This window comes from Paenibacillus sp. AGC31, from assembly GCF_057334655.1.
Map to the genome: position 1 here is coordinate 57,672 of NZ_JBHFJH010000030.1, position 57,671 is coordinate 115,342.

At 43.5% G+C, this 57,671-nt stretch carries 41 protein-coding genes, 1 pseudogene and 1 riboswitch (1 of these 43 only partly in view); of the genes and pseudogenes, 30 read left to right on the plus strand and 12 right to left on the minus strand.

The window, feature by feature from the left end:
• The first annotated feature begins 141 nt into the window (after window positions 1–141).
• Both ACE04G_RS17495 and ACE04G_RS17500 read left to right on the plus strand, forming a co-directional pair.
• Window positions 142–1,524, plus strand: coding sequence for an erythromycin esterase family protein (locus ACE04G_RS17495; protein WP_449004720.1), 1,383 nt, complete (start codon window positions 142–144; stop codon window positions 1,522–1,524).
• Window positions 1,525–1,667: 143 nt separating this feature from the next.
• Window positions 1,668–3,407: an ABC-F family ATP-binding cassette domain-containing protein gene (locus ACE04G_RS17500; RefSeq protein ID WP_449004719.1), complete on the plus strand. Its 1,740-nt coding sequence runs from the start codon at window positions 1,668–1,670 to the stop codon at window positions 3,405–3,407.
• A gap of 70 nt (window positions 3,408–3,477) precedes the next feature.
• On the opposite strand, the gene ACE04G_RS17505 is transcribed toward ACE04G_RS17500, so the two are convergent.
• Together ACE04G_RS17505 and ACE04G_RS17510 are read right to left on the minus strand one after the other, a co-directional pair.
• Window positions 3,478–3,861, minus strand: a complete 384-nt coding sequence (locus ACE04G_RS17505) for a hypothetical protein (protein WP_047843165.1) — start codon at window positions 3,859–3,861, stop codon at window positions 3,478–3,480.
• A gap of 323 nt (window positions 3,862–4,184) precedes the next feature.
• The gene (locus ACE04G_RS17510) at window positions 4,185–5,786 is read right to left on the minus strand and encodes a response regulator transcription factor (protein ID WP_047843166.1); all 1,602 of its coding nucleotides are present in this window, start codon (window positions 5,784–5,786) and stop codon (window positions 4,185–4,187) included.
• 341 nt (window positions 5,787–6,127) lie between these two features.
• Here ACE04G_RS17510 and ACE04G_RS17515 point away from each other — a divergent pair, with 341 nt between their 5' ends.
• The gene (locus tag ACE04G_RS17515) at window positions 6,128–8,410 is read left to right on the plus strand and encodes a beta-glucosidase (RefSeq protein ID WP_221821750.1); all 2,283 of its coding nucleotides are present in this window, start codon (window positions 6,128–6,130) and stop codon (window positions 8,408–8,410) included.
• Between the two features lie 190 nt (window positions 8,411–8,600).
• On the opposite strand, the gene ACE04G_RS17520 is transcribed toward ACE04G_RS17515, so the two are convergent.
• Both ACE04G_RS17520 and ACE04G_RS17525 read right to left on the minus strand, forming a co-directional pair.
• A complete protein-coding gene (locus tag ACE04G_RS17520; RefSeq protein ID WP_221821349.1) occupies window positions 8,601–9,161 on the minus strand; it encodes a TetR/AcrR family transcriptional regulator in 561 nt (186 codons plus the stop codon).
• Between the two features lie 150 nt (window positions 9,162–9,311).
• Window positions 9,312–10,994 carry a sensor histidine kinase gene (locus ACE04G_RS17525; RefSeq protein WP_047843168.1) on the minus strand — a complete coding sequence of 561 codons (1,683 nt, stop codon included), beginning with the start codon at window positions 10,992–10,994 and terminating at the stop codon, window positions 9,312–9,314.
• A gap of 192 nt (window positions 10,995–11,186) precedes the next feature.
• Between ACE04G_RS17525 and ACE04G_RS17530 the strand changes: the two genes are divergently transcribed.
• The 5 genes and pseudogenes from ACE04G_RS17530 to ACE04G_RS17550 all read left to right on the plus strand — a co-directional run bounded on the left by ACE04G_RS17530 (window position 11,187) and on the right by ACE04G_RS17550 (window position 19,489).
• Window positions 11,187–12,833, plus strand: a complete 1,647-nt coding sequence (locus tag ACE04G_RS17530) for a type 2 periplasmic-binding domain-containing protein (RefSeq protein ID WP_449004718.1) — start codon at window positions 11,187–11,189, stop codon at window positions 12,831–12,833.
• 52 nt (window positions 12,834–12,885) lie between these two features.
• The gene (locus ACE04G_RS17535; RefSeq protein WP_449004717.1) at window positions 12,886–15,726 is read left to right on the plus strand and encodes an alpha-L-rhamnosidase; all 2,841 of its coding nucleotides are present in this window, start codon (window positions 12,886–12,888) and stop codon (window positions 15,724–15,726) included.
• A gap of 583 nt (window positions 15,727–16,309) precedes the next feature.
• Window positions 16,310–16,579, plus strand: a pseudogene (locus tag ACE04G_RS17540) (alpha/beta hydrolase); the annotation flags it as partial.
• Between the two features lie 440 nt (window positions 16,580–17,019).
• Window positions 17,020–17,793 carry an SDR family NAD(P)-dependent oxidoreductase gene (locus tag ACE04G_RS17545; RefSeq protein WP_449004739.1) on the plus strand — a complete coding sequence of 258 codons (774 nt, stop codon included), beginning with the start codon at window positions 17,020–17,022 and terminating at the stop codon, window positions 17,791–17,793.
• 289 nt (window positions 17,794–18,082) lie between these two features.
• Window positions 18,083–19,489, plus strand: coding sequence for an MFS transporter (locus ACE04G_RS17550; protein WP_449004716.1), 1,407 nt, complete (start codon window positions 18,083–18,085; stop codon window positions 19,487–19,489).
• Between the two features lie 71 nt (window positions 19,490–19,560).
• Here ACE04G_RS17550 and ACE04G_RS17555 read toward each other — a convergent pair whose 3' ends face one another.
• Window positions 19,561–20,781: a cytochrome P450 gene (locus ACE04G_RS17555; RefSeq protein WP_449004715.1), complete on the minus strand. Its 1,221-nt coding sequence runs from the start codon at window positions 20,779–20,781 to the stop codon at window positions 19,561–19,563.
• A gap of 405 nt (window positions 20,782–21,186) precedes the next feature.
• Between ACE04G_RS17555 and ACE04G_RS17560 the strand changes: the two genes are divergently transcribed.
• From ACE04G_RS17560 to tenA, 5 genes are all read left to right on the plus strand, one after another.
• Window positions 21,187–23,145, plus strand: coding sequence for a beta-glucoside-specific PTS transporter subunit IIABC (locus tag ACE04G_RS17560; RefSeq protein WP_449004714.1), 1,959 nt, complete (start codon window positions 21,187–21,189; stop codon window positions 23,143–23,145).
• 59 nt (window positions 23,146–23,204) lie between these two features.
• On the plus strand, window positions 23,205–24,647 hold the full coding sequence (locus tag ACE04G_RS17565; RefSeq protein ID WP_221821362.1) for a glycoside hydrolase family 1 protein: 1,443 nt from the start codon (window positions 23,205–23,207) through the stop codon (window positions 24,645–24,647).
• 17 nt (window positions 24,648–24,664) lie between these two features.
• On the plus strand, window positions 24,665–25,516 hold the full coding sequence (gene licT / locus ACE04G_RS17570) for a BglG family transcription antiterminator LicT (protein ID WP_076210876.1): 852 nt from the start codon (window positions 24,665–24,667) through the stop codon (window positions 25,514–25,516).
• A gap of 298 nt (window positions 25,517–25,814) precedes the next feature.
• Window positions 25,815–28,487 carry an endo-1,4-beta-xylanase gene (locus ACE04G_RS17575; protein WP_221821367.1) on the plus strand — a complete coding sequence of 891 codons (2,673 nt, stop codon included), beginning with the start codon at window positions 25,815–25,817 and terminating at the stop codon, window positions 28,485–28,487.
• A gap of 207 nt (window positions 28,488–28,694) precedes the next feature.
• Window positions 28,695–28,792, plus strand: a riboswitch (TPP riboswitch).
• A gap of 113 nt (window positions 28,793–28,905) precedes the next feature.
• Entirely contained in the window at window positions 28,906–29,571 is a 666-nt protein-coding gene (gene tenA, locus ACE04G_RS17580) for a thiaminase II (protein WP_449004713.1), read from the plus strand.
• Window positions 29,572–29,714: 143 nt separating this feature from the next.
• Here the strand turns inward: tenA and ACE04G_RS17585 are convergent, their stop codons facing one another.
• From ACE04G_RS17585 to ACE04G_RS17605, 5 genes are read right to left on the minus strand one after another with little or no spacing between them, the layout of a single operon-like run.
• Window positions 29,715–30,011, minus strand: coding sequence for a spore coat protein (locus tag ACE04G_RS17585; protein WP_449004712.1), 297 nt, complete (start codon window positions 30,009–30,011; stop codon window positions 29,715–29,717).
• Between the two features lie 10 nt (window positions 30,012–30,021).
• On the minus strand, window positions 30,022–30,222 hold the full coding sequence (locus tag ACE04G_RS17590; protein ID WP_076253188.1) for a hypothetical protein: 201 nt from the start codon (window positions 30,220–30,222) through the stop codon (window positions 30,022–30,024).
• 31 nt (window positions 30,223–30,253) lie between these two features.
• Window positions 30,254–31,390, minus strand: a complete 1,137-nt coding sequence (locus ACE04G_RS17595; RefSeq protein WP_449004711.1) for a zinc-dependent alcohol dehydrogenase — start codon at window positions 31,388–31,390, stop codon at window positions 30,254–30,256.
• Entirely contained in the window at window positions 31,387–31,773 is a 387-nt protein-coding gene (locus tag ACE04G_RS17600) for a spore coat protein (RefSeq protein WP_047843178.1), read from the minus strand. Before ACE04G_RS17600 ends, ACE04G_RS17595 begins: the two co-directional genes overlap by 4 nt.
• A gap of 11 nt (window positions 31,774–31,784) precedes the next feature.
• Window positions 31,785–32,027: a spore gernimation protein GerQ gene (locus ACE04G_RS17605; RefSeq protein ID WP_449004710.1), complete on the minus strand. Its 243-nt coding sequence runs from the start codon at window positions 32,025–32,027 to the stop codon at window positions 31,785–31,787.
• A 188-nt stretch (window positions 32,028–32,215) separates the two neighbouring features.
• Between ACE04G_RS17605 and ACE04G_RS17610 the strand changes: the two genes are divergently transcribed.
• The 4 genes from ACE04G_RS17610 (at window position 32,216) to ACE04G_RS17625 (ending at window position 35,621) form a co-directional block, all read left to right on the plus strand.
• Window positions 32,216–32,497, plus strand: a complete 282-nt coding sequence (locus ACE04G_RS17610) for a hypothetical protein (RefSeq protein WP_449004709.1) — start codon at window positions 32,216–32,218, stop codon at window positions 32,495–32,497.
• A gap of 238 nt (window positions 32,498–32,735) precedes the next feature.
• Window positions 32,736–33,821, plus strand: coding sequence for an L-dopachrome tautomerase-related protein (locus ACE04G_RS17615; RefSeq protein ID WP_221821378.1), 1,086 nt, complete (start codon window positions 32,736–32,738; stop codon window positions 33,819–33,821).
• A 294-nt stretch (window positions 33,822–34,115) separates the two neighbouring features.
• Complete coding sequence (locus ACE04G_RS17620) at window positions 34,116–34,382, plus strand: CD3324 family protein (RefSeq protein ID WP_221821380.1); 267 nt, start codon at window positions 34,116–34,118, stop codon at window positions 34,380–34,382.
• A gap of 156 nt (window positions 34,383–34,538) precedes the next feature.
• Window positions 34,539–35,621 carry a nucleotidyltransferase domain-containing protein gene (locus ACE04G_RS17625; RefSeq protein ID WP_449004708.1) on the plus strand — a complete coding sequence of 361 codons (1,083 nt, stop codon included), beginning with the start codon at window positions 34,539–34,541 and terminating at the stop codon, window positions 35,619–35,621.
• Window positions 35,622–35,758: 137 nt separating this feature from the next.
• Here ACE04G_RS17625 and ACE04G_RS17630 read toward each other — a convergent pair whose 3' ends face one another.
• Both ACE04G_RS17630 and ACE04G_RS17635 read right to left on the minus strand, forming a co-directional pair.
• Entirely contained in the window at window positions 35,759–36,013 is a 255-nt protein-coding gene (locus tag ACE04G_RS17630) for a nuclear transport factor 2 family protein (protein WP_449004707.1), read from the minus strand.
• A gap of 28 nt (window positions 36,014–36,041) precedes the next feature.
• Window positions 36,042–36,836, minus strand: a complete 795-nt coding sequence (locus ACE04G_RS17635) for an SDR family oxidoreductase (RefSeq protein ID WP_449004706.1) — start codon at window positions 36,834–36,836, stop codon at window positions 36,042–36,044.
• 176 nt (window positions 36,837–37,012) lie between these two features.
• Between ACE04G_RS17635 and ACE04G_RS17640 the strand changes: the two genes are divergently transcribed.
• The 13 genes from ACE04G_RS17640 to ACE04G_RS17700 form a co-directional block, all read left to right on the plus strand.
• A complete protein-coding gene (locus ACE04G_RS17640) occupies window positions 37,013–37,894 on the plus strand; it encodes a LysR family transcriptional regulator (protein WP_221821387.1) in 882 nt (293 codons plus the stop codon).
• Between the two features lie 219 nt (window positions 37,895–38,113).
• A complete protein-coding gene (locus ACE04G_RS17645; RefSeq protein ID WP_221821389.1) occupies window positions 38,114–38,263 on the plus strand; it encodes a hypothetical protein in 150 nt (49 codons plus the stop codon).
• A 392-nt stretch (window positions 38,264–38,655) separates the two neighbouring features.
• Window positions 38,656–40,248 (plus strand): glycoside hydrolase family 32 protein, encoded by a 1,593-nt coding sequence (locus ACE04G_RS17650; protein WP_221821392.1) that lies wholly within the window; start codon window positions 38,656–38,658, stop codon window positions 40,246–40,248.
• A 94-nt stretch (window positions 40,249–40,342) separates the two neighbouring features.
• Window positions 40,343–44,146 (plus strand): GH32 C-terminal domain-containing protein, encoded by a 3,804-nt coding sequence (locus ACE04G_RS17655; protein ID WP_449004705.1) that lies wholly within the window; start codon window positions 40,343–40,345, stop codon window positions 44,144–44,146.
• Between the two features lie 418 nt (window positions 44,147–44,564).
• Entirely contained in the window at window positions 44,565–45,692 is a 1,128-nt protein-coding gene (locus ACE04G_RS17660) for an NtaA/DmoA family FMN-dependent monooxygenase (protein WP_449004704.1), read from the plus strand.
• Between the two features lie 31 nt (window positions 45,693–45,723).
• A complete protein-coding gene (locus tag ACE04G_RS17665) occupies window positions 45,724–46,683 on the plus strand; it encodes an NAD(P)H-dependent flavin oxidoreductase (protein ID WP_449004703.1) in 960 nt (319 codons plus the stop codon).
• Between the two features lie 266 nt (window positions 46,684–46,949).
• A complete protein-coding gene (locus tag ACE04G_RS17670) occupies window positions 46,950–48,752 on the plus strand; it encodes a cache domain-containing sensor histidine kinase (protein WP_449004702.1) in 1,803 nt (600 codons plus the stop codon).
• Window positions 48,730–50,277 carry a response regulator transcription factor gene (locus ACE04G_RS17675; protein WP_221821401.1) on the plus strand — a complete coding sequence of 516 codons (1,548 nt, stop codon included), beginning with the start codon at window positions 48,730–48,732 and terminating at the stop codon, window positions 50,275–50,277. The genes ACE04G_RS17670 and ACE04G_RS17675 overlap by 23 nt, the downstream gene beginning before the upstream one ends.
• Window positions 50,278–50,507: 230 nt before the next feature.
• On the plus strand, window positions 50,508–52,079 hold the full coding sequence (locus ACE04G_RS17680) for a glycosyl hydrolase (RefSeq protein WP_260632758.1): 1,572 nt from the start codon (window positions 50,508–50,510) through the stop codon (window positions 52,077–52,079).
• A 65-nt stretch (window positions 52,080–52,144) separates the two neighbouring features.
• On the plus strand, window positions 52,145–54,307 hold the full coding sequence (locus ACE04G_RS17685) for an alpha-galactosidase (protein WP_449004701.1): 2,163 nt from the start codon (window positions 52,145–52,147) through the stop codon (window positions 54,305–54,307).
• A gap of 183 nt (window positions 54,308–54,490) precedes the next feature.
• A complete protein-coding gene (locus ACE04G_RS17690) occupies window positions 54,491–55,450 on the plus strand; it encodes an ABC transporter permease (RefSeq protein WP_221821403.1) in 960 nt (319 codons plus the stop codon).
• Window positions 55,451–55,465: 15 nt separating this feature from the next.
• On the plus strand, window positions 55,466–56,404 hold the full coding sequence (locus ACE04G_RS17695) for a carbohydrate ABC transporter permease (RefSeq protein WP_076210480.1): 939 nt from the start codon (window positions 55,466–55,468) through the stop codon (window positions 56,402–56,404).
• Window positions 56,405–56,469: 65 nt separating this feature from the next.
• Window positions 56,470–57,671 carry the 5' portion of an ABC transporter substrate-binding protein gene (locus ACE04G_RS17700; protein WP_433743528.1) on the plus strand. It continues 478 nt past the right edge of the window, so only the first 1,202 of its 1,680 coding nucleotides appear in the window; it begins with the start codon at window positions 56,470–56,472; its stop codon lies off the right edge, out of view.

A 57,671-nucleotide genomic window follows, 5' to 3' on the forward strand; every position in this document is an offset into this window, starting at 1 on the left:
TTGTATACATTTACAGAGCGTTATAGAGCTAAAGTCTATAATATTTGATACTTTTTTAAACAAATCTTAAACGCAACGTGGATTGGTTTTAAACTCCAGATGTTAGGCTGATATACATAAAAACAGAGGAGTGTCAGCCTAATGAATCAGTTGGTTAGAAAAGTGTTATTGTCTACAGTGGTGTGCAGTTTCAGTGTGATGTCCATTGGTCCGGTGGCATATATGTCTGGATCAACTTTAGTAGACAAGAAGAATACAATATCTTCAGAATTAATTTGGAAAGAGAGCGTTCGCTCAAATGCAAATACGATTACATCCGTTAACGCAGAAAAAAATGATCAGTACTCTGATTTGATGTTTCTAAAGTCTATTTTAGCGGATAAACGAATCGTTAGCTTGGGAGAAGCATCGCATGGAACATCAGAATACAATTCAATGAAAGTAAGACTCGTAAAATTTTTGCATGAAGAACTAGGATATGATGTCATTGCATTTGAATCCAATCTAGCCGATACTACTGCTGCATATGCTCAAATACATAATACAACGCCAGAGGAATTGATGAAGAGCTCTGTCTATGGCGTGTGGCAGGTTGAAGAGAACTTACCTTTATTTGAATACATTGCACAACAAAGCTACACGGATCATCCTCTTATATTAACTGGATTTGATTCACAAGGCACGTCGGAGTCTTTTATTCAATTCGTTGAGGCGTGGTTTGCTAAGGTCGACAAGAATAAAGCAACAGCATTTGCGCAAACGGAACGCTGGTATTTAAAGCTTAACATGGTTAACAAAGTAGACGATTTTAATATTCAAAAGAAGAAAATAAAAGAAAAATATATTACTCTCCAAAAGTTTGTAAGAGACAACAAAGCTGAATTAAGCAGGAATCAGAAAGAGCAACTCAATCTGATATCTCTGGTAGATCGCGTCTTACAAAATAGGTTAGACATGTTGGATAACTACCATCCTCATATTGTAAATCTGCTAGCAGGAGTAGACCCTGAGAAGCATTTGAAATTGGGAAGTTATGAACGAGATCGCGTGATGGCTGATAATGTAGAATGGCTTGCAGAAACAGTCTATCCTGAGGAGAAAATTATTTTATGGGGACACAATTATCATATACGTAAGAATAATTCCACAATGATCACAGAGCATAACGGATACGATTATGATAATAATCCATATCCAACCATGGGTGAGATGCTTCCATACTCACTCAAGCAAGCTGGTTATGTTATAGGTTTGTATGCATATGAGGGAAGCGCATATAAAAACAATGGAGAGGAAGAGCAAGTCCTGCCTCACAAAAAAGGAAGTCTTGAAGATATTGCAGGAATTGAAATGGGTCCAGCCCGGTTCATCAACATGAAGGACAAGGAGTTAAGTCCAACAACGGAATGGATGTACACACCTCGAATTGCCAAAGCATGGGGAGTTTTAGATGAAAAGATGATACCTCGCGATCAGTATGATGGAATATTACTTATTCATAAAATCCATCCCTCTAATCACTAGGAAAGAGCGTACTCAAATTTCGAAGTGAGGGTAAGGGCTAAAAATCGATTGTACTTGGTGGTAAACAGTGTTACTCTAAAAGTCTGTGTTCGACAATATATTCAATACTAGCCACCAATTTAGTTGTAAAGAAAGGTAACACTATGATAAAAGTTGAAAACTTATCCTTCTCATTTCCACAAAAGGAACTATATAAAAACATTTCATTTACGTTTGAAGAGGCACAACATTGTGCTTTTATCGGAACAAGCGGAAGTGGAAAGAGTACACTGATCGATATCCTGATGGATCCGGAACGATATTTGTTCGAGGGCAGGTTAGAGATAGACCCTGATTGCAGAATCGGGTATGTGAGTCAGTTTTTGCAAGTAGACAAAACAAAAGAAATGACCGTTTTTGAATATATCGCAGAAGAATTCATCAAGATACAAGATGAAATTACAGCGATTTATGCGGAGATGGCCACCACATCGGATATGGATTCCCTGATGGAAAAGCTTCAATTGGCTTTGGATGCCTTCGAAGCGATGGATGGGGACAATTTCGAAAAAAACATCAATAAACAGTTAAACCTTGCCAACCTCATGAAGCTCAAAGATCTTAGTATATCCGCCATAAGTGGCGGGGAATTCAAACTTATTCAAGTGATGAAGGAAATGCTGAATCGTCCAGACTTCATGATTATGGACGAACCCGATGTATTTCTAGACTTTGAAAACCTGAACGCGCTTAAAAAATTGATTAACTCCCACAAGGGAATGCTGCTGGTCGTTACACACAACCGGTATCTGTTGAATCATTGTTTCAACAAAATCATACACCTAGAAAACACAGAGCTCCAGGAGTTTGACGGGCGATATATCGATTATAACTTCTCACTGCTTCAGTCTAAGATCGAACTGCAAGAAATCGCGGTTGCAGAAGCTGAAGAAATTGAGAGATACGATCACATCATCGACAATCTTAGAGAGATCGCCACATATAATTCGGAAGCCTCGAGAGGCAGAGCGTTAAAAGCCAGAGTCAAGTTTCAAGAGAGATTGGAAGCACGTCGAATAAAAGAACCCTTTGTCGATATCAAACAGCCAAATATCCGTTTTGGGATCGATAAGGAAATGGAAGACACCGTTGTAGTTAACGTCAATAACTATAGCGTTTCCTTTGACGAGTTGCTTTTGGAAAATGTGAACTTTGAGATCAAATCGACAGATAAAGTAGCCCTGATCGGTCCTAACGGTACCGGGAAAACGACTTTACTCCGAGAAATCTTTAAAAATAATCAGGATTCCATTGAAATAGATACCGATGTTAAAGTGGCCTATTTATCTCAGGTTCAAGGCGAAATGTTAAAGGATTCGAATACCATCCTAAATGAATTCATAGATTCCGGGTTTCAAACGTATGATGAAATTAGATCGTATCTTCCAAACTATGGCTTTGATGGAGAAATCCTTGATCAAAAGATTGAATCATTGTCTGGCGGTGAAAAAAACATGCTTCAATTGGCTAAAGTTTCTGCCAGTCAAGCCAACGTATTGCTCCTGGATGAACCAACAAGCCATTTGGATATCTATACACAAATCGCATTGGAGAAAGCCATTGAAGACTACAAAGGTGCGATTATCATGATTTCTCATGATTTTTATTCGGTTGTAAATGGTATGGATTATGTTTTAATTATTGAGGACAGAACGATTAGTAAAATGAGTATAGAAGAATTCAGACAGATGATTTATGCGAGTCATTTTGATGAAAACTATCTAGAAAATGAACAAAAGAAAAAGTCTGTTGAAATGAAAATTGAATTGGCTTTAAAAGATACTAATTTTGAACTTGCAAAAAGTTTGGTTGATGAGCTAGAAAAGCTGATTAAGTTGCTTTAGACAAGGTGAATATTCCATAAATCTAAATCCCCCTGTATGTGGATTAATCCGCATACAGGGGGATTTACTTCTAGAAACAGCTAAACGAGCTGATTCGCTGCAGATCAATGCCGGTGTATAGCCAGAAGAAGCCATTCCAGCGGAAGCCAGCCACCGAATTTCTACCGACAAATACCGGGTACATCCAGAAGCCGGGACCACGATCCGGCCAAATATATGTGTAGCGAAACAAACAGCCGGATATGGCTCTTGGATCTACCGCATATAACGAAGCGGGTTGCTGTGGAATGAATGATGGTGGCGGTCCGGTAGGTGCCTGCACGCCTTGTGGTCCGCCGCCTCCACCCCCGGGGAACGATGGCGGACCAGGAAATCCGCCGGGTCCTCCTGGTCCTCCGGGACCCCCAGGTCCGCCAAATCCTCCACCAGGTCCAAAAGGAGGTAAAAATGTCATATCACATCACTCCTGTTCATTAGTCTAATGTATTGTATGTAGGCAGTTGAGCAGGGGAATGGGTGAAAGCCTATAAAAGGCTGCTAATTTGGTCATGGCCTTGTCAGGCGGATATTCAAAATAAAGACAAGCTCAAGCTGCGACCGTTTATCCTTGGCCATGTGGAGTAGTGAGTTTCTTTCATGTTTTGGGAAAATTGGACAAAACTACGGTGAAGCCATAATAGATTTATACGAACTGCAAAAATGCACTGGGAGCAATCCCGGTGCATTCTCCTTTTAAAATGAGCGATAGGCCAAGACCTTTTTTTTCCATTCATTTCGTTAACGAGTGCGAAAGTCCTGTGGTGTGCAACCATAATGCTTTTTGAATATTTTTATAAAATGCGGCGGAGCCAAAAAGCCAAGCGCCTTGCTGACATCTGCAATTTTGAGGTCTGAGTTCAATAACAGGTAAGATGCTCTGTTCATACGTAAGCTGTACAAATAATCACCAATCGTTTCTCCAGTGACCGTTTTGTACACCTTGGACAGGTAAACGGGGTGCAGGCCGATATAATCGGCAATGACCTGAAGGGAGATACCTTCTGCCAAATGCTCCTGAATGTATGTTCTCACTTTAGACGTAATTTGTTCGTGCGCATTCATCAGCTGATTGGAGGCCTGCTTGCGTCGCTGATTAATCATTTTCTCTGCCCAGCTATATATGCGTTGGCCGGATAACTGGCTCTTTTTCCGAAGCAAAAATTCGAACTCCTCCCCAAGCATTTCCTCAACCGTCGTGTCCTGCGATTTTAGTGAAATCGAGAATGTGGAAGACAGGTAGAGTAGTACTGTAAACAATTGATCGTGGGACAGTTCTTTGCCAACTTCGTTCAAGAAAAGAATTCTGGAAATTTTGCTTATGGCCTCATCCCAATTACCTGATTCCAGCAAGTTAGGGAGCAAGGGTGGCTCATACAAATTAATGAGGTTTTGCTGTTCATGGGAATCCGCATCCTTTTTGTCCAGCGTAATAAAATAGCTTTTGTTGCTGCCCACATTCCGATTGATGGCTGACACGGAGGCTAAATATAGATCGGAGAGGTGGTCAGGGAAGAATTGCTCTTTACTCAGACAAATGGAGATGGCTCCCTTTAAAAATTTTTGCACATTGTTTTGCAGTCTGACCGCGTGGGAGTCGACTGAATCGAGTGCATGTAGATCACTGTTTTTGATCAGAAATACCAGATATCCCTGCTCTGTAATGCAATGCCACAGCTTGAACGGATGCTGAAACACTTCTTCGGCTATATTGGTTACAGCATATTCGAGCAAGGATAATGACCGAAGATCATAACCGGAAAATTCTTCCTCCATCCGAATGACCATCATAATAAAGGGGTCAGAGGACGCAAAGGGAATCTCCAGCATGCTGAGACGCCCGGCCAAAATCTGATGGCTCATGGCTTTGTTCTGAAGAAGTTCCTTGAGCAGCTGATTGCGCAACAAGGGCATATTGGCGTGAAGAGCATGCTGAATTTGCTGAAATGAACTGATGCGTTCCCATTCGTGCTCAATATTGGCGATAGCCTTTGTTACAGCTTGGATGAGCTCATCGGTATTTATCGGCTTCAGCAGATAATTAGCAGCCTGATACTGAATTGCTTTTTGGGCATATTCAAACTCATCGTGACCAGACAAAATAATACATCTAATTTTACTGGAGAATCGCCGAATCTCCAAAATAAGCTCCAAACCATCCATCTCGGGCATACGAATATCGGTAATCATGATATCAACAGCGTATTTGGAAGCGATATCGAGAGCCTCCGCAGCCGAGTAAGCTCTATGCACTTCCTGGATGCCATAATCTTCCCAGGGAATTGTCAGCGCGAGACTATCAACAACCGATTTCTCGTCATCCACTATTAATAAACCGTACAAGCTAATTCCCCCTCTATAGACAAGCTGTTACAACACTTATTGTATTGTATGATGGCCGAACTATCATTTCAATGGATGCCGCCTTGGCTCACCTCAAATCTTAAGAAAACGATACAGATGTTCAGAAATACCTATGCGGATTACCGCTGCAAATGGCTTGCGAGGCATGAAAGCTTTCTTTGTATTCAGATTGCGTTATATCACATTAAGAAAGCGCTATTTCATGTCATTCAACGAGACAGTATTATTAAAAAGAGAACTAAAACAATATTATGCGGGACCTTACATAACCGTTTTGCATGTCAAGGATACCTGCCGATAGATGAAGGAGTGTCTGGATGATGAATCGTGATATCAAGCAAATCGTGAAACAGTTAACTTTAAACGAAAAGGCAACACTATGCTCAGGTAGCAGCTTTTGGACAACGCATGCTATAGAACGTTTGGATATTCCATCCATTATGATGACTGATGGTCCTCATGGATTACGCAAGCAAGCAGGTGATGCCGACCATTTGGGACTGAATGGAAGTGTTCCCTCCACTTGTTTTCCATCGGCGGTTGGGTTGGCCAGCTCCTGGAACCGGGATCTCGTTCAACTTGTCGGAGAAACAATTGGTAAAGAGGCGCAAGCGGAGGATGTCGCCATTCTGCTCGGCCCAGGGGCGAACATCAAGCGTTCCCCGTTATGCGGGCGCAACTTCGAATATTTCTCAGAGGACCCTTACCTGACGGGTGAACTGGCAGCATCTCATATTTCAGGTGTGCAAAGCCAGGGTGTGGGAACCTCACTTAAGCATTTTGCAGTGAACAATCAGGAGCATCGCCGAATGACTACCGATGCGGTGGTCGACGAGCGGACGTTAAGAGAAATCTATCTTACCGGGTTTGAGAAGGCGGTCAAGCAAGCGCAGCCATGGACAGTAATGTCTTCTTACAATAGAGTGAATGGAACGTATGCGTCGGAGAATGAATATTTGCTGAATACCATTCTGAAGGAAGAATGGGGACATGAGGGCTTTGTTGTGACAGACTGGTCCGCAGTGAATGAGATCGCAGCCAGCATCGCCGCGGGACTTGGACTGGAAATGCCTTCTTCCAACGGAGAAGGACCACGTAAAATTGTGGAGGCGGTGAATGGCGGCGAGTTATCCGAAGAAAAGCTTGATCAATCCGTGGAGAGGTTGTTAGCTGTTATTTTCAAGACGGCAGAGCATAAACGTCCAGAAGCAACCTTTGATTCTGAGCAGCATCATCAGATTGCCAGAGAGGTAGCAGGAGAAACAATGGTTTTGTTGAAAAACGAGGACGATATTCTTCCGCTGAGCAAGAATAGCCGCATTGCCGTTATCGGAGAGCTAGCTCAGAAGGTCAGATATCAGGGCGGCGGCAGTTCGCATATCCATCCTACTCAACTGGATAACCCTTATGAACAGATAGTTTTACTTGCTGAAGCGGATGCATCGGTGACTTATGCTGAGGGCTACAAGCTTGCTTCAGATGAAAGTGACCCGCTATTGATGGAGGAAGCCGTCGAGGCGGCCAAGGCAGCGGAAGTCGCTGTGCTGTTCATTGGTCTGCCTGACCGCTATGAATCGGAAGGATATGACCGGTCTCACATGGACATCCCCGCTAACCAATCGGCGCTAATCAAAGCCGTTGCCTCAGAGCAGCCTAACCTTGTTGTCGTATTAAGCAATGGATCACCAATTGTGATGCCATGGCTTGATGATGTGAAGGCAGTACTGGAGGCGTATCTGGGCGGTCAGGCAACTGGAGGAGCCATGGCGGATCTGTTGTTCGGAGAAACCAACCCAAGCGGTAAGCTGGCGGAAACGTTCCCGCAATCGGTGCATCATAACCCTTCGGCTCTGTTTTTCCCCGGGGACGGAGATCGTGTGGAATACCGTGAAGGCATATATGTTGGTTATCGTTACTATGATCGTAAGGGTATTGAACCGTTGTTCCCGTTTGGTTACGGATTGAGCTATACACAGTTTGAATATACCGGTCTGAATCTGAACGATACACAGTTCAAGGATACGGATCGGGTTACGGTAACTGTTACGATTCGAAACACAGGCACTCGTTACGGTCAAGAGGTTGTGCAATTGTATGTGCGGGATCAGCAAACCGTAGTAAGTCGTCCGGACAAGGAATTGAAGGGATTTGCCAAAATCGGACTGGAGCCGGACGCTGAGGGCAGCGTTTCCTTCACACTGGATAAACGCAGCTTTGCCTATTATAATGTTGATTTGAAGGACTGGCATGTAGAGAGCGGTTCCTATGATATTTTGATTGGCTCATCCTCTCGTTCCATTCTCCTGCAACAGACGGTCAACGTGGAGTCCACAACAACCGGGCCAGTACCTACCTTTGACCGTAATACAACGCTGGGTGAGCTGCTCGCCAATCCAAAAACGATGGCTGTCATGAGTCAATTACAGGGACTGGTTCCAGAGGGAACGGAAGAGGCACAATCCGATGCGATATCCTCCGAAATGATTCAGGCAACCATGAAATACATGCCGCTTCGTTCGTTGATTCCGTTTACGGGAGGGGCTTTCACGGAGGAAACTCTTTCCCAGTTGCTTGCTGGATTAAATGCGGCTGTTCGTCAGTAAAATCAAACTTCTGCTTCAACTATAAAACGCTCAAAAACGCCTATAAGTCATGACTTATAGGCGTTTTCCATCTAAGGATGTTATAAGATGTATTCAGGATGTACACATCATCGAGAGGGCTGCTCCATCTGATCTCACAGCGGTCCTCATAGCACAGCTATCAGTTATATCTTAAAATCGGAACCGCTATTCAGGACTTGAGATGATCCAAAAATATGTTCTTGAGGATATTAAATTGCTCGGCTTCGTCCACTTTTGTTTGGAAGGCTTCAATGCCATTGAGCATCGCTGTTTTTTTGGAGAAGTTGCCAAAGACATTAATCATCGTGTTAATCGTTTCAACCACATTGGCATCGTTACGAACAGATCCATCCTTTTGACCAAGCTCAGCCAGCTCTGCACAAAGCATAATAATCTGTTGATAGTTAGAATGATACATCTCGATATCCTCCAACGGGGACTTGGACATTGCGACGTAACACTCAAACGCTTCTATTAATTTGGAGCTTTGCTGGCTTTCTACCTGCTGAAAAAAAACTAGCGAGTCGAAAAGGCGGCCAAGCTTGTCGTAGCAGGTGCCTTCACCTCTGATAATATCGGAGAATACCAGAACCTCGGACTGAACAATATCTGATGCTACGGCAACAATAAGCTGCTCTTTCCGCGGAAAGTAGCGGAAGATTGTTGCCACCCCCAGTATTGCCTCGTCCGCAATATCCTGCATGGTCGCTTGCTCGAAGCCTTTATTCAAAAAAGCAATTTTAGCTGCTTCAATTATAGCTGCTCGTCTTCTTGTTTTGAGGTCACTGCGCTCTTGTTGAAGCCTTTGACGGGGTTCTATTGTAAAAACCTCCTTGTTGGAATGAACTCAAACTATGCTATCAAACTAGACTCTTTTCTGTCAACGTAAGGATTCATTCTGCCAATTGGCGAGCGACCAGTTTAATCGGACACGCATGCCTCCAAGGGGACTCTGTTCAAACTGGATACCCGAATGGGTAGCGTCCTGAATGCGCAGACGCTCCGCAATATTCCAGAGTGCACATCCCATCGTGTCCACAGGCGGCTCGGATATTCTGGCCTTAAGTGCATTAATTTCTTCCTCCGTCATGCCTTTCCCGTCGTCGTCAACCACAATACAGAGCCCGTGTTCCGTGCGCTCAACGGTGATATGAATGGAACCGGAATCCCACTTGGCTTCTATGCCATGGATGATGCTGTTTTCCACCAAAGGCTGAATGAGTAGTTTGGGAATCGGGACAGATCTTAGCTCGTCCGGTAGCTCAATCTGATAAGAGAGACGGTCCATGCGTAAGCTCTGTATCTCAAGGTAATTGCGAACGATACCCAACTCTTTTTCCAAACAGGTCATCGGCTCGTCAAGGCGTGTGGTGTACCTGAAATATTCAGCCAAGTTCTGGGTCATGGCAGTAACCGCTTCCTCATTGCCCAATCTTGTCATATTATTAATGAAAAAGAGACAATTATATAAAAAGTGAGGATTAATCTGGGCTTGTAGCTGTTTCAGCACCGCTTCACGAGCTACGATTTTTTCCTTGTATACCTTTTCAATCAAATCCTCAATCTGTCCGGCCATGTCGTTGAATTGACCATATAAGTAATCAAATTCATTACCGCTCTGCCGCTGAATACGATAAGAGAAGTCGCCATGCTTCAAAAGACGAACACCTTTTAACAGAGCAAGTATGGGGATCTGTACCTTGCGGAAAAGAACAACAATAATCGTGACCCCCGCCATAAACAGCATGACACAGGCAGAGTAAAACCAGAATTGGGTCATTCGTATAGGCTGTAACGCTTTATCAAGAGGCATAAAATCAATTAAATACCAACCGAGCTGATGAGAGTACACATAATTGACAATGTACTGGGCTCCGTTAACCGAAACGGTTTCTGTACCGGAGGATGGTTGTAGATGACCGGTTAGCTCCTTCATGATGAGAGGGGTAATGGAATTAGCCTCTTTGCGAGTAATCAATTGCTCGTCCGGTTTATAGAATAACGTCTCATTCTCGCTCTGATGTGAGTTCTCAACTATATCCTCCAGATTGCTGCGCGGGAACTCCAACCGAATAATGATCTGTGGACTGACCTTGTATTTATAATATTTAGCTGTAGCTGCATCATAGTTCCAGCCTGATTTCAGTGAATCTACAGAGGGAGTCTTCATATCTAACTCCGAAGAAATGATCCATTGATTCAACAGAACCGAGTAGACCGATATTTTGTTATTCCATCCCTCGGACAAACTTTGCAAATTGACTCTCACAGCAACATTTTGAATCAACTGTACCTGCTCAAAGGAACTCATCACGTCAATGGATCGCAGCAGTGCAATAGAATTGTCCGTTTCCATGGAGATGGATAACATATTCAGCCGATTTATGCTCTGATCGAGTGAGTTAACGACAAACTGCACTCGATTGAGATTGTTGGTTTCAATATCCTTTTGAACGGTATCCAGACTGGATTGAACCGAGAAGGTATACATGACCAGGACGGCGACAAGCATAATCAGCGTGATGGCCACTATGTTCATAAAGGTCCTGTATTTCTTTTTCAACCCTTAACGCCTCCTGCCAACGATGTAAATTCACCTTATTGTAGGCTGGCATTGGATGAAATACAAGTGATTTGGAATGTAATATAGATGAAGGTTAAGAATGAATTATCTAATGTTGAAAAAGCGTTATTTCGACTGTATAACTGGCACGATATGATGAAGATGAATTAGATGAAGGAGTGCATTTCGCACATGAGTAGCAAAATATACCTGTCTCTTTCTGTTGCTTGTTTGATTCTGTTTACCGCCGCATGCAGTGGTAAAGCACAAGAGCCTATGCCTGTAAAAACAGGTGTGATCGTAACAACAGTCAAAATGAATGATCCAACCACCATCTACAAAAATGGCGAAACTGCTACCGATAATGTACATATCCGTTGGGCCAGAGAAACGCTTGGCGTGGATATTCGGACCCAATGGAGTGCTCCTGTCGATGACTATGATATGAAGCTTCGATTAATGCTCTCTGCTGACAATACGTTACCTGACGTGTTCTCATCCAATGTCATGGACACAGTCAATGGATTTATGATCTCAGGCAAACTGTTGGACGCTGGACAAGCCTTTGATCGATATGCATCATCCACTTGGAAAGCGGCTATGGCTGAAGTGCCAGAAGCATGGAAGCCTTTTGAGATTGACGGGAAACGGATGGCGATTCCGATCATTACGGAGCAAGCCTCGCAGTCCGTACTTTGGATTCGCAAGGATTGGCTAGATTATCTGAACCTGAAGGCACCAAGCAATCTTGACGAACTGGAAAGTGTAATGAAGGCCTTTACCTATGATGATCCAGACGGTGATGGCGTACAGAATACCTACGGTATTGATTTTGCAATCAAGGACCAGTATCTGGCCTCGCCTATCGGAGACATATCCTGGGTATTTGGTGCGTATGGAGCGATTCCAAGTATATGGAGCAAGAATGTACAGGGCAATCTCGTGTACGGAAGTATCCAGCCTCAGATCAAAACCGCACTGGCAAAACTGCAAGACTGGAAGAAAAAAGGATATGTGAGCAATAACATAGCTCTGCAGGACTTCAATCAGGTCAATAAAAATATCTTTGATGGCAAAGTTGGCATGGTAGCTGGTCCACGCTGGTTTGGAGATTATCCGCTGCAACAACTTAATGAAAAGGATCCGAAGGCTGAGTTTGTGCCTTATCCGATTCCTGCAGGAATGGACGGAACCACAGCGAGATTCAAAGGAAACTCTTACAGCGGGGCTTTAATGATCAGCGCAAACATTTCTGAAGAAGCCTTGCAGGCTTTTTTTAAGTATCAGAACTATCTGTATGAGGCTACGGTGACGAATAATCCGTTGTATCTGAGTGCCTATCAGAATGGATATGATTATGTACTGAACCCGGATGGTTCGGTGGATAGTGACAGCCGCGATATTCCCGGGGGGAAAGTGATAACGTTCAAATATACCCTCATGGGACAATATGCGAGTTACCCTTCCCGATTCAGAGCAGCTCTTCTGAAAATGGGCAAGCGAGAAGGGCTCAGCTCTCATGATCGCGCCATTTTGTTCAGTATGGGAATTGACCCTAAGGATGAGAAGCAGTATCCCATTATGAAGGCAAATGTTGTAGAGACCAGGCAGCGGCAGATTGATCGAGTCAATCTGTTTCAGGGGCCCCCGACAAAAACAATGCAAGCTCGAAACACTTATTTGCAAAAAATGGAACTGGACACCTTCAACTCCATTATTTATGGAGAGGAGCCACTCACCATTTTTGATGAGTTCGTGAAAAAATGGATGGATTCAGGCGGAAGAAAAATCACGGAAGAAGTGAATGAATGGTACCAATTGGCGCAGACTCGGCCTTAAAGCAGGATGGTTAAACGTTCCGAAAGGTAATCGACAAGGGGAGGTTTCATCGATGAACATTACTCATATGAAAACAAATCACATCACTAATCCGCTCGGTTTTGCGGTAACCAAGCCAACCTTTTCTTATACCGTTACGGATACGACAGCGACAACGCAGATCGCCGCACAGGTAGAAATTGCACTGGATGAATCTTTTACAGAACTTGTATTTGATAGTGGAATAACAGAGGATATTGATTCGCTCGCGTATTCTCCGGATCTGGAACTGGCTGCACGGACGCGTTACTTCTGGAGAGTTCGATTATGGAATGAGCTTGGGGAAAAGGCGACCAGTGAAACGGCCTGGTTTGAAACGGCTAAGCAGGATGAACCATGGACAGCAAAGTGGATTACACCTGAACTGGAACCGACGATTCATCCAGTCCTCCAGAAAACGTTCGAAGTCAAAGGTCCCATCGCCAAAGCACGGGCGTACATCTGTGGTTTGGGAGTATACGAATTGGAACTAAACGGAGTCAAGGCTGGGGATGAGTACTTGGCCCCTCATTATAATGCCTATCACAAATGGCTTCAGTATCAAACTTACGATATTACCGACCTGCTGCAAGAAGGGTCCAACGCGATAGATGTCCGTTTGGGGAATGGCTGGTATAAGGGACGGTTTGGTTTTGAAGGAGATACCACTGCCAATTTGTATGGTGATCATTTTGCATTGCTGTCCGAGCTGGTGATTACGTATACGGATGGAACAGAAGTTGTTGTCCCTTCAGATCTGTCCTGGCATGCCACCCGCTCGAATGTGGTGGATGGTAACATCTATGACGGAGAAATCTATGATGCCACGCTGGACGTGACTGAGATTTATCCAGTTCGGGAAAGTGAAATGGGGTATGAGCTTTTACAAGCAAGAAAAAGTCTTCCGGTCGTGATCAAGGAAACCTTGAAGCCGATCGAAATTTTGACCACGCCTGCGGGAGAAACGGTCATTGATATGGGCCAGAATATGGTAGGCTGGCTGCAATTCCGTACTACGGCACCAAGCGGAACGGTCATCCATTTGCAATATGGCGAAGTGTTGCAGAAAGGCAATTTCTACCGGGAGAACCTTCGCTCGGCTAAGGCGGAGTACATCTATACAGCAAACGGTGAAGAAGCTATTGTGCGTCCGTATTTCACATTTTACGGTTTCCGATATGTTAAGGTTGAAGGCTGGGCAGGCGAACTGGATCTGAATGACTTCACAGGCTGTGTGGTTTACTCGGATATGGAACGTACCGGGTATTTAGAAACCAGTCATGCTGGCGTGAATCGTTTGTTCGAAAATGCACTCTGGGGGCAAAAGGGAAACTTCCTAGATACCCCTACCGATTGTCCACAGCGCGATGAGCGCATGGGCTGGACAGGGGATGCACAGGTATTCTCCGGTACAGCAAATTACAATATGGATACGTATGCCTTTTTTAACAAGTATGGATATGATCTGTGGATGGAACAAGAGGATCGGAACGGTATGGTTCCGATGGTCATTCCGGTTGGACGTGTGCAGGGCGGAGGGTCCAGCGCCTGGGGAGATGCGGCAACCATTATTCCGTGGAACACGTATCTGCATTCCGGGGACCCATCCATTCTGGAGCAGCAGTTTGACAGCATGAAGACATGGGTAGATTACATCAAGCGTTCGGATGACGAATCCGGTAGTACACGTTTATGGGCGATAGGTTTTCACTTTGGTGACTGGCTTGCGCTAGATGGGGATGATCCGAACTCTCCAATGGGGGGAACAGATAATTACTTTATTGCCTCAGCCTACTATGCCTATTCTTCAGATATCGTAGCCAAGGCTGCCAAAGTACTTGGACATCATGATCTTGCCGCATCCTATGACCAGTTGGCGCAAGAGGTTAGAGCTGCAATTGTGAAGGAATACTTTACTGCGAATGGACGTCTGGCAGTAGATACACAGACCGCATACGCTATAGCGTTGTATATGGATCTCGTTCCTGAGCAACATAAAGCACGGATTGCAGAAGCTATTCGCTTGCGTGTACGCAAGGATCAGAACCACTTGAGAACTGGCTTTGTAGGTACGCCGTATTTGAACCGGGTTCTATCAGCATATGGAAGCAATGATATCGCCTATACGCTTCTGCTCAATGATGATTACCCAAGCTGGCTGTATGCGGTCAATATGGGAGCAACAACAATCTGGGAGCGTTGGAACTCCATTTTGCCAGATGGTACAATCAGTGAAAATGGTATGAACTCGCTTAATCACTATGCCTATGGTGCCGTTGTTGAATGGATGTATCGTCATATGGCGGGGATCAATCCAGTAGAGGATCGACCTGGCTTCCGCCATGCACTGCTGGCACCGATGCCTGATTTCAGAATCCAGTGGACTAAAGGTCGCATTGACACCGCTGCAGGAACTTATTGCAGTGAATGGAGGTTTGATGAAGCAGGTAAGCTGTATTTAAGCTTCTCTGTTCCATTTAATGCAACAGCAACGATCAAGCTGCCACGCGCCGTGGTTGATCAGGTGATGATGAACGGAATTACACTTTCGGATACAGGCCTGATTGTCGTTCAGGTTGAAGATGAAGTGATCATCGAAGTGGTGAGTGGCACGTATGATTTTATTTATGTACCATCCGTGCCATACAAACAAACGTTAAGCACCCGTACACCTCTGAATGTACTGCTTCGTAACGAGCATAGCCGGAGTATGCTGCACGAGCTTTCACCGGTGCTGGCTTCGCTGGACCCGGGGACAATTGGCCCGATGGGGGAAGTAAGCTTGCGTGATCTATCCACCTATCCTTCGTTCAGTACGCCAGAGGAAGAACTTGACCAGCTCGATCTCAAGCTGGAGACCATTCAAATCGTATAGAATAAATCATTGCTCGTAGATACGACGAAAACGAAACACGATGACGTTTCTTTAAATGCAAATCATCTCAAACCGATGGCCTGCTGAGGTGAGTAATATTCGCTGGGCTACCGAGGATGTCGAATTCGGTGGCAAGCACATCCGTAAGGGCGACATGCTCTTTGTTCCTCAGTCAACCGGGATGAGAATCAGTTCGCTGACCCGGATGCATTTGATATCACACGGAAGGCCAATAATCATAATACGAGAGGATAGCCCTACTTAACCGCGATTTCGCGGTTTTTTCTTTGTCTTTGACTAGCAATGGGCTTGAATTACGCTACACGATCTTTGTATCGCGTTATAGTCGATCGTCTCACTTGAAATCTACAATAGAAGTATCCTTTTGGCCATGTCAATCCACTCTACCTGTTGGATTCTTCACCCGAGCTGGCAAATACCAAAAAGCGGCCAGCGGTACTTGTGCTTCCAGGTGGAGGATATAGAGCTTGTTCTGATCGAGAAGCTGAACCCGTTTGCTACGGCATTTTTGGCTGAAGGTTATCAAGTCTTTATCCTGTGAAATTCACTCAATCAGCATGCTGTATTTCCAAAACCATTGAATGATACGGAGGAAGCGTTGACACTCAAGCGGGCCAACAGTGCGGACTGGAGAATTGATCCTCAAAAAGTAGCGGTATGCGGCTTCTCCGCAGGGGGCCATCTTGCTGCAGCTTTGGGGACGATGGGTTCCACTCGGCCTAATGCAATGATTCTTGGTTATCCTTGTATTCTGGAGGAGATGAGTGATATTTTTCCTGCGCCCGTTCCAGGCGTGGAACCTGTTAACCGAGGAAGAGCAGAAGCAGCTTAACGATGGGCTAAAGACTATTTCGGTGACATAACACTGGAGGCAACACAGCATAAACAGGATAAGTCCTTTAGCCATTTTCGGGCTCGTTCCTAATCTATTAAAATGACGAATTGCAAAAAAAGACACAAAATGATAGTATTTATATCAAGATAATAGCACAACTATCAAAATGAAATTTGGAGGAAACAACTATGACAACTTACAATGAAAACATTAAAATTTCGGAACTATTGAATAATGATGAAGCAACAACATTGCTTACCAAACATCTACCTGAATTCATTAACGAGCCATCATTCAAAATGGCTTCCCATTTTACGCTGGATCAACTCGCAGCCATTCCACAGGTTGATCTGCCAGAAGACATTTTGTCCGCACTGAAAGCGGATCTTGCTAACGTAACCTTCGAATCTGCAGAGGCTCCTAAAGCGAGCAAAGCTGTGAATACCAACTCCGATTCGCTTGCAGGCAAAGTGATTACCATCACAGGCGCTGGTAGCGGTATTGGCCGAGCTAGTGCAGTGTTGATGGCATCGAGAGGAGCCAAGCTCGTTCTGGTGGATTACAATGTAACAACAGGGGAAGAGACACTTGCGCTTGTGAAGGAGCAGGATGGCGAGGGCATCTTTGTTCAAGCTGATGTATCCAAGGAAGAGGATGTAGAAATCTATATTCAAAAAGCAATTGAAACATTTGGTAAAATCGATGTCGCGTTCAACAATGCAGGAATCATTCAGAAGTTCCAGCCTTTCCATGAAACATCCCTGAACGATTTCTCCCGTATCATTGACGTCAACTTGAAGGGGATCTTCCTGGGGATGAAGCACGCTCTCAACGTGATGGTTCAACAAGGTTACGGTCATGTGATAAATACAGCATCAACCACGGCGCTTCGAGCTGAGCACAGTCTGGCCGCTTATACAGCGAGTAAACACGGTGTTGCCGGATTGACAAAAGCAGCAGCGATTGAGTACGTCAGAAAGGGCATTCGGGTAAATGCTATCTGCCCTGGGGGTGTAGCCACTTCGCTGACCGCAGCTGTTCCGCAAATGTTACAAGAAAGCGATTATATGCCCGAAGAATTCCCAAATATGAGAATTGGGCGTTTTGCGGAGCCAGAGGAGCTGGCTGAACTCGTAGCATTCTTGGCATCGGACGGCTCCAGTTATATGACAGGCTCTATCCTTGTAGCAGACGGTGGATTGACACTTTAAGGAGTAACAGCAAGTCTTTCGAACATGGTTCTAGCGATTTTAAAGCCGATTCCTGATCTATTTCGGTTCATTTTATTCATAAGAATCGTGCATAAAACATATGGACCAAAAACTGATTCAGTATACCTGAGTCAGTTTTTTTGTCGTTCAAACAGCAGGAATACCTTCTGTTTGGATTGCGTTATTTGATCTTAACAATGCGCTATATCTGTTATATATGCCAGGACATAAAATGAAAGTATAGAAGAGGAAGAGAAATTCAACATGAAGAGTAACGGAGGCGAGTGTTATGGGAGTTGCAGTGAACGAGCAGCATATTAAAGCAGATAATACGCCGGCTCAGCCACCCCGGGAAATACCAACGAAAAAGTTAATTGGCGATTCAATGGGACAGTTCGGGTTAAACATTTCAAGTGGATTGTTGGGTTTGATCACGTATTATTATACGGATGTCGTTGGCGTGTCTGCCGCTGTAGTCGGTACGGTAATGCTGCTTACCAAAGTTTTGGATGCGTTTGCAGACATCGGTATGGGTGTACTGGTGGATCGGACCAAAACCAAGTATGGGCAAGCTCGTCCCTGGTTGTTATGGATGACCATTCCAATGTTCATCTCATTATTCTTAATGTTTTCCGTGCCGGATATAAGTTCTACAGGCAAAATTATATATGCGGTTATTACGAATCTTGTATTCTACATTTTGGTGTTTACTCCAACCTCGATTCCATATAACAGTTTGATGGCGTTAACAACGCGTAACAGTTACGAGCGTTCCTTAATGGGTATTATCCGTTCAAGCAGCGGGTATCTGGCAGGTATGGTTGTTGCCGTTGCATTTGTTCCAATCGCTACAGCCATGGGCAATAGCAGAAGTGACTGGACGTTGCTCGCATCAATTTTTGCTGGTGTTGCAGCAATCGGGATTTTCATTTCATTCCTGTCCAATAGGGAAAAGTACAACAATGTTCAATTGGATGAGCTTGGCATGTTTCAGGATAAAACGCCGATTCGTGAAGGACTGAAATTGCTCTTTGCCAATAAATACTGGGTATATATGTTCTTCGTAATGGCTCTCGCTAGCATTTTGTTTGCTCTGGGCGTGGCAGCAGGAAGTTATTATGCCAAATATATTTGGGGCAATGTAAGCCTGATCGGCATTATGGGTGCTATTGGTTTGATTCCGGTTATTATCGGATTTGCCTTGTCCGGACCATTCATCAAACGTTATGGCAAGCGAAATACAGCCCTCGGCGGTATATTAATCGGACTCCTCGGAGCAGCCGTTCGGTTAGTCGCTCCCGAGAGCATTACATTGGGTCTGATCTGTTCTATCTTCCAAACGCTTGGTACAATTCCGCTAATGGCAGTAGGTGGAGCAATGGTCACAGACACGATTGAATACGGCGAATGGAAATTTAACAAAAGACTTGTTGGTTTAACGAATAGTGTCATCGGTTTCGGTTCAAAAGTAGGCACAGCCATTGGCACAGCAATGATTGGATGGTTCCTCGCGCTAGGAGGATATGTCGAACAAGCTACAACCCAAGGAGAAGGAGCAAAGCAGGCCATCATCGCGTTGAATATATACGTCCCCATTGTTGTATTCATTCTTCTTGTAGTATTCCTTTACAAAAACAAGCTGGACAAGGAATATCCAACGATTATTAGAGAGCTTGAAGGTAGAAGAAAGGCATAACAAGATTTAAGTGTCCTTACACACAGCCAATCGCTTGTGTGTAAGGGCACTTTTAATTTGATGAAATTAGTTCAAAAAAGCTTGGTTGTTACGATGGCTGGCAGGTTTTGAAGAGTCTGTGTACCCGGGTAGAGCTGGCTTGCCGCTTCAAATTTGATTTTTGCAGTAATATTGGAAAAGTGATTCGTGAACCCTCTCAGCACCAGTTGGCCCTCTAGCCTGGCTAATGGAGCGCCCAGACAAAAGTGAGGTCCTTTGCCAAACGAGAGATGACGATTGCTGTTGGGACGGTAGATATCAAAGCGGGAAGGTTCGGGAAAATGTCTAGGGTCATTGTTGGCTGCACCCAGCCAGGTTAATATAACATCTCCTTTTTTCATAGGCACGCCAAGGATGTCTGTATCCTCTACTACCACACGATCAAGTGTCGTGGGAAAACGATACCTTAACGATTCTTCAACAGTATTCTCTATCAGTTCTGGATCTGCGGCAATATCCTGATAGATTCCGGGTTGATCATACATAAAACTGTAGAACAGGCTGTTTATCATGTTAGTCGTTGTTTCGTTCCCAGCAGCAAGGAGGCCCAAGCTAAAGGTAACAACCTCTTCATCGGTTAGTTGATCCCCATCCAGCTCGGCAAGTGTGAGATCAGAAATAATGTCCTCGGCAGGATGCTTTCTCTTCTGCTGAACAATGGGGAGCAAAAATTCGTTAAATTCTTGCATAGCCGCATACTTCGCATTCATCTGCTCCTGCTCATTACCTGTGGCATTGGGGAAAAATAACATGTCAGACCAGGCTTTGATCTGTGCCCGGTGTTGCCTCTCTACCCCAAGTAGATCGGCAATGACAGTAACAGGAAGTGGAACCCCTAGGTCTCGAACAATGTCCACATCATCTTTCGTCTTCATCTCAAGCATTAACTCATCAACGATAGCCGCGATTTGAGGCTCCCAGGTTTTTAACTGACGTGGGGTGAAGGCACTAGAGACTAACTTTCTAATATCACGTTGAACAGGGGGATCAACAGAATTGATGTTCACTCGGGTAACTACCGGTGGAACCGGGGATACACTCCGTTTACGAACACTGGAGAACCGTTTCCAGTCTGTTAGAACGGAATTGACATCATCATAACGATACAGATTCCATACTTGCTGCTTCTCGTCAAAATAGATGGGATGATTCTCCAGCATGTACTCATAATAAGCATATGGATTCCAAAGTTCTTCAGGTGTCTCTAAATTAGATACCTGATGAATAACGATCGATCTGTTATCAGTCTGCATGTCTCCTCGCCATCCTTTAATGTAGTTTGTGGAAATCTCCAAATAATGATAGCCAAACTATCATTATTTGTTTTAAAGGTACCATAAATCACACTTATTTAGCAATTAAATGAAATGTTTTACTGAATATCAATTATTTAGAGATACTCTTAGGGTCACAGATGAAGAAACATTTTCATATCAAAATGCAGAAAAATGTCGAATAAAGTGATTGCTAACAAATTTATTGTGTGATATTATGATCCAGTAAACGTTTACATCTACAACGAATTAAATATTAGCAGTGTTTGGCTGTTACTGGTAAAGCAGGCATGACCAAAATGATTTGCATTTTCCTTATGTGAGTAGGGGAAGGCATATCGTTTTGGTCTTTTTTATATCCAAATTCAGAAATGAGGCAATGGTATGGATTATCGCAAGTTGGGACAAGAGATTACGGAATTGGTTGGGAAGAAGGATAATATCGCTCGGCTTACGCACTGCGCAACCCGACTACGATTCGAACTGCACGATATCTCCAAAGCGGAGACAGAAAAACTCAAAGCACTTCCAGGTGTCATTACCGTTGTGAACAATGGTGGACAATATCAGGTCGTTGTGGGCAATGAGGTGCAGCAGGTCTACCGAGTTATCACTCAGCAGATGGGTTCTGCTACCCGAAGTGCGGAATCCAAATCGGATTCTGGCAAAAATAACGGACCAAAACAAAAACAGAGCTGGATCTCCAGATTCATCAGCGTGATCTCAACAACATTTACTCCGGTAATTCCGGCAATCATTGGCGCGGGTATGATCAAAGCGATATTAGCCGTACTTGTGCTGACAGGCCTTGTAACGACGGAAAGCCAAAACTACTATATTCTTAATACCATTGCGGACGCGGCTTTTTATTTCATGCCTATTCTGCTGGCTTATGGAGCTTCCATTAAATTTGAAACTAGTCCCATTCTGGCGATGACAGTTGCCGGCGTGTTGTTACACCCGGGATGGAGCGCCATGATGGCGGAAGGAAAAGATGTGTTTTTCATCGGTGTTCCAGTTCGACTAACCGATTACGCGGGCTCCGTGCTGCCGATTATTATCGTCGTTTGGCTCATGTCCTATATTGAACGTTTCGCGGATCGGGTATCGCCTTCAATGATCAAATTTTTCACGAAACCAATGCTTGTACTATTGATTACAGCACCACTTGCATTGGTGGCGATTGGACCTTTCGGAACGTACCTGAATGATCTGGTTGCGATGGGTGCAGAAGCGATTAATGCCAGAGCCAGTTGGCTGATTCCACTGTTAATGGGAACTTTGCAGCCATTCCTGATCGTGACAGGTACCGCATGGGCCATGACGCCGATTGCAACTAGCCAACTGACCAAAAATGGATATGAAATGATCAACGGCCCGGGAATGCTTGCGTCCAATATTGCTCAAGGTGGGGCCACGCTTGCTGTAGCATTAAAAACAAAAAACAAAAAACTGAAACAGCTCGCTGCTTCTTCCGGTTTCACCGCTGTATTGGGCATCACGGAACCATCCCTGTACGGCGTAACGCTGAAACTGAAGAAACCCTTAATTGCCGCAATGATTGGTGGTGGTGTAGCAGGGATATATGCTGGTCTGACCGGATTAGTGCGTTATGCCTTCGTTTCTCCGGGTCTTGCCGCGTTACCTGCCTTCATTGGAAGCAATCCGATGAACATCGTTCATGCCATTGTGACTTGTCTGATCGCTTTTATCGTTACTTTTGCTCTGACATGGATCATTGGTTTTGAGGATCCAGTGGATGATGAAGAAGAAGGCAATACCAACGTTAACGATGACAAGACACTTTCCGGGCAGTCTGTTCAAGACAACACTCTAAGCACGCAGTCTGTTGCAACAACAAATGCAAATGGACCAACCCAAAATGAATTACGCCCACTTACGATCGCAAGTCCGATGCAAGGGGAATTAGTCCATCTAGACCGTGTACCAGACGATGTCTTCTCTTTGGGATTACTGGGTAAGGGCGCTGCTATCATTCCTGCCAAAGGAGAACTGTATGCTCCGATCGCAGGTGAAGTTACGGCTTTCATGGACTCCAAACATGCGGTGAAATTAAATGGTTACGATGGAGAAGAGGTGCTCATTCATATTGGAGTGGATACCGTAAACCTGAAGGGGCGACACTTCGACTCTTCCATTAAAGTAGGGGATCGCGTAAAACGGGGGGACTTGTTGATCCGCTTTGATATCGACGCCATCAAGGCAGAAGGCTACGAAGTCATAACCCCGATCATTATCGCCAATTCGGATCGTTTCCCGGACATTAAGCTGGAGAAGCAGAGTCCTGTGGAGGTTGGAGCGACGATTATCCACCTTTCGTAACAAGCTTAATATGGTCCGTCATATATCTTAATCAACATTAAAATGAAGGAGTGTTTGAGATGTTATATCAACACACCAAACCATTCCCCAATGAATTTCTGTGGGGAGGCTCTACCTCGGCCTACCAAGTCGAGGGAGCCTGGAACGAAGATGGCAAAGGCCTGTCCGTCATCGATATGTGTGATCATCCGGCTGGAACCGCCGATTTCACGGTTGCGAGCGATCACTATCACCGATTCAGAGAAGACGTGAAGCTTTTTGCAGAGCTGGGCCTCAAAGCATATCGTTTTTCGATTGCATGGACTCGAATCTTGCCTTCAGGCACAGGGCCTGTTAATGAAAAGGGACTCGATTTTTATCACCAATTAATTGACGAATTGCTGCTCCATGGTATTGAGCCCATTGTGACCATGTATCATTTCGACTTACCCTACGAGCTTGAGAAAACCGGAGGATGGAACAACCGGGGGACGATTGATGCCTTTGTGGAGTACGGGCGTATCTTGTTTGAGCATTACGGGCATAAAGTGAAATATTGGTTGACCATTAATGAGCAGAATACAATGATTCTCCATCCCGGTGCTATTGGTACACCAAAAGGCGGACGTCTGCCTTCCAGTAAGGAACTGTATCAGCAAAATCATCACATGTTTGTGGCTCAAGGCAGAACGATGCGACTATTTCATGATATGCTCCCGCAAGGCAAGATTGGTCCTGCATTAAACATGACCTCCATGTACCAGGCAACCTCCAGACCAGCAGATGCAATCGCTGCACATAACTGGGAGACAATTCGTGGATGGGGTTTTCTCGACTTATCGGTGTGGGGACGGTATAATCCATTATTCTGGAGTTATGTACAGGAACGCGGCATCGAGCCGGTTATTGAGCAGGGTGACATGGAAGATATCCAGTCTGGCAGCCCCGATCTGGTAGCAATCAACTACTACTCGACGGCAACCATTGCCGCCAGTATGGGAGATGCGTCGGATGTTACAGCTCGTGCGGGTGATCAGCAAATTATGCTTGGTGAGCAGGGAGTCTACCGAGCCGCGGAGAATCCTTATACCGAAAAAACAAAATATGGCTGGGTCATCGATCCGATTGGCCTAAGGTTAACATTGCGTAAGGTATGTGAACGATATGGTCTCCCGATTCTAATTACGGAAAATGGTATAGGAGCCCCAGATATACTCGAGGCAGATTACACGATTAACGACACGTACCGGATTGATTTTATTGAGAAACATCTGGAACAGATCAGACTGGCTCTGACGGATGGTGTGGATGTGATTGGTTATTGCCCTTGGTCCGTAATTGACGTGGTAAGCACCCATCAGGGTTATGGGAAACGCTACGGCATGATCTATGTAAACCGTGGTGAACAGGATCTGAAAGACTTGAAGCGTTTGAAGAAGAAAAGCTTCTCGTGGTATCAAGAGGTCATTAAACAAAATGGCAGATGTATCGGAAATTCGGATCAGGCGGTCACGAAAGAATAAAGGATCGTGATGAATGCATGAAAGTAATCAAAATATTAAATAACAGCTTGCTTCTGACCAAAGATGAACAGGGGCAAGAGATGATTGTCATGGGAAAAGGGTTGGCGTTCAAAGGCAAAGTTGGCGAGCGACTGGATGAAGAACACATCCAAAAACGATTCATTCTGCAAAATAATCCGTCTGCGCAGGCTTACGTACGAACCATCGAAAACATGCCGGAAAAACATGTGAATGTCATAAATAAACTGATTACCAATGCAAAAGAAAAGTTGTCTCTTGACGACCAAATCTTCTTTACGCTTATGGATCACTTGTCATTTGCCATTGAACGATGGAAAAAAGGTGTAGCACTACAGAATCGCATGTTATGGGAGATCCAGAGGTTTCACCCTGTTGAATTCGAACTTGGCCTTGAAGCCGTTCAGTTGCTGAATCTAGAACTGGGGGTTGAACTGCCGGAAGAAGAAGCAGGGAATATCGCTTTTCATTTCGTGAATGCCCAAACGCATGAACAGAATATGGAGCGCACGATGCAATCCGTTAAGATGTTAAAAGATATTTTTAATCTGATACAATACACCTTTGATATGCAATTGAACAAAAATTCCATCCATTATGTGAGACTTGTCACACACCTGCAATTCTTCATCCAGCGTTTACAAGAAGGGCGTCTGGGCAATTCGGCGAAAGATTTTATATTTCAGCACATGGTGAAGGAGCATCCGCTTGAATACAAATGCGCGGAGATGATCAAAACCTACGTGCAGAATATGCTGGACATCTCCATATCGAACGAGGAATTATTATATTTGATGATTCACATTGCTCGAATTGTCCAGGAGGAACAGGGTGATGATGGACGATTATAAAGCAAAGTTAAAGTTGTATTCCCTTAACTCTTTTTCGGGAAAGATATTTTCTAACTATGACCGTTTTCTCGTATTTTATCGGGAAACGGTCTTTTATTTTTGCAAATATGTAGCGGCTTTTTGATATTCCATGATTAACGAACTTCTGATTCCTAAAATCATAATTACCAATTGATAACATTTTATTATAATTATTGTAAATTCGTTATATGTAAGCGCTATCTAAAGAGCTATAATCTATTTATCTGGATGTTAATCCGTTCAGAAATACTTAGACCAGATCAAGAGGAGGAATTGTATGAAACGGTTAGGTCAATGGAATATAACAGCCTTGGTTCTTGTGCTCGTACTTGCCATGCTTCCATTTTCGAATGTCTCACATGCAGCCAAGGCAGTTACGGAAGTGGAAGGAGGCCATTTGAGTACAAACTTTGAAGACGGTACACTTCAGGGATGGACTCCACGTACAGGTAACGAAAGGCTGACAGTGACACAGCAGGAGGCACACGAAGGTCAGTCCAGTATGCTGATCGCCAACCGTGAGCGTTCCTATCATGGACCGATGTTATCCATGAAGGATCTGCTTGAGCGTAACCAAGAGTACGAAATTACGGCATATGTAAGACTTACCCAGGAGCCCATCACGGATCAAACACTACAGCTCACCACATATAAAAAAACAACTGCTGAAAGCTGGAACCCGATCGGTAGCGTGAAAATTGCCAAAGCAGAGTGGAATACATGGCACAAGATCACCGGAAAATTTCAGTATAGCGATGATCCCACTGAATTGAATTTGTTCATCGAAACACCCTACATCTCTGAAGGTAGCGTAGATACGTTATCGTTCTATGTGGATGATGTATCATTTACTCTGGCCGAGCAACTGGAGATTGAAGAAGGTATTCGGTCTCTGGAGGACCTGTATCAAGATGATTTCCCCATTGGTGCAGCGGTGTATCGCTGGCAGTTGGAAGGCGCATATGGACAACTTCTCACAAAGCACTTTAACAGCTTGACCGCAACCTATGAGATGAAACCGAAGTACATGTCTCCTTCCGAGGGTGTTTATGAGTTCGAGGCAGCCGATCAATATGTTCAGTTCGCCGAGGAGCATGGTATGGGCGTACGCGCACATGCGTTGTTGTGGCATATTGATGCAGCAGAGTGGATGTTCAAAGATCCTCAGGGTAACCCTGCGAGTCGAGAATTACTGCTTGCCCGGATTCAGGATTACGTTGAAACCGTCATGACCCGATACAAAGGTAAGATCTATGCCTGGGATGTGGTAAACGAGGCGATTGCGGATAGCAATGGTGATGCCAACGGTTTACGTAAAAGTCCCTTTTATGAACTAATCGGTCCGGATTACATTGAGAAAACCTATGAATTCGCTCGTGCAGCAGATCCGAATGCCAAATTATATTACAACGAATACTTCACGGAAGTCCCTGAGAAAAGAGAGCATATGTTTCAGTTGGTCAAACGACTGAAAGATAAGGGGCTTATCGATGGTGTGGGTTTGCAATCCCACTATAACCTGGAATCCCCTCCCATCAAGGAAATTGAAAAAACGATCAACATGTTCGCCGAACTTGGATTGGATATTCAGATCACGGAACTGGATGTGGATAGCGGAATTCCATTTGGTGAAGAGATGTCGGATGAAGTTGCGGTAAAACAGGCGTATCGATATAAGGAACTGTTGGATTTGTACCAAAAACACAAAGATCACATCTCTTCAGTTACCTTATGGGGACTCCAAGATGAGAAGTCTTACAACAACCAGGCTATGCTGTTTGATTCAGCCCTGAAGGCCAAAAAAGCATACTGGGGGCTCGTGGATGAATCAGGCTTGCCTGTTTTGACACAGAGAGCCGTCTCACTTTCGGGTAAACCGGATATCAAAAAACATTCACAAGATCCACTCTGGAACAAAGCGGTGTCTACTCCACTGAAGGGCGACTCTTCGGGATCAGCCAGTTTCCGCACCTTATGGGATCAAAGTAACCTGTATATCCTTGTGGATGTTCAGGATGCGAAGGCAGATGTGAACGACAGAGTAGATATCTTTGTTGATCTCAATAATGGCAAGACCACTTCATATGAAGCAGATGACCGACACGTAATCATTAAGCGGTCGGGCAAAGCTGAGGGCGTGGAGCAGCGTTCATATCGTGTACGCGAGACCAAAGCAGGATATCAGGTTGAATTGTCCATTCCGTGGGGTGGTATCCAAGTCGGATCAGAATATGAAGCCGGATTGGATATCCGTGTGACTGATGGCGGTTCAAGTGGGACACAACCTTATAATCCAATGTACTGGAATGATCGAACACAATCTCAGGAACAGGATACAAGCAAATACGGCGTGATTCAGCTTGCCCCTATGCCCAAATCTGCACAAGCTGTACAAGGGATTGTTCAGATTGATGGGAAGAAAGACACATCATGGAATAAGGCTGTACCATTTGAAGTAAAACGGTTGAATGAGAACGAAGGTGCAGAGGCAGTCGCTCGGGCAATGTGGACAGGTGAGTATCTATACCTGCTGATCGACGTCACTGATCCAAACATCATCACAGATAACATCAACCCATGGGATCAGGATTCGGTTGAGATTTTCCTGGACGAGAATCACCAGCGCACACCGTATTTTCAATATGATGATGCCCAGTTCAGAATCAGTGCAGACAATGTGGGAACCTTTGCAGGGGGTGCCTCACCCGGACGCCTTGTAAGTGCTGTGAAGAAAACAAATAAAGGATATCTCGTAGAAGCCAGAATCCAGTTGCAATCACTGACGCCCAAAGCAGGAAATGTTCTCGGTTTCGATCTTCAAATTAACGACAACCAGGGCGGAGGTAAACAGAACGTAGCCAAATGGAATGATACGACCAATGAGAGCTGGAGAAACACTTCGCAGTACGGAATACTCACTTTTGTCGGAAAGAACAAGCTCGGGCATTAAACCATCGACAATAATTGTAAGAATAGAAACCATCATAACAGTGGATAAAACTCAACCATTGTTGTGATGGTTTTCATCATTTAAAGACGTCACTCAAGCTGATGAGGCGTGATACAATCTGTCTTGACTGTATTAAACAGCCCTTGATATACTAAATGGATGTTATTTTATTCTTTTATGCGGATAAGAAAGTAATCAACTACATACAACCGTTTGCGAGGGAGCCTTAACCGGCTGAGAGGGTGTTAAACCGACCTTACCTGATTTGGATAATGCCAACGTAGGGATGCAACGATGAAACACTGTACTTGGGTAGCTCATGCGAACCCTCTTGTTTTAGTGTATTTGTCTGCGAAACATCCTATGGATGTTTCGTTTTTTTGTTTTTAAATACGTACATTATGAATTGGAGGAACATATGTTGACTATTTCAGAGAGACTATATCGGGCGGCACAGCCTGTGTGGAAGGAATGTCTTGAGCATCCCTTTGTGAAAGGGATCGGAGATGGTTCCTTACCGGTTGAACAATTTCGTTATTATTTGTTGCAAGACTACTTGTACCTGTTCGATTATGCCCGCGTATTTGCACTAGGTATCGTCAAGTCGCACGACCCCAAATTGATGCAGTTTTTTAGTAAAAATGTAGATAACATCCTGAATGGCGAAATGAAAATTCATCGATCTTATATGGAACGACTAGAGATTACAGAGGATCATGTTTTTCAGGTAAAACCTGCACTGAAAAATGCAGCCTATACTAACTATATGCTCTCTGTTTCCCATGCGGGTGGTATAGCAGAAGTACTTGTATCCATTCTGGCCTGTTCATGGAGCTATGCAGAGATTGGTCAAGTCCTTGCTCAAAAGCCAGGTGCAGCTGATCATCCTTTTTATGGTGAGTGGATCACAGGATATGCTTCCTCTGAATACAACAGCAGCAATCAATCCCTTGTGACGTTAACGGATAAACTATTAGAAGGCTGTAGCGAGGAAACGTACCAACGGATGGAAGATATTTTCGTGATGTGCAGTCGCTTTGAACTTGATTTTTGGGAGATGTCATGGAGGATGGAAAATAAGTAGAATACGTAAAGGAACGCTTGTATAAGCGTGTTTCGTGACGTTGCCAAAAAAAGGGCGGAGTGTACCCGCCTTTTTTCATTGTTGAAATTCTTGACACAGGAACATTTTGTTCTCTGAAGTCTCTGGCAAAATCAAAAACGGTGTCAGGACGGAATGTTCATAGCAGTCTGAATGTTTTTCAGATCGAGCTGAATTTGCTCTGCAATATGGTAAGGGTGGTATAAGCCATGCTGCACCATGTAATTTGATATCTTTTCATGAGAGTCTATGGCTTCATCGAGCTGTTTCATCAAAATTTGCTTGATTTCGGGGGTTGCACATTCGGTCACAGCCATGGAGTAGTTTCTGACGCCGCTCTTGGCGTTCATCAAAAAATCCATTGCAATCACGTCATCGGTCAGCGTATTAAGACCAGTCATATGTTCTAATATTGGGTTCATTTTTTATCTCCTATACAGTCGCTTTAGACAGCACTCCACCGAGCTCCTGAAGCTGCTGTTGTGATAATGTTGCATCTTGTTGCAAAATTTGCTTGAGCTCCGGGTCGGTTACCAGAGCTTGCATGGTCTTGGATTTCGTCATGCAAACCGTCTTGAACGCAGCTATTTCATGTACCTCGAGCATCTCATGCAAAGCGTAAGTGGAATCCATTCAGATTGTCCTCCCATGTATCTATTCATATTTAAGGCTTTAAGATGACTTTAATGCAATCGTCCGTTTTTGTATCGAACACTTCATAGCCCCGCTTGGCGTCGCTGAGCGGAATGACGTGTGTAACAATGTCGCCAGGGTCCACTTTGCCAGACGTAACCAACTCGTACATATATGGCATGTAGTGAATGACCGGAGCTTGTCCGGAACGGATATTCACGTTTCGCTGCATGATGTCACCGAGCGGGAATCCGTTATAACGTCCGCCGTATACCCCAGTGACTTGAATGGTGCCGCCTTTGCGGACCGCCTGAGATGCAATGATAAATGCGCTCATGGTTCCGCCTTGCAGTTTCATACCGCTGGCTAGAAATTCAAGATCGCTCATCTTGCCGTCCATTCCTACCGCATCAATGACAACATCGGCGCCGCCTTTGGTCATTTCCTTGAGAGTGTTCCCAATATTCTTATCCTGTTCGAAGTTTACGATTTCCACATTGTTCGTTCGCTTTGCATGCTTTAAGCGGTAATCGACATAGTCGACGGCTATGACCCGCTTAGCACCTTTCAGCCAGCAGAACTTCTGGGCCAGGAGTCCGACCGGACCGCAGCCGAGCACGATGACTGTATCACCATTCTTAACGCCGGCGTTATCTACGCTCCAGAATGCTGTCGTCATGGCATCGGCGATCAAACTTAGCTTTTCGTCCGGTTGTTCGCAGTTCTCAGGGATCTTAAAATGGGTAAAATTAGCAAATGGGACCCGTAAATACTCGGCTTGCCCGCCGGGATATCCGCCGGTCGTTCCGGAGTAGCCGAAATAAGCGCCCATATCCCCGTGCTCGTTGGAATTGTCACATTGGCTTTCCAGCTGATTTTTGCAAAAAAAGCATTCTCCGCATGCGATGTTAAACGGAATGATCACACGGTCGCCTTTTTTTACCTTGGTCACGCCAGGACCTACTTCTTCTACGATCCCCATCGGCTCATGTCCGATGACATAGTTCTCCTGAAGGTTAGGGATCATCCCGTGAATCAGATGAAGGTCAGAACCGCAAATGGCGGTACTGGTGATCTTTACGATCATATCGTCCGGTTTCACAATCTTCGCATCCGGCACCTCTTTGACCACAACATTTTTAACCCCTTGATACGTTACCGCCTTCATGCTTTATGTCCTCCAATATGCTCATCTGGGGTCCGATCAAACATCCCTTTACGTGACGTATCTCCCGGGAACAGATTCATCTGCCCGATCATCACCGTATTTTTCGCCGAAAGCTGATCGAGTTGGTACTGTTCGTTCAACTCATAAGGATGGAACCATTTTTTGCGAATCATGAGCTCCGAGATTTCTTGGTGCATTGCAATCCCCTGCTTAAGATGAGTATGCAGCAGGGCTCTTACATCCGGTGAAGCCGTTTCCGTCAGGGCGATGGACAAATTACGTACACCCTCCTTGGCACGAAGAAGGAAGTCCATGGCAAAAGTCATATCTGCCATTTCCGGCATATTCAATGAATTAATCGGATCTAAATAATCGGTATTCATCTGAGTTCCCCTTAATGTGTTATAGGTGTCGGATTATTTGGAACGGGTGCTTGAAAAGGAGCTCTTGCGTAGATTGCTTGCAGCTCAGCGATCTGTTGTATGGATTGAGTTACGTCTTTCTGCATTAAGGCTTTTAGCTCTTGGTCAAAGACCAGGCCTTGCATAAGTTTCGACTTAGCGATGCAGAGCGTTTTGAAGTTTAACGCTTCATGCAGTTCCATCGATTCGTGCGGCGCTAGTGTTGGATTATCCATTCAGAAATGATCACCTCCTTTTTCATCAACGTTAGATTTTCCAATGCATCGGATCTTATACTAATATGGATCGCCGGAGAGGTAAGATCCGAATATTCCCATACAGTCGCAGGGATATAAACAAAATCTCAATCCCATACTTATTTCTGTTTAAATGAATGATCTTACTCAAGAAAGGAGGAGTCACGGTGCCCAATAAAGACAAAATTGATCTAGCCACCGAAAATGCAAGAAAACCGGCAGAAGGTGCACTTAACTCGAGTGGTAATACGCTGGAGCAGCATGCATCTAACGCGGTTTCTGAGGTGCAGACGGCTTTAAATCAGGCAATAAACTCAATAAGTGAATCTAATGCGGCAACAAATTCACAAGCGTTGGAGACAGCCCGGCAGCAATTAACCCGAGCAGAGGAATTTTTAGATCAAGCGCTAACTTCAGCAAACGCATTACGTCTGCCGGACCAACAATAAAACGGTTTTGGTACAGATAAGCTTGGCAGAGTTTTGGAAGCATTTTTCCTAGAACACATATAGTTAACGTCAACATGCTTCGGCTTACGCCGAAGTTTTTTAGTATTTTTAGATGTATCGGACAATTTCAAAATCGAGGTTAAAAAAGAATGATTAAGGGCCAGGCATTAGAAAAAGTCTTGAACATAGTTATAGGTAATATCTATTCAACTATGTTGAGGAGGACATCATACAGCCTATGTTACCTATGGAAGAATATTTTGGTAAGTTGGAACTCGTTCATTCCTTTTACGGGGCTATGCCTACAGGCGTTAGTGTATCCGAAACCGGGCGTATCTTTATTTGCTTTCCGAAATGGGGAGATGACGTAAGATTTACGGTAGCGGAAATTGTTGAGGGTGAGATGCAACCTTATCCTAATGTAGAAACAAATTTGATCAACCCATTAAATATTGTTATGTCCTTCATCAGTGTTCAAAGTGTTGTTGCAGATGGAAGGGGGACCCTGTGGGTACTGGACACGGCTGCACCAAATTTTTCTGAGCCAATTAAAGGAGGGGCAAAATTAGTCGCGGTAGATTTAGAAACAAATACAATAAGAAAAGTATATACATTTGCAGATGATGTCGTCTTGCCGACAACGTATCTGAATGATGTCCGATTTGACTTTCGTGTAGGAGAAGCAGGTTACGCATATATAACGGATTCTTCTTCCAATGGTCCAGGTGCTATTATCGTCGTAAATTTAGAAAACGGAAATGCGTATAGACGGTTGCATGGAGCAAGCTCAACCTCACCCGATCCATATTTTGTGCCAAAAGTGGAAGGTAAAATTTTGATGAATCGAAACGCGGATGGTTCGACATCTCCGTTTCGATTGGCCTCTGATGGTATAGCCATTTCCCCAGATGGAAAAATGTTATTCTATTGTCCATTAACCAGTCGCCAGCTATACTCGATCTCAACAGAATCGTTAAGAGACAGAACGATACCGGATTTTAAGTTAAGTGATCTTGTGCAGTATTGGGGAGAGAAGGGTGCATCTGATGGGATGATCACGGACGCAAAAGGAAACGTTTATGCTGGAGATTATGAAAACGATAGTATTCGAAAGATATTGCCAAATGGAATCATGGAAACCATCGCTCATGATCCCCGAGTTTTATGGCCAGATACGTTTTCTATTGGTCCGGATCAATACTTATATGTAATTGTGAACCAATTACATAGGCAGGCGAGATTTCATTATGGAAGAGACCTGCGACAAAAACCTTATAGTTTACTACGTATAAAAGTTGATGAATTACCGGCTCCTACCTTTTGATATACATCCCACTTTACGCGTACAATCGTGTCAGCCCCAAAAGACATAATTAAACAATTTAACAACAAGCCCTGATATAATAAGCAAATAGCAACTATCTATTTTCTATGGAGGTGAGGCTATTGAAAACAATCGGGGTAGGATTCTTACATGCACGGCTCTATGCAAAGCCAGTGAAGGATATGGCAATGCTTTGCATAGAGCCCAGGAATAATCACATTGCCAACGACGAATCGTAATATTCTACGAACTGGCTTTGCACCTTATTGATCTATTAAATAAGGAGTGAGGCCCATGAAATATTCAAAAGCCGAGTCTATTTTTCCGGAAGAATTGTTACGGATCATTCAAAAATACGTTCAAGGGGAATTGGTTTATATCCCAAAGCCCAAAGAGGCACACCTAAAATGGGGCGAGAAAACAGAGAGCAAGAGCAGGGTCTCTGCTCGAAACGCTGAGATTAAATCCTTATTCCACAATGGAGTCAGAATAGAGGAGTTGGCGGGTCGGTATTTCTTGTCCTGCGAAAGCATAAAGAAAATAGTCTATACAAAGAACTAATGAAATCCGCTAACTCGTCGTTTCGACGGTTTAGCGGATTTTGTGCAAAGATGACTTAAATCAACTTATGCATAGTAACCGTACCTCTAAGTCGATAGACTCAAGTTAAGGTTGTTGTGATGAAGGACGGCCGGATCATACAAAGAGGTGTAACGAATGAACGAAATCATAAAGAAGAAGCTGCTGGACAAAAATGAACTGCTCATTAACATGGTGATTGAACGCGTAAAAAGAGATTTTCTAGAGGATATCGCCATTATTGGGCTTACTGGTTCATTTAGCACCGGTGACTTTCACGAGAAGAGCGATCTTGATTTAATTATCATTAATAATACAGAAAAGGGATGGGAAATATCCGACTGCTTCATCTTGGACGACGTTGGATATGACATCTATTGCACGCCATGGGATTCAAGACTGCAAGAGCAATCCACCTTGGAGAGTCCCAACGTATCAAGCCTAACCGAGCTCAAAGTACTCTACTATGCTAAGCCTGAGGATTTGGAGAAATTGAACAACTTCCAGCAAAAAGCTCTTGATGCACTTGCAAAACCGATAGGAGAAGCGTGTCTTAATCGAGCAAATAAATGGATCGACCTGGCTAAGCAAGCATACAGCGATACGATGCTTAGTGAAGATATCGGTTCAGTGCGATATGCATCTGCTGAGGTTCTGTATAATCTAGTCAATGCCTTGGTGAGTATGAATAACACGTGCATCAAACGAGGGATCAAGCGATATTTGGAAGAGATACGTTCGTTTCGCTATGTTCCGGATAATCTCGAATCCTTATACATGTCAATCATCGAAGCTCATACCATTGAAGATATTCGAATAACATCTTTTAATATGTTGAATAGCGTTACGAGGTTACATAGCACAATGTGTGATAACTTCATTGTTAAACCGGCTCCGACCTTTGATAATCTGAGGGGAACATATGAAGAATTGTGGTGCAACTACCGCAATAAAATTTTGAACAGTGTTACAACGAACGATGCTTCCTACGTTTTTCTTTCGGCCTTTGGAGCACATGGGTATCTTCATGAAATGGCCATGGAGAAAGGAACCAAGAAATATGATCTTATGCAGTACTTTGATGCAAGTAATTTACCAGTTATGAAAGAGAAGCTCCTTGAAGTGATGGATGATTATCTAAAAGAGTATGATAAGGTCGGCAGAAAAGTCGAACATTTTACAACCTTCGAGCAACTATATGCCTATTATATGAATCATTGACCTTACGTTCCAGGTAGTCAACCAAACATTGCGTTTACATTCAGATATCTTTAGAAAATGGAAAGTCTAATGATTTTATCGTCAACAATAACAAAATGATAATTCAATAATAGCGGGTCGGGTAGACCAGTCTTGTCTTAGGTACCATCCAGCTCGCATGTTAACACAATTTCATCACCTATTTTTTTTGCTATTGTTGGCTTTAACGTTACATTTGCCGCGAAATGGTTTTGATCACTCCATTCCCGAATCGCCTGTTTCCCATTTCGCTTTTTCCCTTCATCCAACACGACAGCATTTTCTGAGAAACAATCTATAAATACTACCGGGTCTGGCTTGTTAGATGCAGTAATGTATTTGCCAATTACAGACGGTAAATGATTGAGGTCCATATTGTTCTCTCCCTTTATTCATTAATTTTTAGACGGTAGGGATAGTTCCCCCATCAATGACATATTCACTACCTGTAATAGATGCTGCTCGGTCTGAGACCAGAAATGCGACCAGTTCAGCGACTTCTTCAGGAAATCCTGGCCGGCCAATTGGAATACCTCCGAGTGAAGTCATAAGTTGTTCGAGCGCACTTTCTCGACTTCCGGTTTCCATTGCGATCCGATCAATTAATGCGTCAGCTGCTTCGGTCTGAATAAACCCGGGAGACAATGTATTGATGCGAATTCCTTGAGGGGAAAATTCATTCGATAATCCCTTGCTATAATTAGTCAGCGCGGCTTTGGCAGATGCATAAGCCAGTGTAGTTTCATATAAAGGCAAACGTCTCTGAATGGAAGTAAAATGAAGAATAACGCCTGAATTATTTTCTAACATAAGTGGAATTAAACCACGATCTAGTCGAACTGCTGCGAGTAAATTCCAATTTAATGTATGAAGCCAATCCTCATCACTCAATACAAGTGCGCCTCCTGGTGGTGTCGTTGATCCACCTACGCAATGGACAATAATATCGATACCTCCAAGTTGCTCTTTTACTGCTGTAATTATGTGCTCTACACCTTCAGGTGTGGCGACATCTGCTTGAACAAATTTGACCGAATTGGGTAAGTCAGCAGATAGGGAACGGGCAGTAGTAAGAACTGTAGCTCCGCCGTTTGCAAGTCTTTTTACAACTGCTTGCCCCATTCCCTTTGTTCCTCCGGTTACAAGCACCCTTTTACCTTTAAATTCTGATAGAGAGAACTCAAATTCTTTATGCATAACTATTCCTCCTAGTGATGGTATTTAATGATTAATTTGAAATTGCTCTGTCTCTAAACCATAATGTGTTGTTCGAGAGGAGCTAGAACTAATACTACACTTGCTACTTTCATAACGTCCAATTTATTATAATAATAAAAATGATGAATATTATTTATATATAGAGGGGTGTCTCAATGGAACTTACACAATTAGAATACTTTATGACCGTTGCACGGCTTGAACATATGACCTTGGCTTCCAAAAAACTCGGTATCACTCAGCCCGCTTTAAGTCATGCAATTGCCAAGCTTGAAAACGAAATAGGAGCTCCTTTATTTGAACGAAATGGACGAAATATTAAGCTGAACCGAAACGGTACTATGTTCTCTAAATGGATTGGTAGAGCCCTACATAATATTGAAAATGGTCTAAAGGAAATCGAAGAGTGGTCCAACCCGGATACTGGTGTGATTACGTTGTCTTATCTAAACATTCTCGGTGTTGAATTAATCCCTAGCCTAATTCGAAGTTATCAATTGAAGTATCCCAAAGTTCGGTTCGAATTGACACAAGGGAACTTAGGAGATATTGATGCACATCTGGAGCAAGGATTTTCGGATATTATGATTACATCGAGGGAATCTACTTTGGATAATCATCACTGGAAGACGATTCAAAATGTTCCTTTATACATTGTTGTTCCCTCTCAACATCGTTATGCAGATTGTAGCGCTCTTAGTTTGGCAGAGCTATCTGGCGAGCCTTTTATTGGATTGAAAAACAACTGTGGATTAAAAGCAACGATTTTATCCCGGTTCCAACATACCGGATTTTTTCTTGCTTCTGCTTATGAAGCGGAGGACCTAATCACTGTAGCCGGTTTTATTAAGTCAGGTCTAGGTGTATCAGTACTGCCTAAGACGCTGGGGTTGATGTTAGATGAATTGGTCTGGATCCCTATCATTGATGAAGGATGGTACTGGGAAATAGGATTAAAGTGGAGAGATGATCATAATATTTCCCCAGCTGCGAAAAGGTTTATTGAATATGTGGATACTTTATATCAAGGAGAATGACCGCCAAATTTTTTAGTTTTGAAAAGAAATTCTTCTGAGAAAACAATCATACTTTATTGTATTTGAACACAAGGAAAAATGATTGGCAGTACGTTATAATACAATCAACAGGTAGATTACCCAACAAAAAAGTGAAATATTGTAATATCTAGTCACACTCGGCTCATCATAGTTCTTTGAGCCGCTTATTACAACATAATAGATATCGGAGGTATGATTATGGTTAAGAAGAAAATTTCCACAGCCCTCAGCGCAGCTTTAATCGTTTCTATGCTGGCTACCGGCGTAATAATCACTATCCAAAGTAACACAACGTTAGAGGTGGCGAAGTCAGCAGGGGATAAAAAGGTTGAAGTTGTTAAAGCATAAAGAGACGTTAAATTTATTTAGAACATGTCATGAATAAAAATATACTCCTATTGAAGTCGCTATTTTAGCGGCTTTTTTGTTTTATCGGTAAAATTGGGTTTAATACTAACGATATTTTGTTGAACAAGTAAAGAGAAGTTTAGATATAACCATTTTTACATTTGTAAACCATTAGGTTTAAAGCATTAAAAAAATGATTAGATCAACTTAAATAAAAATTTTTATTTTCTATAATCAGTCATAAATTGTGCAAATGTAAACTAAAACAGATATATACATAAAAAATAGTGTTCATTTAAACAAAAATACTTTGACAAATGAAAACGAGTGGATTATTTTGTTAATAAGGAATGCATATTTCTTCTTTTAGATTCTAAGTAGCTTAAGGGAGCGTGAATAAAATTAAAAAAGTACATCTATCAGGTGAAAATAGTATCAGCAAAGATCCAGAACACTTTATTTATAAAAATGAATACAGACCGCAAATACATTATTCCCCTAAGGGAAATTGGATTAACGATCCTAACGGAATGGTTTATTACGAAGGAGAATATCACCTTTTCTACCAATATACTCCTCATGATACGCAGCCTGACTTCGGCAGAATGCATTGGGGGCATGCAGTAAGTAATGATTTAATACATTGGGATGAACTTCCACCAGCCATCTCGCCTGGGGAAGATGGCGCGATCTTTTCGGGAAGTGCGGTAGTCGATAAGAACAATACCAGTGGATTCTTCAACGAAGCAGGATCAGGATTGGTAGCTATTTATACTAATAACGATAACAGCGCTCAACCCGGTAAACCGCAGGTTCAAAGCATCGCTTACAGCAAGGACAAAGGTAGAACCTGGACAAAATATGAAGGTAACCCTGTTTTATTCCCCACGGATACGCTAGACTTTCGAGACCCAAAAGTATTCTGGCATGAAGAATCTTCAAACTGGGTAATGGTTCTGGCTGTAAGCGACCGTGTAGAATTTTACACATCTTCAAATCTTAAGGATTGGTCTTTTGCAAGCGGTTTCGGTTCTGATATTCCTGGCATCCATCGTGGAATATTTGAATGTCCTGATGTTTTTAAAATCCAAGTGGATGAGAACCCCAATACCACGAAATGGATTCTGACACTAAGTGTCGGAGATAGAAATGGCGTAAATCCAAACGATTCAGAACCACCCGCAGGCGGTTCTGGCATGATGTATTTTATAGGTCACTTTGATGGTAAGGTTTTTACACTAGATGAAACATTGGAATCATTCGAAACAATCCAATGGATAGATTACGGATCTGACTTTTACGCGGCCGTGACCTGGGATGGTATCCCGAATGAGGATGGGCGAAAGATTTGGGTCGGCTGGATGAATAATTGGCGTTACGCTTCCACTCTTCCTTCTAAAGAATGGCGTGGCCATATGTCAATTCCAAGAGAGATTCAACTTAGGACGTATTCGGAAGGACTTCGCTTAATTCAAGCACCCATAACTGAGTTAAATCAACTTAGAAGATCAATTCTGTCTCTACAAGACATTACAATTAAACCGGATATGAACGTTTTGTCTGCTGTTTCTGCTGCAAAGATGGAAATTATTGCGGAATTCGAAATTGGTAATGCAATAGAATTTGGGTTCAAGGTGCGAAAGTCTACCTCTTCCAACCAAGAGACAGTCATCGGATATAATGTCTTGAATGAGGAGTTGTTTGTCGATCGGACGAAGTCAAACACTGTTGATTTTCATCCCGATTTTGCTGCAAAACACAAGGCCCTCATGAAGCCAGAGCATAAACGGATACGATTGAGCATCTATGTTGATTGGTCAAGCATAGAGATCTTTGGCAACAACGGGACAACTATCATTTCAGACACGATTTTCCCCGACTTGGAAAGTAGAGGACTGGAACTCTATGCCATTGGTGGAGAACTAAAAGTCATGTCGCTTCAAATCAATGATCTCGTAAGCATTTGGGAAAATCAACCGGACTGAACTGGGTGTCCAAAACCAATTTAGGGCTAAGTGGACTTTTACCCGTTTCCGCGGGGCAATAACTTTACAATATTATTAGAAAAGAGGGTATGGAATGAAAGATAAATCTAAATATGCAATATGTCTTCTGATGGCAACCGGATTAGCTCTGACTTCAAACGGTATTTTTACATCTAAATCAATTGCGGCTAGTGCTGTACTCGCTGATCAGGAAACAAATAAACAGGCAAAGGAGGAGCTTGATATTTTTGAAAGCGCATCCAAATTAAATACCAATTTGATAGGCTGGCAAGTGAAAGGAAAAGGGGGATTAGAGGATACTTCAGAAGGAATCCTGCTAACTTCACAGCCTAAAGAAAATGTAATGGCCATCTCAGAGACGGTGTCCGAAGATTTTATCTATGAAGCTGATGTCATGATCAGGGATACGAAGGCAGACGCAACATTGTTGTTTCGTTCTAATGAGGATGGCTTTAGCTCGTACATGTTGCAAATTGTTCCGGACGCAGGTCTGATTCGGTTAAGAGATGCAAGAAATGGAGATGGGAAATTAAAGGAGGAGCGTAAAGTTTCTGTTGAAATGGGGCCAATCTATCATCTCAAAGTGAAAGCAGTGGGTTCCTCGCTAAAAGTATATTGGGGCAATCAATACAAACCATTAATTGATGTTCAAGACATTTCGTATCAAAGCGGAAAGCTTGGACTCCATGTATGGGATGGATCCGCCTTGTTTTCGAACATCGTGGTGAGCGATCTGAAAGGTAATTTGGGTACGGTGCTTTCTAGCAAGGGAACATGGCAGCCTGATATCAACGGAAAAAGAGGGGCGGTAGAACAGGAGAGCAAAGCACAGCAAGTCTATAATAAAAATGCGACTGATATGGTCTATGAAGGGAATATTACCCTTCGTCCTGATTCTATTGCAGCTCTCGCATTTCGATCTTCAAGCGATGGAGCTGAAGGATATGAAGCTACTCTTACGAAGGAAGGAGATCAGGTCCGTGTAAGTTTGACGAATACAAAAGGGACCGTAATTGCAAGTTCGCAACGTACTTATCCGAGTCAGATGGGAGCCAAACATCATGTGGAAATCAAGGCAAAGGGAGATCGAATTCAGGTCTTCCTGGACGGATACACTACGGCCGCGATTGACGTGAAAGATTCAACCTACAGGAGTGGAAGTACTGGAATCGTCGTAAAAAAGGGGACGGCTTACTTCCAGGATACTTATGTGACGGAACTGAGCCAATATTACAATGAGATATATCGTCCACAATATCACTACACGCCAATACGTGGTTCAGCGAGTGATCCGAATGGACTTGTCTACTTCGAAGGAGAATATCATCTCTTCCATCAGGATGGAGGAACATGGGCGCATGCGGTAAGTAAAGATATGCTGAACTGGAAACGACTTCCGATTGCACTTCCCTGGAATGATCACGGACATGTCTGGTCTGGGTCGGCTGTTGCGGATATGACAAATGCATCTGGTTTATTCGGAGATTCAGGAGGTAAGGGCCTTATTGCATACTATACTTCCTTTAATCCGGATAGCCCGAATGGGAACCAGCGTATAGGTCTGGCATACAGTAAAGACCAAGGTCGTACTTGGGAGTATTCGAAGGAACGCCCGATTGTGATTGAGAACCCGGGTAAGAGCGGAAATGAAGCTGGGAATTGGGATTTCCGAGATCCGAAAGTGATCCGTGATGATGAGAATAACCGCTGGGTTATGGTTGTATCCGGAGGAGATCATATTCGTTTCTACACGTCAACGAATTTACTTGACTGGACATTGACAGATAATTGGGGATATGGGGATTACGTCCGCGGAGGAGTATGGGAATGCCCTGATCTGTTCCAGCTTCCGGTAGACAGAACATCACAGAAGAAGTGGGTTATGATGATCAGTACAGGAGCGAATCCCAAAACAGGCGGATCAGATGCCGAGTATTTTATCGGTCATTTAACAGCTGATGGTAAATTCGTGAACGATAATCCGGCAGGTAAGGTGTTAAGAACAGATTTTGGTAAAGAATTTTACGCTTCGATGTCTTTCGCTAATATGCCTGATCATCGCACAGTGATGATGGCGTGGATGACGAATTGGGACTATCCGTTCGCTTTCCCAACGTCCAATTGGAAAGGTGAACTAACCATTCCGAGAGAAGTATCATTGGTAACAACCAAAGATGGAATTCGGATGGCGCAAAGTCCAATCAAAGAATTGGAATCACTGCGAAAACCGTTGTACTCTGCTTCTAACAAGTCGGTGAGTCCTTCTTCCGGGAATCTGCTAAAAGGTATTATTTCAGGTGCTTACGAAATTGAAGCTGAAATTGAAATCCCTGAAACCAGTACAGCGACCGAGTTTGGCTTTAACATTCGTGAGGGTGCAAATCAGAAGACAGTCGTGGGTTATAAGGCAAGCGATAGTCGTATGTTTGTGGACCGAACTGCATCCGGTGAAACGGATTTTTCTAACCTTTTCAGCAAGAAACATGAAGCGGCTACGCAAATGGAGAATAATCGGATCAAGATGCGTATTCTTGTGGATGAGTCTTCTGTTGAAGCCTTTGGTAACGACGGCAAAGTTGTCTTCTCAGATGTTATATTTCCGGATCCTGCGAGTAGAGCGATGAGTTTTTACGTGAAAGGTGGGAATGTGAACGTTATTTCCCTGAAAGTGCATCAACTTGACTCTGTCTGGAATGGGGACATTCCTTCAAAAGCTCAAATAAAGATGGATACAACCGTTCGGGAATTGGGGGTAGGCGAGTCGGATACACTGCAGGCGATGGTCGAGTATGGTCCGGGTTTAGGCGTTCAACCGCTGAAGTGGAATTCCAGTAATAACGAAGTAATAGCCATAGACTTGGTAGATAATTCACAAGCAGTTATTAAGGCAAAAAAAGAAGGGGAGTCCACAGTCACCGTATCTACTCCGAATGGCAAAACTTCCACTAGTGTACTCGTTAAAGTCTCAGGTGGCGAGTTCCGGACAAACCTGAGTGGATGGGCTAAAGATCTGTCTGCTGCTTCATGGTTAGTTAGTGAACATGGGATTCGTGGTAAATATTTTAGCGATGCGAATTATATTGCCAAAGAGAAGGCTGGGAATTTTACGTATGAAGCAGACATGATGCTCGGTGAAACAGGGGGGGCAGGTTCTATTTTGTTCAGGGCTAGCGAAGATGGTCGAAGTGGTTATTATCTGAATCTAGACCCTAACATGAAGGCAATCCGTCTGTTCTACAAAATCAATGGAGCATTTGAAGAACGGCAGGTTCTTGCAAAAGTACCAACGTTCATTCAGCCAGGTCATACGTATAAGGTGAAAATAGAAGCGAATGGTCCGCATATTATAGTTCACGTGGACAGTCAAAAAGTCATAGATATCATGGATGGTACTTTTGCAGAAGGTCACTTTGGACTCCATGTATTTGGCGGCTCCGCATCTTATCAGAACGTCAATGTGAGCAACGGTGAACCTGCAAACCTCACCAAGTCCAGCCTTGTAAATGCCGCAACGCAGAAATCCATTTACACAGCTAACCTTGTCAACGGGGAGCCGGTTACCTTGCAAGATGCAAGTGCAGCCTCCACCCAGAAGTGGGTATTTGTTCCGACAGGCGACGAAGCAGGATCGTATTCGATTCGTACTACGGCCGGTCAGACGCTTGATCTGGATATAGGGCAAAACAAACTTCAGCTGTATCATTACTTAGGATATAACAACCAGCGTTGGGTCCTTCACCAGAACAAAGACGGATCCGTTCATATTACTTCAGCTCATCATCAAGTAGCATTAGAAGTATCGGAAGATGGGACCGAACTCTTCCTGAGTGAACTGAATCCATCACTTGATCGACAAAAATGGATATTAGCGAAATAATCAAGATATATTCCATGATGGCGTATCTCATAGATATTCCAATTATATTGGTTGGGATAGACTCAAAGGGGACGACAACTGGAGGTTTTTATCAAAGCACACACGGCCATCCAACAAAGGATGGCCTTTTGGGTTTGAAAGACAGACTCATTCTATACGTACAAAAAGATGTACTATGTTCATTTAAATTGCCCTCTTTGCAAACGAAACGATTACGCTTAAGATTGGCTCAACAACCAACTATTTTCACTCTTATAGTTAGCAAGCTAAATAATAAACTTAAGAGGGCAAGGAGTAACGGAGTGCTGACTTCTATCCAAATCAAGAGAGTCGGAAGAAAGGGCACAAGTTATCGGCTAAGGAATTAGGTGTTCTACAAGGAAAGTAAGTGAACTCGTGAAAAGGAGATCATTCTATTATGGAAGAAAGAAAGCTTAAACTAGGAGGAATTATTGATGGCGTGGGTTGGAATTACACGGGTTGGAGACACCCTCATATTCCAGCAGATGCCAGTGAAAATATTGAGTATTACGTACAGAAAGCTATACAACTTGAACAGGGAAAGTTCGATCTGATCTTTTTGGCAGACGTAAGTCATATCGGACCTGGCATGATCCCGCACTATCTAAGCATGTTTGAGGGTGTATCTATTTTATCTGCATTGAGTATGGTAACTCATTCCATTGGTTTAACCGCAACGATAGCGACTTCATATGCTGATCCCTTTACCGTTGCTAGGCAAATCGCTTCCCTCGATAAGATTAGCAAGGGCAGAGCAGGGTGGAATGCAATTACCTCCAATCCTGGAGGATTAGCCAATTACAGTCGGTCCCATCTGAAGAAAGCAGATCTTTATCCCATGAAAAAAGAGTTCTTGGAGATTGTTGAAGGACTTTGGGACTCGTATGAAGATGATGCCTTTATACGTGATAAGGAACGTGGGGTATTTTATGACCCGCGTAAGATGCATCCGCTAGATTATACCGGGAATTACTTTTCCGTGGAGGGACCCTTAAATATCAGTCGATCAAGGCAAGGAAGACCCGTGGTCTTTCAAGCGGGCACTTCACCGGAGTTCATGGATATTGCTGCACAGCATGCCGAAGTCATCATGGCACCAGGACATGATTTGGAATATCTCAAGGCATTCACTGATGAACTTAAACGTAAAGTTCAAAATCAAGGGCGTTCACCATATGACCTGTTGATGATGCCTTCTCACAACCCGATCGTTGGTGGAACGGAACAAGAAGCCCTGGAAAAACTAAGGGAAATTGAATCATGGATGCCTAAAGGTTATCGAATGCCGAAACCTGGATTGATAGGATCGGCAGAGCAGGTTGCCGAACAAATCGAACATTGGTATCGAGAAGGCATCATGGATATCTTGCTGATTAGACAAGATCATCCTGCAGGATTTAAGGACTTTATCCAATTGGTTGTTCCTATCTTGCAAGATAGAGGCATATTCCGTAAGGAATATGAGGACGACACACTTCGGGGAAATTTAGGTCTACCTTACCCAGAAAATAAATACACGAAGTAATAATATAAAAAACAAGAGGAGAACAGATAAAATGGCTAACAGAATATGTGAAATATTAGATATTAAAAAGCCAATTATACAAGGACCAATGTCTTGGGTTACTAATGCCGAATTGGTTGCAGCAATAAGCAATGCAGATGGATTAGGATTTCTAGGTCCAAATGCCGGTCAGGTTGATATAACCCGCTCACCCGAAATAAGTGCGGAAAGAATGAGAACTGAAATACAAAAAACCAAATCTTTAACGAATAAGCCATTTGGCATTCCATTGATCGTGAATCGTGATTTAGCTTACACATGGCCACTTATAGAAACAGTTATTGACGAGAAAGTTCCTGTTGTTCTGGTGAATGATATACTGGATGAAAGAATCTTTAAACCATTAAAAGAAAACAATATTAAAATTGTTTATAGACCCCTTACGCCTACTATTGAAAATGCAAAAGCTGCAGAACAATTTGGAATCGATGTTTATGTAGCGACTGGATTTGATGAAGGTGGTACGGTTCCAGAACGAGTTATTGGAACATTTTCGATTGTTCCCATGATTGTAGATGCTATAAATATTCCTGTAATGGCAGCTGGTGGTATTGGAGACGTTAGAGGAGTGCGTGCCGCATTTGCTTTAGGCGCTGAAGGTGTGTTTGCTGGCAGTGTGTTTATTCCAACAAAAGAAAATCCAGCAGCAGAAAAGGTGAAACAAATGATTGTAGATGCTACAGCAGAAGATTTACTAATGTTCCGTACTTTACCAGCATACTATCGTTCTTTACCTACTAAATTGGCGAATAAACTAGTCGATATGGATAAACAAGGTGCCAGTCGTGAAGAAACAGCAAAATTGATGCGTGGATCAATTGGAATGCGGATCGGAATGCTAGAAGGCAATACAGACGATGGCTATATTACTGTCGGCACAGGAATTACACCAATTAAAGAGATTAGAACTGTAAAAGCAGTCATCGATGATTTAATGCAAGATTTTAAATAATTGCCTTGATAGACTTACCCTCACCAAGCAGCCGATCATATGATCGGTTGCTTGGTTTATTATTAGTTAGAAAAACTCGATATGAAATAACTCTGACCTACTACGAACCAATCGGACCCTCTCGATCCCATATAAAATGTTTCATTGACTATTCAAAAAGAGAAGAGTAGATTTGGCTTTATGTAAAAAGGAAATAGTACAATATTAATCATATGTGAATTTCATCCATCATTATCGGAACTACATATAGGAAAGAGGCCCGTGCTATGCGCTTTATCCGAGTACTAAATGACATCAGACTTAAAAGTAAGCTATCATTGATCTTTATAACCGTGGCCGTACTCCCACTTTTAATAAGTGGTATCTATCTAACAAGCAAGCTGAAGGAAGTCATGATCCTGAATGCCGCTGAACAAGCAACCAATAACGTGGAGCGTGTACAGAAAAGGACCGAGGAAGTTATCAATGTAGCTATTGATATTTCCTATCAACTCTCCAATGATAACCGAATGAAGTCCATAGCAAGCCGCAATTATGAAAGTTATAACGAAGTTATCCAAACCTATCGTCAATATACTGACATTCGGGATTATATGCGGCTGTATAAGGAAATAAAATCAATTCGGTTATATACGTCTAATTCAACGATGCTCAATAATTGGGAATTTATGCAGCCAGACGACCAAACGAAACAGTCTGAGTGGTATAGAGCCGCCTTGAGTCAAAAGGGGCTTGCAGGTTGGGACTATATTCAGGATGAGCGTGATCATAGACATTATCTAAGTCTGGTTCGAAAAATCAATCTGGATGAGTTGAAAAATGAAAGTGTTTTGGTGATTAATGTGAATTCTGATTTGCTAAACTCTATTCTATCCCAAGAGACTTTCTCAACGATGATCGTGGATGACAACAATAATATTGTGGCAGCCAACCGCCCTGATCTCTACGGTAAAAACCTTGCCTCTGTGCATGCCGGGAGTAATATGTTGTCTCAACCGGAGGGTAGCTACGAAGCTGTTATGGATGGGAAAAATTCGAAGGTGGTTATAGCAAACATAACTCCACAGAATAGTTGGAATGGACTACGTATCATTTCCGTTTTTACCGTGTCTGAGATTCTACATGATGCAAACGCTATCATTCGCTTGGCTACATTTGTTATAGGTGGATGTCTAATCATCGCAGTTTTGCTTGTTTATGTTTCGGCATCATTTATTGCGAGAAGATTGCTTCGACTTAGTAAGCACATGTCCCGAGTAGGTACGGTGTCCTGGGATACTTATCTTGACCTCGATGGAAAAGATGAAATCGGCCAACTCTCCAGACAATTCAATGATCTGGTTCATCGAATCAGTGAACTAATGTTGGAAGTGGAAGAGAGTAACCAGCAGAAACAGACACTATTACAAAAACAAAATGATATTAAATTTAAGATGTTAGCGAGCCAGGTCAATCCCCACTTCCTGTTTAATACACTTGAGTCCATTCGAATGGAAGCACATCTTCGCGGGGAAGAGGGTTTAGCCCAAGCTGTATGGCAGCTTAGCGTGTTGATCCGAAATAGTTTAGAGGTCGGAAGTCGCCAGATCCCGCTTTCAGATGAGTTAAACATGGTTCGTTGTTACTTGGAACTTCAAAAATTCCGGTACGAAGACCGACTTCAATACATTATGGAAATCGACCCAGCAAGCGAACACATTGAAATCCCCCCACTTATCATTCAACCTTTGGTTGAGAACTCGATACTCCATGGGTTGGATCGCAAAGAGGGTCCAACGTTGATCACTGTTCGAACGAAGGTTAACGATCAGGGGACGTTATTTGTAGAAATCCATGATGATGGTGCGGGTATACCTCCAAAGAAAATGAATGAGATAAAAAAACAGTTAATGAACTCCGATGAAGCCGGGGATCGTATTGGGCTACGTAACGTGAACGACCGATTAGAACTTACCTACGGTACACGTTCAAGGCTTTCAATTGAAAGCACAGAGGGCAGAGGCACCTGCATCACATTTTGTATTCCGAAGGAAGGAGGGGAACCTGATGTTCTCCGTGATCATTGTTGATGATGAACCCAAACTACGTTTGGGGTTACAAACGTTAATACCTTGGAGGGAATTAGGATTTGAAGTGATTGGAACGGCAGCTGGTGGAAATGAGGCTCTCCGAATATTCGAAGAAACGATTCCCGACGTATTGTTGGTTGATATACGTATGCCAGGCATGGACGGATTGGAACTCCTTCAGCAGATCCGTCACCGTGGCTGGATCAGTCATGTCATTATACTCAGTGGTTACGCCGATTTTGAGTACGCGCGGCAAGCTCTTCAATTCGGTGTTGAAGCATATCTGCTCAAACCTGTAAACAAGGAAGAACTATCAGCATCACTTCAAAAGATTCATGAACAGCTCTCAAACGTGCAGAAAAAAAATATGTTACAAAAAACGAATACACCGGAATGGATACTTTATTCTCTACTAACCGGTAATCATGCTTCAGAGGATTCCATTTTGAGTAAGTGGTCAGACTCATTTGAAATCAGCTGGACTACGTATCAGATCGTTTTAATCGGGTTCTCAGGTTCAGATCCAGAAGAAAGCGAACAAATTCAGAATTTCAAAAATGTAGTCAGCAGAACCTACACTTCGGAACGTCAAGGGTTCGTTTTATATTTTGCACCATACATTGTTTTATTGCTAAGTAACTCTCCTGTTAGCGAATTGGGATGGACCGAGCTTCACAAGAATCTCCAGCTCTTATCAGGTGAGCTTCGATTTGAAATGGACATAGCAGTAGGGCAGCCCGTGCGGTCTCTTGAGGAAGTTGTTCATTCGTTTAGAACAGCAAAATCCCTTTTGGAGCGTAGTTTTTTCTATGACAGAGGAAGGCTTCTCACTGAGGAAACACCAGAAAGCTATCGACAGGAAACTGTCCATTCTTCAGTATTATCTATGTCAAATAAGGAGGAAGAAGCTTTCAGGTTGCATTATCTGGTCGATGTTGGGCATGCAAGTGCAATCTCGTCATTTTTGAACGAAATAGCATTACAACAAGTAGCTAATCAGGCTGATGAAAAGGAGATCCGTGACCGTTTCTTCTATCTTGCTAATGAAACAGTTCGAAAAATTCATTCCCGTGTCTGGTCTTTAAGCGATTATCCAGGAGACCCGGCCCAATTCCTTGCTGAAGTATATCATTCCCGATATATTCAGGATCTCGTCGACCGTATTTCTGTTGTTATGGAGAGGCTCGCTCGATGCGCAGATTACAATAGTAAAGACAATGAAATGAAGCGATTGCTGGATTATATAGATCGGCACTATGGGGATAACCTAAGATTAGAAATGCTTGCCGTATTGTTTAACTACAGTAGTTCCTATCTGGGCCAACTCTTCAAAAGTTACACAGGGGAATATTTCAACGCCTATCTTGATCGGATACGGATTCAGAAAGCGAAAGAATTACTGGCTCAGGATATGAAGGTTTACGAAGTGGCTGAAAGGGTAGGATATTCAAACGTCAATTATTTCTACACCAAATTCAAGAAACTAGAAGGGGAGTCACCTTCTTTTTATCAAAAAAAAGAATAACCTTAAACCATGCTCCTCTACGAACGGAAGTAACGAACAGTAGGGGAGTTTTTTAATTCCCTTATGAAAAGGTATGTATTTTCTGAAAATACAAAGGATTTTAGAATGAAAGGATTTAAGATTTGTGATATGTCCCAGAGCCTCCTCAGCCAATATAGTTGATACGAAAGGAGGGACCATAACAATTGAAAGCGATAACAGGAATGTAATGAATGGAGGGGAGGCATAAAATGAAGACTAAATCAGGTTCAATGATAAGGTATGCAGCGTCAAATAAAACCTATTTAATGTTAGGATCGGCCTTTTTCTTTTTGGGCATCATCATGTCGAGTTTCACTCATTCCAGGGTGGAAGCAGCCATTACGGTACCCGGATTTGTTGTTGAACCTAATCAAACACAAGCATTAATAGTAACATTTAAAGATGCTCAGCTAGAAGGGTACGGGATTGAGAAACGGGACGGGACAACTGCCAAAGCAATGGACAAGTTATATGATGGCAAAGGTTACATTTCTTATTTTTTTGAAGAAGATAATTCAGCTAAAGGAAGCGCTGCATTCAAGGTTGAAGCACCGGAAGATGGCCTGTATGAGTTGAGCTTGGGATATTACATTCCAGAAGGAAATGGGGACAAAACAACCTCTATTCAAGTGAATGGTTCAGGTGCTGGTGAATTGATGCTTAATGCTCCCAACCCAGGGCAGGTCCGTGCTGAAAAAAAGGTGACCAAAGTGCTTCTGAACCAAGGCAGTAACTCCATCCAAATCTTACGGGGGTGGGGATACTATGGTATTGAGTACATCAAGCTCAAACGTATAGAGCCCAACGTATCCAAACAGGATATAAAGATGGATACCTTAAGTAATTCCAAAGCAACTCCCCAAGCCAAAGCACTCTTGGATTTTATGACCAGCCAATATGGAAAGAAGATAATTTCAGGACAGCAGACACTGGAAGATGCGAAGTGGATCTACAAGCAGACAGGAAAATCCCCTGCGCTGGTTTCCAGTGATTTGATGGATTATTCTCCATCCCGTGTTGAAAATGGAAGTACCTCAAACGAGGTGGAGAAGATGATTGAATGGTACGAACGCGGAGGAATAGTATCATTAAGCTGGCATTGGAATGCGCCGAAGGGAATAGGCGGCAACGAACCGGGCCACGAATGGTGGCGAGGTTTTAATACCGAGTTTACAACCTTCGATGTAGAATATGCCCTGAATCATCCGGAATCGGAAGATTACAAGCTTTTAATTCGAGACATTGATGCCATCGCTGTTCAGTTGAAGCGGCTACAGGATCATAACATTCCCGTACTTTGGAGACCACTGCACGAAGCAGAGGGCGGCTGGTTTTGGTGGGGAGCCAAAGGGCCCGAACCTGCCAAAAAATTATATAGACTAATGTACCAACGCTTGACCGATCACCATCAGTTAAACAATCTCATTTGGGTTTGGAACTCTGTGAAGGAGGAGTGGTACCCGGGCGATGATATGGTCGACATTGTAAGTATCGACGTTTACAATCCAGCGGGCGATCATAGCCCTAACATTGCCATGTATGATGAACTCTTGTTTTTGGGCAAGCACAAAAAGCTTGTAGCGCTTGCAGAAAACGGGCCTATTCCGGATCCTGATCTGCTCCAGACTTACGGCGCACATTGGAACTTTTTCAATACCTGGACTGGAGATTATCTGCGCGACGGAAAAACGAATACAAAGGAATATTTGAAAAAGGTATACAATCATGACAACGTAATCACGCTAGATGAACTTCCCGAAGGATTGTATGGTAGTCCCTAAATCGAAAAGGGATACATTTTATTATTGAGCAGGAACAATCTAGTTTAACAGGAGTGAATCATGTAATGGCTATTTATATTAACGAGTCACAGCATATTTTTCATCTGCAATCCCGCGTAACCAGTTATGTTATTCAAATCATAGACGGCTATCCTTTACTGGTATATTGGGGACAAAGATTGTCCGAGAAAGGAAACCTTGAAAAACTTGTACCAGGTCTGGAAAAAACGGAGCTAGGCTCCATGCCTCATGAATATCCGCAATATGGAACAGGTGACTTCAGATCGCCTGCCTATCAAGTTCTACTTGAAGACGGGAGCCGCATTACAGAGCTACGCTTCAAAGGGTACTCAACCGGCGCTGGTAAACCAGCACTTGATGGTCTGCCGTATGTGTATACGGAAACAGACCATGAAGCAGATACCTTGGAGCTGGAACTGGAGGATGCGTACGCAGGAATCACCGTTCTTCTGAAATATTGTATCTTCAGGGATGGTGCTATTACCAGGTCAGTTCACTTTAAGAACAACGGTCACAGCACGATCAAACTTTTACGTGCGCTTAGTGCCAATGTTGATTTGTATGGCAAGAGCCATTATGAATTGTTATACCTCGCGGGTCATTGGGCTCGAGAGGCGCATCTTCAACGCAGGCCCCTGGGCCCAGGAGGTACTAGTCTTGGGAGCAAACGTGGAATGAGCAGTCATCAGCACAATCCTTTTGCGGCTGTCGTTAGCCCGGGAGCCGATGAGGATCATGGGGAGGTTTTTGCTGTAAATCTGGTGTATAGCGGTAATTTCCATGCCGAAGCGGAAGTGGATGCTTTTGGTGTTGTTCGTTTGGGCATTGGCCTGAATCCATTTGATTTTGGTTGGCTACTTCCTCCTGGCGAATCCTTCCAAACTCCTGAGGCTGTATTGGTATATTCAAATGAAGGGATCGGAGGCATGTCCCGAATCTATCATCGACTCTACCGGAACCGTTTATGCCGCGGCGTGCATAGGGACAAGGAGCGACCGATTCTTGTGAACAATTGGGAGGCAACTTATTTTAATTTCACTGCAGAAAAGATTGAAGCGATTGCCGAGACAGGCTCTCATCTGGGGATTGAACTGTTGGTGCTTGATGACGGCTGGTTCGGCAAACGTGACAGCGACAATAGTTCGCTCGGAGACTGGGTTGAAGATCGGAGAAAGCTTCCTAACGGCTTGCGTGATTTGGCAGAGCGGATTGAACGCCAAGGCTTGCAATTCGGATTATGGTTTGAACCTGAAATGATCTCACCCGAAAGTGATCTGTATCGGAAGCACCCCGACTGGTGCCTGCACGTTGAAGGCCGTCGCCGGACGGAAGCCCGCTGGCAATTGGTATTGGATCTTTCACGGCCGGAAGTCCGTGATTATTTGTATGATGCACTGGCTGAAATCTTCACCAACGTACCTGTTTCTTACGTAAAATGGGACATGAACCGCGCGTTGACCGAAATTGGTTCCGCAACGGCTTTACCCGAGAATCAACAGGAGATTGCACATCGGTACGTGCTTGGGCTCTATGAACTTTTAAATAAACTGACGACTGCATTTCCGGAAATCTTATTCGAAAGTTGTTCCAGCGGTGGAGGTCGGTTTGATCCCGGAATGCTGTACTACATGCCGCAGACTTGGACAAGTGACAACACGGATGCCGTGGAACGCTTAAAAATACAATACGGGACCAGTTTGGTATATCCCGTCAGTACCATCGGAGCTCATGTCTCCGCCGTGCCGAACCATCAAGTTCACCGCGATACCTCGCTTAAATTCAGAGGGGACGTTGCGATGTCGGGAAACTTTGGCTATGAACTTGATCTGACCAAATTCACGGATGCCGAAAAAATCCAGGTGAAAGAACAGGTTGCCATGTACAAAGAACATCGTTCTCTCATACAACAGGGGGATCTATTTAGACTTCGGAGCCCTTTTCAAGGCAATGAAACATCCTGGATGTTCGTTTCGGACAATCGATGCGAAGCTATCGTATTTTACTTTCGAGTTTTAGCCAAGCCCACTCCTGCTGCTGATGTACTTCAGCTCAAAGGATTGGATCATTCGTATACTTATGAAGTGACTGGAGAGAGTGGACACATGGGATCTTTCGGCGGGGATCGTTTAATGCAAGCAGGCTTGATCATCCCTCCCCTTACAGGAGATTATACCAGTGCATGGTTCAAGTTGAGCGCCACTCAATAAATATGGCGATAATAAAAATTCTCTGCATTAATCAATGCAGGGGATTTTTATTATACCAACTTATGAAAACAAAATTGTTTTTTCTGAAAACAGTATAGATTATAGAATGAAATCCTACTGGATCTCCGATATGTCGCCAATATAACAATCGTTTTATGATGAAAGAGGAAAGGGGGGGATGAAATGAAAGCGATAACAGAAGAGAGAAGGTTCCGCACACGCAAACACAAAAATTCGCAAAAGTGGAAAGTCTTTAAGAATCAAAAATATCTGTACATGATGTCATTTCCGTTTGTGATTTGGGTGTTTGTATTTCAGTATTTGCCTCTGTGGGGATGGACGATGGCATTTCAAAACTACAGACCAGGCAAAGGTTTTTTCGATCAAAAATGGGTTGGATTCGATCATTTCCAAGCACTGTTTCAGGATGAGCATTTCTATTTGGTGCTAAGAAATACACTGGCAATGAGCCTTATGGGGCTTGTGGCTGGGTTCGTGTTTCCTGTATTGTTCGCAGTGGTTCTAAACGAGGTACGGGTTCAGTTTATGAAGCGTTTCGTACAGACTGTTTCTTACCTGCCTCACTTCGTGTCTTGGGTCGTGGCCGCCGGGATCGTCATCAAAATGCTGTCAACTGACGGAGGCGCGATAAACGACTTGCTCTTGGGGCTGAATTTGATTGACCAACCGATACAATTTATGGCCAAGGGTCAACTGTTCTGGGGAATAGTGACCGGAGCCGATGTTTGGAAGGAGACAGGGTGGAACGCCATTATCTATTTGGCTGCCATTTCGGGGATTGGTCCTGAACTGTATGAGGCAGCAAGGGTAGACGGCGCCAGTCGTATGAGACAAATATGGCATATTACACTCCCAGGCATCAGGCCAACAATCATCGTACTGTTTATTATGTCGATTGGCCACCTCGTAGGAATCGGATTTGAAAAGCAATTCTTGCTTGGTAATCACATGGTTAGCGATTATTCCGAAGTGTTGGATCTGTATGCGTTGAACTACGGTTTATCCATGGGGAGATATTCTTTTGGTACCGCTATTAGTATCTTTAACTCGGTCATCAGCGTGATTTTGCTGTTCGTCGTGAATGGACTTTTTAAAAAATTCGCTAACGAAAGCATTATGTAAGGAGGAGGAACACACATGGAAGCATCCGAGCCGACAACTTCTTCCGTCACACCCAAACGACCGAAGATAGGCGCAAAATCTCCCCAAGACTTGATATTTGACACCTTTGTTTATGTTTTCATAGGAGTCGTTACGATTGCGACGCTATATCCCTTTTTGAATGTGCTCGCCATTTCATTCAACGATTCCGTAGATACTGTTCGAGGCGGTATTTCTATTTTCCCTAGACAATTCACTCTTGAAAATTATAAGCTCATCTTTAGTTATGAGGGGTTGATCACGGGATTCAAAATATCGGTGCTTCGAACTCTAATAGGAACCCTGGCAGGTCTGGTAAGCGGTTCGATGGTTGCTTATACACTTGCTCGTAGAGAGTTTCAGGGAAGACGATTTGTTTCCGTATTTCTGGCGATCACAATGTATGTGTCGGGCGGTTTGATTCCTAGTTTTATCTTGATCAAGAATCTGGATCTGATCAATACGTTCGCAGTGTATATTTTGCCAGGACTCGTAAGCGCCTTCAATATATTCATCATCCGTTCGTTCATTGATGGAATTCCTTATGCTTTGCAAGAATCGGCCAAGCTTGATGGGGCAAACGATTTCACCATTTACTGGCGTGTCATACTACCGCTCACCAAGCCTGCTCTTGCAACCGTAGCCTTGTTCCTTGCTGTCGGGCAATGGAATTCCTGGTTTGATACGTACCTTTATAATGGTTCCAATGACTCCCTGACCACCTTGCAGTATGAGCTCATGAAAGTGCTTCAGAGTACCACCACAAACTCGAACAATATACGTGGGGAAAACATGTCTCAATTGATGTCGCAAGTGTCTCCTGACGCTGTCAAAATGGCGATTACCATCATCGCAACTGTGCCTATTCTCATTGTGTACCCATTCTTGCAAAAGTACTTTGTAAAAGGCATGACACTAGGTGCGGTCAAAAGCTGATGAGACTCTAACCGTAAATGACTTTGTATCCTTAAATTATCTGAAACATGGGGAGTGTTGTTTTTATGAGAAAGCGAACCCGAAAAACAGCAGTAACACTACTTTCAGCTGGTCTGTTGCTCAGTCAACTCGCAGCCTGCAGTGGAAGTGGTGGTGGGGAATCAGCAAGTCAAGATGGCTCAAATCCTATCACACTTACTTATTTTTCAGAGGATGGAAGTCCTAACTGGAACAATATGAATGACCGTATAGGAAAAGTCATCACAGAGAAAACAGGTGTCGTTTTGGATGCTGAATTCGCAGTGGGGGACCCTGTGCAAAAGGTATCCATCATGGCTGCCACTGGTGAAGTTCCCGATCTCATAGCTGCAAAGGCTGATCTTGGCAAGCTAGTGGATGTAGGTGCAGTTCTCGATCTGACGGACCTGATTGAAGAACATGCGCCTAATATTAAAAAGATGCTTGGCGATAAGATTGTTCGTGCCAAATATAGTTTGGAGGATCAAGCCATCTATGCCATTCCCACTTGGTCTGCTATCGATGAACGTAAATTCAAAGCCGACGGTGGCTTCCAACTTCAACATCGTGTTGTAAAAGAAGCTGGTTATCCTGAAATTCGTACGGTAAAGGACTACGAGAAGGTCCTTACAGACTATATAGCTAAACACCCAACAGATGATAACGGTAACAAAAATATCGGACTAACCATTAATGCGGATGACTGGCATATGTATCAGGTGACGAATATGGGATTTTTTACGACAGGTGCACCTGATGATGGAGAGTACTATGTAGACCAACAAACTTTTGATGTAACTTATCATTTCCGCCGTCCAGAGGAAAGAGAATATTTCCGCTGGCTGAACCATATGAACGATATAGGTTTATTGGATAAGGAAAGTTTTGTTCAAAAGACGGATCAATTCAAATCCAAGGTTTCATCTGGACGTGTGCTTGGCCTGATCGACCCTGCATGGGACTATGGTGATGCTCAACAGGCATTGAAGGCTGCAGGGAAATTTGACCGGACTTACGGTCATTATCCAGTAACATTGTCTGAAGAGTATAAGGATACTAATTTCTGGTCCGCTGGGTTTGACGGAGGATATGGGATCGCGATTTCCAGTGAGTGCAAAGATCCTGTGGCTGCAATCAAATTTTTGGATTACCTGGCTTCGGAAGAAGGACAGATTCTGATGAACTGGGGGATCGAAGGACAAGATTACGTTGTAGAGAATGGAAAAAGAACTGTACCGAAGGATGTTCA

What these genes read in the sequence shown, in the direction of transcription:
- licT (WP_076210876.1), top strand. Translation starts at nt 24,665, where the DNA reads ATGAAAGTAATCAAAATATTAAATAACAGCTTGCTTCTGACCAAAGAT.
- ACE04G_RS17640 (WP_221821387.1), top strand. Translation starts at nt 37,013, where the DNA reads ATGGAACTTACACAATTAGAATACTTTATGACCGTTGCACGGCTTGAA.
- ACE04G_RS17605 (WP_449004710.1), bottom strand. Translation starts at nt 32,027, where the DNA reads ATGGATAATCCAACACTAGCGCCGCACGAATCGATGGAACTGCATGAA.
- ACE04G_RS17665 (WP_449004703.1), top strand. Translation starts at nt 45,724, where the DNA reads ATGGCTAACAGAATATGTGAAATATTAGATATTAAAAAGCCAATTATA.
- ACE04G_RS17600 (WP_047843178.1), bottom strand. Translation starts at nt 31,773, where the DNA reads ATGAATACCGATTATTTAGATCCGATTAATTCATTGAATATGCCGGAA.
- tenA (WP_449004713.1), top strand. Translation starts at nt 28,906, where the DNA reads ATGTTGACTATTTCAGAGAGACTATATCGGGCGGCACAGCCTGTGTGG.
- ACE04G_RS17615 (WP_221821378.1), top strand. Translation starts at nt 32,736, where the DNA reads ATGTTACCTATGGAAGAATATTTTGGTAAGTTGGAACTCGTTCATTCC.
- ACE04G_RS17660 (WP_449004704.1), top strand. Translation starts at nt 44,565, where the DNA reads ATGGAAGAAAGAAAGCTTAAACTAGGAGGAATTATTGATGGCGTGGGT.
- ACE04G_RS17550 (WP_449004716.1), top strand. Translation starts at nt 18,083, where the DNA reads ATGGGAGTTGCAGTGAACGAGCAGCATATTAAAGCAGATAATACGCCG.
- ACE04G_RS17685 (WP_449004701.1), top strand. Translation starts at nt 52,145, where the DNA reads ATGGCTATTTATATTAACGAGTCACAGCATATTTTTCATCTGCAATCC.
- ACE04G_RS17625 (WP_449004708.1), top strand. Translation starts at nt 34,539, where the DNA reads ATGAACGAAATCATAAAGAAGAAGCTGCTGGACAAAAATGAACTGCTC.
- ACE04G_RS17645 (WP_221821389.1), top strand. Translation starts at nt 38,114, where the DNA reads ATGGTTAAGAAGAAAATTTCCACAGCCCTCAGCGCAGCTTTAATCGTT.
- ACE04G_RS17690 (WP_221821403.1), top strand. Translation starts at nt 54,491, where the DNA reads ATGAAAGCGATAACAGAAGAGAGAAGGTTCCGCACACGCAAACACAAA.
- ACE04G_RS17515 (WP_221821750.1), top strand. Translation starts at nt 6,128, where the DNA reads ATGAATCGTGATATCAAGCAAATCGTGAAACAGTTAACTTTAAACGAA.
- ACE04G_RS17505 (WP_047843165.1), bottom strand. Translation starts at nt 3,861, where the DNA reads ATGACATTTTTACCTCCTTTTGGACCTGGTGGAGGATTTGGCGGACCT.
- ACE04G_RS17695 (WP_076210480.1), top strand. Translation starts at nt 55,466, where the DNA reads ATGGAAGCATCCGAGCCGACAACTTCTTCCGTCACACCCAAACGACCG.
- ACE04G_RS17560 (WP_449004714.1), top strand. Translation starts at nt 21,187, where the DNA reads ATGGATTATCGCAAGTTGGGACAAGAGATTACGGAATTGGTTGGGAAG.
- ACE04G_RS17575 (WP_221821367.1), top strand. Translation starts at nt 25,815, where the DNA reads ATGAAACGGTTAGGTCAATGGAATATAACAGCCTTGGTTCTTGTGCTC.
- ACE04G_RS17555 (WP_449004715.1), bottom strand. Translation starts at nt 20,781, where the DNA reads ATGCAGACTGATAACAGATCGATCGTTATTCATCAGGTATCTAATTTA.
- ACE04G_RS17590 (WP_076253188.1), bottom strand. Translation starts at nt 30,222, where the DNA reads ATGGATTCCACTTACGCTTTGCATGAGATGCTCGAGGTACATGAAATA.
- ACE04G_RS17565 (WP_221821362.1), top strand. Translation starts at nt 23,205, where the DNA reads ATGTTATATCAACACACCAAACCATTCCCCAATGAATTTCTGTGGGGA.
- ACE04G_RS17595 (WP_449004711.1), bottom strand. Translation starts at nt 31,390, where the DNA reads ATGAAGGCGGTAACGTATCAAGGGGTTAAAAATGTTGTGGTCAAAGAG.
- ACE04G_RS17620 (WP_221821380.1), top strand. Translation starts at nt 34,116, where the DNA reads ATGAAATATTCAAAAGCCGAGTCTATTTTTCCGGAAGAATTGTTACGG.
- ACE04G_RS17500 (WP_449004719.1), top strand. Translation starts at nt 1,668, where the DNA reads ATGATAAAAGTTGAAAACTTATCCTTCTCATTTCCACAAAAGGAACTA.
- ACE04G_RS17585 (WP_449004712.1), bottom strand. Translation starts at nt 30,011, where the DNA reads ATGAACCCAATATTAGAACATATGACTGGTCTTAATACGCTGACCGAT.
- ACE04G_RS17535 (WP_449004717.1), top strand. Translation starts at nt 12,886, where the DNA reads ATGAACATTACTCATATGAAAACAAATCACATCACTAATCCGCTCGGT.
- ACE04G_RS17670 (WP_449004702.1), top strand. Translation starts at nt 46,950, where the DNA reads ATGCGCTTTATCCGAGTACTAAATGACATCAGACTTAAAAGTAAGCTA.
- ACE04G_RS17675 (WP_221821401.1), top strand. Translation starts at nt 48,730, where the DNA reads ATGTTCTCCGTGATCATTGTTGATGATGAACCCAAACTACGTTTGGGG.
- ACE04G_RS17530 (WP_449004718.1), top strand. Translation starts at nt 11,187, where the DNA reads ATGAGTAGCAAAATATACCTGTCTCTTTCTGTTGCTTGTTTGATTCTG.
- ACE04G_RS17655 (WP_449004705.1), top strand. Translation starts at nt 40,343, where the DNA reads ATGAAAGATAAATCTAAATATGCAATATGTCTTCTGATGGCAACCGGA.
- ACE04G_RS17635 (WP_449004706.1), bottom strand. Translation starts at nt 36,836, where the DNA reads ATGCATAAAGAATTTGAGTTCTCTCTATCAGAATTTAAAGGTAAAAGG.
- ACE04G_RS17630 (WP_449004707.1), bottom strand. Translation starts at nt 36,013, where the DNA reads ATGGACCTCAATCATTTACCGTCTGTAATTGGCAAATACATTACTGCA.
- ACE04G_RS17680 (WP_260632758.1), top strand. Translation starts at nt 50,508, where the DNA reads ATGAAGACTAAATCAGGTTCAATGATAAGGTATGCAGCGTCAAATAAA.
- ACE04G_RS17495 (WP_449004720.1), top strand. Translation starts at nt 142, where the DNA reads ATGAATCAGTTGGTTAGAAAAGTGTTATTGTCTACAGTGGTGTGCAGT.